The 57,671-nt window shown below is 36.5% G+C and carries 51 protein-coding genes (2 of these 51 running past the window's edge); 39 read left to right on the top strand and 12 right to left on the bottom strand.

The annotated features are described in order from the left end of the window. The 22 genes from PFY10_06070 to PFY10_05965 all read left to right on the top strand — a co-directional run. A protein-coding gene (locus PFY10_06070; GenBank protein WBV58006.1) for an MG2 domain-containing protein crosses the window boundary here: on the top strand, positions 1-4,306 show its 3' portion. The gene continues 1,589 nt to the left of window position 1, outside the view; the window shows 4,306 of its 5,895 coding nt (coding positions 1,590-5,895); its start codon lies beyond the left edge, outside the window; it ends in the stop codon at positions 4,304-4,306. A gap of 42 nt (positions 4,307-4,348) precedes the next feature. Beyond that, complete coding sequence (locus PFY10_06065; GenBank protein ID WBV58005.1) at positions 4,349-4,837, top strand: ecotin family protein; 489 nt, start codon at positions 4,349-4,351, stop codon at positions 4,835-4,837. A 256-nt stretch (positions 4,838-5,093) separates the two neighbouring features. After that, positions 5,094-6,503, top strand: coding sequence for a TolC family protein (locus PFY10_06060; protein ID WBV58004.1), 1,410 nt, complete (start codon positions 5,094-5,096; stop codon positions 6,501-6,503). 19 nt (positions 6,504-6,522) lie between these two features. Beyond that, positions 6,523-7,479, top strand: a complete 957-nt coding sequence (locus tag PFY10_06055; GenBank protein ID WBV58003.1) for a biotin/lipoyl-binding protein — start codon at positions 6,523-6,525, stop codon at positions 7,477-7,479. 63 nt (positions 7,480-7,542) lie between these two features. Further along, complete coding sequence (locus PFY10_06050) at positions 7,543-8,748, top strand: ABC transporter permease (GenBank protein WBV58002.1); 1,206 nt, start codon at positions 7,543-7,545, stop codon at positions 8,746-8,748. Positions 8,749-8,957: 209 nt separating this feature from the next. Further along, positions 8,958-9,413, top strand: a complete 456-nt coding sequence (locus PFY10_06045) for a DUF1569 domain-containing protein (GenBank protein ID WBV58001.1) — start codon at positions 8,958-8,960, stop codon at positions 9,411-9,413. 131 nt (positions 9,414-9,544) lie between these two features. Beyond that, on the top strand, positions 9,545-10,015 hold the full coding sequence (locus PFY10_06040; GenBank protein WBV58000.1) for a hypothetical protein: 471 nt from the start codon (positions 9,545-9,547) through the stop codon (positions 10,013-10,015). Positions 10,016-10,054: 39 nt separating this feature from the next. Beyond that, a complete protein-coding gene (locus tag PFY10_06035) occupies positions 10,055-10,426 on the top strand; it encodes a VOC family protein (protein WBV57999.1) in 372 nt (123 codons plus the stop codon). An 8-nt stretch (positions 10,427-10,434) separates the two neighbouring features. Beyond that, positions 10,435-10,977 carry an SRPBCC family protein gene (locus PFY10_06030; GenBank protein WBV57998.1) on the top strand — a complete coding sequence of 181 codons (543 nt, stop codon included), beginning with the start codon at positions 10,435-10,437 and terminating at the stop codon, positions 10,975-10,977. A 34-nt stretch (positions 10,978-11,011) separates the two neighbouring features. Further along, positions 11,012-11,461: a VOC family protein gene (locus tag PFY10_06025; GenBank protein ID WBV57997.1), complete on the top strand. Its 450-nt coding sequence runs from the start codon at positions 11,012-11,014 to the stop codon at positions 11,459-11,461. Between the two features lie 265 nt (positions 11,462-11,726). Next, complete coding sequence (locus PFY10_06020; protein WBV57996.1) at positions 11,727-12,077, top strand: hypothetical protein; 351 nt, start codon at positions 11,727-11,729, stop codon at positions 12,075-12,077. After that, positions 12,074-12,496, top strand: a complete 423-nt coding sequence (locus PFY10_06015) for a nuclear transport factor 2 family protein (GenBank protein ID WBV57995.1) — start codon at positions 12,074-12,076, stop codon at positions 12,494-12,496. The genes PFY10_06020 and PFY10_06015 overlap by 4 nt, the downstream gene beginning before the upstream one ends. A gap of 29 nt (positions 12,497-12,525) precedes the next feature. Continuing rightward, positions 12,526-13,200, top strand: a complete 675-nt coding sequence (locus PFY10_06010; protein WBV57994.1) for a DUF2490 domain-containing protein — start codon at positions 12,526-12,528, stop codon at positions 13,198-13,200. Positions 13,201-13,210: 10 nt separating this feature from the next. After that, on the top strand, positions 13,211-14,215 hold the full coding sequence (locus tag PFY10_06005; protein ID WBV57993.1) for a bestrophin family ion channel: 1,005 nt from the start codon (positions 13,211-13,213) through the stop codon (positions 14,213-14,215). A 75-nt stretch (positions 14,216-14,290) separates the two neighbouring features. Beyond that, positions 14,291-15,904 carry a Na+/H+ antiporter gene (locus PFY10_06000; protein ID WBV57992.1) on the top strand — a complete coding sequence of 538 codons (1,614 nt, stop codon included), beginning with the start codon at positions 14,291-14,293 and terminating at the stop codon, positions 15,902-15,904. A 22-nt stretch (positions 15,905-15,926) separates the two neighbouring features. Beyond that, on the top strand, positions 15,927-16,355 hold the full coding sequence (locus tag PFY10_05995; GenBank protein WBV57991.1) for an SRPBCC domain-containing protein: 429 nt from the start codon (positions 15,927-15,929) through the stop codon (positions 16,353-16,355). A 57-nt stretch (positions 16,356-16,412) separates the two neighbouring features. Further along, a complete protein-coding gene (locus tag PFY10_05990; GenBank protein WBV57990.1) occupies positions 16,413-16,796 on the top strand; it encodes a VOC family protein in 384 nt (127 codons plus the stop codon). 35 nt (positions 16,797-16,831) lie between these two features. After that, complete coding sequence (locus tag PFY10_05985; protein WBV57989.1) at positions 16,832-17,854, top strand: glutaminyl-peptide cyclotransferase; 1,023 nt, start codon at positions 16,832-16,834, stop codon at positions 17,852-17,854. A 192-nt stretch (positions 17,855-18,046) separates the two neighbouring features. Then, positions 18,047-19,072: a glutaminyl-peptide cyclotransferase gene (locus PFY10_05980; protein WBV58925.1), complete on the top strand. Its 1,026-nt coding sequence runs from the start codon at positions 18,047-18,049 to the stop codon at positions 19,070-19,072. Positions 19,073-19,159: 87 nt separating this feature from the next. Continuing rightward, positions 19,160-20,137, top strand: a complete 978-nt coding sequence (locus tag PFY10_05975) for a hypothetical protein (protein WBV57988.1) — start codon at positions 19,160-19,162, stop codon at positions 20,135-20,137. Between the two features lie 41 nt (positions 20,138-20,178). Continuing rightward, positions 20,179-20,793, top strand: a complete 615-nt coding sequence (locus tag PFY10_05970; protein WBV57987.1) for a deoxynucleoside kinase — start codon at positions 20,179-20,181, stop codon at positions 20,791-20,793. A 91-nt stretch (positions 20,794-20,884) separates the two neighbouring features. Then, a complete protein-coding gene (locus tag PFY10_05965) occupies positions 20,885-21,235 on the top strand; it encodes an arsenate reductase (glutaredoxin) (GenBank protein WBV57986.1) in 351 nt (116 codons plus the stop codon). Between the two features lie 50 nt (positions 21,236-21,285). Here PFY10_05965 and PFY10_05960 read toward each other — a convergent pair whose 3' ends face one another. Together PFY10_05960 and PFY10_05955 are read right to left on the bottom strand one after the other, a co-directional pair. Then, on the bottom strand, positions 21,286-21,591 hold the full coding sequence (locus PFY10_05960) for a DUF493 family protein (protein WBV57985.1): 306 nt from the start codon (positions 21,589-21,591) through the stop codon (positions 21,286-21,288). A gap of 40 nt (positions 21,592-21,631) precedes the next feature. Beyond that, positions 21,632-22,309 (bottom strand): DUF4197 family protein, encoded by a 678-nt coding sequence (locus tag PFY10_05955; protein ID WBV57984.1) that lies wholly within the window; start codon positions 22,307-22,309, stop codon positions 21,632-21,634. Positions 22,310-22,685: 376 nt separating this feature from the next. Here PFY10_05955 and PFY10_05950 point away from each other — a divergent pair, with 376 nt between their 5' ends. From PFY10_05950 to PFY10_05890, 13 genes are all read left to right on the top strand, one after another. Then, on the top strand, positions 22,686-25,526 hold the full coding sequence (locus PFY10_05950; protein ID WBV57983.1) for a SusC/RagA family TonB-linked outer membrane protein: 2,841 nt from the start codon (positions 22,686-22,688) through the stop codon (positions 25,524-25,526). Between the two features lie 4 nt (positions 25,527-25,530). Then, complete coding sequence (locus tag PFY10_05945; GenBank protein WBV57982.1) at positions 25,531-27,006, top strand: RagB/SusD family nutrient uptake outer membrane protein; 1,476 nt, start codon at positions 25,531-25,533, stop codon at positions 27,004-27,006. A gap of 73 nt (positions 27,007-27,079) precedes the next feature. After that, entirely contained in the window at positions 27,080-28,465 is a 1,386-nt protein-coding gene (locus tag PFY10_05940; GenBank protein ID WBV57981.1) for a beta-glucosidase, read from the top strand. A gap of 56 nt (positions 28,466-28,521) precedes the next feature. Further along, positions 28,522-29,223: a prolyl oligopeptidase family serine peptidase gene (locus PFY10_05935; GenBank protein ID WBV57980.1), complete on the top strand. Its 702-nt coding sequence runs from the start codon at positions 28,522-28,524 to the stop codon at positions 29,221-29,223. 76 nt (positions 29,224-29,299) lie between these two features. Continuing rightward, entirely contained in the window at positions 29,300-31,630 is a 2,331-nt protein-coding gene (gene bglX, locus PFY10_05930) for a beta-glucosidase BglX (protein WBV57979.1), read from the top strand. Between the two features lie 109 nt (positions 31,631-31,739). Next, on the top strand, positions 31,740-32,153 hold the full coding sequence (locus PFY10_05925; protein WBV57978.1) for a hypothetical protein: 414 nt from the start codon (positions 31,740-31,742) through the stop codon (positions 32,151-32,153). A 336-nt stretch (positions 32,154-32,489) separates the two neighbouring features. Then, complete coding sequence (gene purB / locus PFY10_05920; protein ID WBV57977.1) at positions 32,490-33,917, top strand: adenylosuccinate lyase; 1,428 nt, start codon at positions 32,490-32,492, stop codon at positions 33,915-33,917. Positions 33,918-33,963: 46 nt separating this feature from the next. Beyond that, positions 33,964-34,926 (top strand): WG repeat-containing protein, encoded by a 963-nt coding sequence (locus PFY10_05915; protein ID WBV57976.1) that lies wholly within the window; start codon positions 33,964-33,966, stop codon positions 34,924-34,926. A 17-nt stretch (positions 34,927-34,943) separates the two neighbouring features. Then, entirely contained in the window at positions 34,944-36,374 is a 1,431-nt protein-coding gene (locus PFY10_05910; protein WBV57975.1) for a serine hydrolase, read from the top strand. 53 nt (positions 36,375-36,427) lie between these two features. Beyond that, entirely contained in the window at positions 36,428-40,123 is a 3,696-nt protein-coding gene (locus PFY10_05905) for a phosphoribosylformylglycinamidine synthase (protein WBV57974.1), read from the top strand. Then, entirely contained in the window at positions 40,101-40,517 is a 417-nt protein-coding gene (locus tag PFY10_05900; GenBank protein WBV57973.1) for a ribonuclease inhibitor, read from the top strand. The genes PFY10_05905 and PFY10_05900 overlap by 23 nt, the downstream gene beginning before the upstream one ends. Positions 40,518-40,607: 90 nt before the next feature. Further along, positions 40,608-41,234, top strand: coding sequence for a GDSL-type esterase/lipase family protein (locus tag PFY10_05895; GenBank protein WBV57972.1), 627 nt, complete (start codon positions 40,608-40,610; stop codon positions 41,232-41,234). Continuing rightward, positions 41,235-41,567: a gamma-glutamylcyclotransferase gene (locus PFY10_05890; GenBank protein ID WBV57971.1), complete on the top strand. Its 333-nt coding sequence runs from the start codon at positions 41,235-41,237 to the stop codon at positions 41,565-41,567. It abuts the gene before it with no gap. A 48-nt stretch (positions 41,568-41,615) separates the two neighbouring features. Here PFY10_05890 and PFY10_05885 read toward each other — a convergent pair whose 3' ends face one another. Then, positions 41,616-41,972 carry a diacylglycerol kinase family protein gene (locus PFY10_05885; GenBank protein ID WBV57970.1) on the bottom strand — a complete coding sequence of 119 codons (357 nt, stop codon included), beginning with the start codon at positions 41,970-41,972 and terminating at the stop codon, positions 41,616-41,618. Between the two features lie 199 nt (positions 41,973-42,171). Between PFY10_05885 and dnaN the strand changes: the two genes are divergently transcribed. The 3 genes from dnaN (at position 42,172) to PFY10_05870 (ending at position 46,469) form a co-directional block, all read left to right on the top strand. Continuing rightward, entirely contained in the window at positions 42,172-43,302 is a 1,131-nt protein-coding gene (dnaN, locus tag PFY10_05880) for a DNA polymerase III subunit beta (protein ID WBV57969.1), read from the top strand. Positions 43,303-43,510: 208 nt separating this feature from the next. Further along, positions 43,511-45,913, top strand: coding sequence for a phenylalanine--tRNA ligase subunit beta (gene pheT / locus PFY10_05875; protein WBV57968.1), 2,403 nt, complete (start codon positions 43,511-43,513; stop codon positions 45,911-45,913). A gap of 145 nt (positions 45,914-46,058) precedes the next feature. Beyond that, positions 46,059-46,469 carry an META domain-containing protein gene (locus tag PFY10_05870; GenBank protein ID WBV57967.1) on the top strand — a complete coding sequence of 137 codons (411 nt, stop codon included), beginning with the start codon at positions 46,059-46,061 and terminating at the stop codon, positions 46,467-46,469. Positions 46,470-46,518: 49 nt separating this feature from the next. Here the strand turns inward: PFY10_05870 and PFY10_05865 are convergent, their stop codons facing one another. The 9 genes from PFY10_05865 to PFY10_05825 all read right to left on the bottom strand — a co-directional run bounded on the left by PFY10_05865 (position 46,519) and on the right by PFY10_05825 (position 57,393). Further along, positions 46,519-46,758 carry a hypothetical protein gene (locus PFY10_05865; GenBank protein ID WBV57966.1) on the bottom strand — a complete coding sequence of 80 codons (240 nt, stop codon included), beginning with the start codon at positions 46,756-46,758 and terminating at the stop codon, positions 46,519-46,521. Between the two features lie 36 nt (positions 46,759-46,794). Next, positions 46,795-48,111 carry a hypothetical protein gene (locus tag PFY10_05860; protein WBV57965.1) on the bottom strand — a complete coding sequence of 439 codons (1,317 nt, stop codon included), beginning with the start codon at positions 48,109-48,111 and terminating at the stop codon, positions 46,795-46,797. 83 nt (positions 48,112-48,194) lie between these two features. Further along, positions 48,195-49,085, bottom strand: a complete 891-nt coding sequence (locus tag PFY10_05855) for a 3-hydroxybutyryl-CoA dehydrogenase (GenBank protein WBV58924.1) — start codon at positions 49,083-49,085, stop codon at positions 48,195-48,197. Between the two features lie 19 nt (positions 49,086-49,104). Continuing rightward, a complete protein-coding gene (locus PFY10_05850; GenBank protein WBV57964.1) occupies positions 49,105-49,512 on the bottom strand; it encodes a hypothetical protein in 408 nt (135 codons plus the stop codon). 75 nt (positions 49,513-49,587) lie between these two features. Then, positions 49,588-50,466 (bottom strand): CGA/CIA family class A beta-lactamase, encoded by an 879-nt coding sequence (gene bla-A / locus PFY10_05845; GenBank protein WBV57963.1) that lies wholly within the window; start codon positions 50,464-50,466, stop codon positions 49,588-49,590. A 177-nt stretch (positions 50,467-50,643) separates the two neighbouring features. Continuing rightward, on the bottom strand, positions 50,644-51,150 hold the full coding sequence (locus PFY10_05840) for a hypothetical protein (protein ID WBV57962.1): 507 nt from the start codon (positions 51,148-51,150) through the stop codon (positions 50,644-50,646). A gap of 14 nt (positions 51,151-51,164) precedes the next feature. Then, a complete protein-coding gene (locus PFY10_05835; protein ID WBV57961.1) occupies positions 51,165-54,152 on the bottom strand; it encodes a hypothetical protein in 2,988 nt (995 codons plus the stop codon). A gap of 294 nt (positions 54,153-54,446) precedes the next feature. Beyond that, positions 54,447-56,177, bottom strand: coding sequence for a cellulase family glycosylhydrolase (locus tag PFY10_05830; protein ID WBV57960.1), 1,731 nt, complete (start codon positions 56,175-56,177; stop codon positions 54,447-54,449). 247 nt (positions 56,178-56,424) lie between these two features. Then, the gene (locus PFY10_05825; protein WBV57959.1) at positions 56,425-57,393 is read right to left on the bottom strand and encodes a Gfo/Idh/MocA family oxidoreductase; all 969 of its coding nucleotides are present in this window, start codon (positions 57,391-57,393) and stop codon (positions 56,425-56,427) included. A 161-nt stretch (positions 57,394-57,554) separates the two neighbouring features. On the opposite strand from PFY10_05825, the gene PFY10_05820 reads away from it, so the two are divergent. Continuing rightward, positions 57,555-57,671: the beginning of a protein-L-isoaspartate(D-aspartate) O-methyltransferase gene (locus PFY10_05820; protein ID WBV57958.1), read on the top strand. 537 nt of this gene lie beyond the right edge of the window; 117 of the gene's 654 nt are visible here — the first part of the coding sequence; it begins with the start codon at positions 57,555-57,557; its stop codon lies beyond the right edge, outside the window.

The following is a 57,671-nucleotide window of genomic DNA, read 5'->3' as shown; positions in this document are numbered from 1 at the left end:
GGTGTATGGGAATGATGATTATTCCAATTATGATCCTAATAAGCAGGTCCGTTCGAAAGCTCAGATCTTTACAGACCGTGCAATTTACAGACCCGGTCAGACAGTCTATTTTAAAGTGATCAATACAAAGATTGATAAAGAAACGGAAGGGGTGGTATCAGGCCTGAAACAGAAAATAACGCTTGTGGATACCAATGGTCAGGAAGTCTCTGCACAAAATTTTACAACCAATGAATTCGGATCATATCATGGAAGCTTTATTTTACCGAAAGGACAACTCAATGGGGTGTTCTATTTAAATACCGACGGCAATACGCAGGGATATAAAGATATAAGGGTAGAAGAATATAAGAGACCAAAATTTGAGGTAACCTTCGATCCTGTAAAGGATGAGTATAAATACGGCCAGACTATAGAACTCAAAGGAAAGGCAGCAATGTTTTCCGGTGTTGCTTTAAGCAATACTACGGTGAGTTATGAAATCAAAAAACGCAACATCCGTTGGAGATATTTCTGGTGGTATCCTGAAGGGGATGATAATGAAAATTCAATCCTGGGTGAAGCAAAAACAAATGAAAAAGGAGAGTTTGTTATCCGCCTTGACCTTAAAAAAGATGAAAAACTGGAAGGTATCCAAATCGATAATTATGAGATCAATGCTTCTGTAACGGATATTAACGGAGAAACGCAGACGGCGAATACACAATTGAAGGTAGCTTCCGTATCCCATTATATCAAGGCAGATGAGATTAATAATGCTTTTGCTGATGAGAATGTGAAAGTGAAAGTAGAGACAAGAAACTATAACGAACAGGATCTTAAAAAATCGTATCAGGTAAAGCTTTCTAAACTGGAGTCTCCGGACAGGATCTTCAGGGATAATTTCCTGAGAGAAGTTCAGAATCAGCCCAAATTGAGCAAAGAGGAATTCATTAAGAAATTTCCGCATGATTTATTTGACAAAAATGATGAGTTAAAGAATTGGAAAGTCGGAAAAGTGGTTCTTACCAAAACACAGGAGCCATCTGGAGATCAGAAACAATTGGCAACCAATCTGGAACTGGGTAAACTGGAAACAGGGGATTACCGGCTGGAATTGTATAATATAGAAGGAAAAGATACCATAAAATCCGTACAGAATTTCAGTGTTTGGGATAAAGGAGCGTTAAAGCCTGGTCAGAAAACATTCCTAAAGGTTATCGGACCTAAAAATGAATGGGGAAGAGGTGAAAAAGCAAAGATCTATGTGTACTCGGCTGTTCCTGATGCCATAGTCAATGTATTTGTTCAGAATGGGTCAGGAAGCACCCTTTCTGAAAGCTATAAGCTGAAAAACGGAATGCTGGAGTATTCAGCAGATATTCCTAAAGATAAAAGTGTATCTGTTTTAAATGTTCAATTTCAGATTGTTGCATTTAATGATGTGCAGACTGAATCTGTCAATTTAAAAATTAAGGACTCTGAAAAGCCTCTTAAAATAGAGACGGTGACTTTCAGAGATAAACTGGAACCTAATGTAAAGGAGAAATGGTCTGTAAAAGTTTCAGGAAATGATAAGGAGAAGATCAATGCTGAGGTTCTGGCCAATATGTATGATATGTCTCTTGATCAGTTTGCAGCCAACAGCTTCGATTGGGAAAAATTATATATTCCGTATACCATCATAACCTCTTACGATATCAGGGAGAATCTTCTTCAAAAATATTATCAGAAGAGACTGAAATATATGAATGGTAAATATGTGGAAGTACCGGTATTTAACTGGTTTGACAATTCGCTTTATTATGATGGAGCTGTTCTTCAGAGTCTTGAAGGAAGAGCAAGTGGAATAAGAATTAGGGGTAATGCTGCTTACAGTAAAGCGTTACCTGCCCCGGCTGTTGCTGCTAAGGAAGTCGCTGTAGATGCGATGGCTGAAATAAATGAAGTCGTTGTTGTTCGTAAAGGAACAAGTAATCAAGAAGGTGGACAGTCAAAAGAATCTCTGGAAAAAGTTCCGGTTCGACAAAATTTGAATGAAACAGCATTTTTCTATCCGGATCTGAAAACGGATGCAGAAGGCAATGTGAATTTTGAATTTACTTCTCCGGAAGCGCTTACGAAATGGAAGCTTATGTTCCTGGCTCACACAAAAGATGCCAGGTCGGCGACATTGGAGAAAGAAGTAGTTACACAGAAAGAATTTTCCGTAACTCCAAATTATCCAAGATTTTTAAGAGAAGGTGATGAATTAAACCTCCAGACAAAACTTTCTAATTTAACGGATAAGCGATTAAATGGTTCTGCTGTTTTACAAATCCTGGATGCATTTACTAATGAAGACATTTCTTCAAAATTCGGATTGAATGCAGGAACCCAGAACTTTGATGTAAGTGAAAACGGAAATTCGGTTGCAACATGGAAAGTAAAGGTTCCGGATAATGTTTCATCTATTATCCTTAAAGTAGTGGCTAAAGCAGGTTCTTTCTCAGACGGGGAGCAGCAGGCAATTGCTGTTTTACCGAACAGAATGCTGGTAACAGATGCAGTCCCTGTTTTTGTAAAAGAAGGAGAGACTAAAACTTTTGTTCTGGATCATCTTAAAGATGCGAATTCAGCAACAATAACGAATGTTTCAAATACACTGGAGCTCACAACCAATCCGATCTGGGAAATTATGTTTGCCCTTCCAAGCCTGAAAAATGATCAGAACAGTTCAGCTGATGTAATCTTTAACAAATGGTTTTCTGATGTTTTGGCATCTGAAATTTTCAAAGCAAACCCAAAGATGAAAACCATTTTTGAAGAATATCAGAACAAAGGATTATTGAATTCTAACCTTGAAAAAAATCAGGAATTAAAGCAGTTACTATTAGAGGAAACTCCTTGGGTACTGGAAAGTAAAAATGAGCAGGAGCAGATGCAAAAGCTTGCATTATTGTTTGATGCCAACACAATGAAAAATTCAATCAATCAGGATTGGGATGATTTCAAAAAACTGCAAAATCCGGATGGAGGCTTTTCATGGTATTCAGGGTATCCTAGCTCTTACGGAGTGTCATTGTATATCCTTAAAAATCTGGGTAAAATCAATTTATGGTTAAAAGGTAATGCCAAGGATTATCAAAGTTCAACGCAAAATGAAATGGTAACCCAATTGATAAAGTATGTAGATAATGAGATCAATAAATATGTGGATACGAAAGAAAATGTTTGGAACAACTGGATTCTGGATTATCTGGACACACGTAACTATTGGGAGAAACAATATCCTCTGAAAGGAAAAGGGGCAACTTTAAAATCATTGGTCAAACAAAAAGCAAAAACTGCAAAAACCACTGATTTTACATTCTTCGGACTTCACCGGGCAGCTTTATTGATGAACGATTATGGAATGAAGGAAACTTCTGATAAGCTTATGACCTATCTTAAAGAAACTTCCACAGATACCAAAACCCAGGGAGTGTACTGGAAGCAGAATCTTAATGACTGGGGCTGGTTCAGTTCAAAAGTTGTGAACCATGCCGGTGCATTAGAAGCTTTTAATACCTTAAAACCGAACGATCAGAAGTTCATTGAAGATATGAAGATCTGGCTGGTAACACAGAAGGAAGTTAATTCATGGGGAAGCTCAAGGGGTACTTCAGAAGTGATTTTCACGATATTAAATTCAGGAAAATCATGGACCGGTGCTGAAAGTGATAAAGCAACTATTGTTTGGGGCGGAAAAGAACTGGCACCGCAAACACAGGCAACGGGGTATGTAAAGTCAACAGTGAAAACGGATGCAGTAGACAAAAGCCTGAGTACGGTTACCGTTACCAAACCGGGTCCCGGAATTGTGCAGGGAGGATTGTTCTGGCAATATTATGAAGATCTGGATAAAATAAAATCATCAGAAAATTATATCTCCGTTACCAAAGAGCTTTATAAAAAAGTGAAAACAGTAAATGGTGAAGAGCTACAGAAAATAGCTGTGGGAACACCACTGAAAGTAGGGGATAAAGTAACAGTAAGAATGATTTTAAATACCGACCGTGCGATGGAGTATATTCATATAAAAGATATGAGAGCAGCCGGATTTGAGCCCCTTAATGTATTATCCGGATATCAGTGGAAAAATAATTTAGGATATTATCAATCTACTAAAGATGCGTCCACAAATTTTTATATTCAATATATGCCCAAAGGGAAATATGTATTTGAGTATGATTATGTTGCTAATGCATCCGGAAAGTTCTCAAATGGTATTACAACGATGCAAAATTACTATGCTCCGCAGATGAATGCTCATACAAAAGGAGACAATGTTCAAATTTTGGAATGATTTTTGGCTTTAGAGAATCAGTAAAAAATAAATACAAAAAATATGAAATTTTCAAAGACGCTAGTTGCGGGATTAGTCATGATGGTTGGAGTGAATACTTTTGCTCAAAAGAAAGCTGAAAAGTTTGAAAAATTGGAAATTGAAATGTTCCCAAAGGCTAAAGACGGATACAAGCAGGTATACATTCAGCTGCCTGTCGCTAAAAATGAAAAAGATCTGAAAGTTGAATATTTTGTGGGTAAGGAGAAAATGGTTGATTGTAATAACTATTTTATGATGGGGAGCGTAAAATCTCAGGATCTTCAGGGATGGGGCTACAACTATTATGAAGTGGAATCCAATGGAGAGACGGCCGGAACTTTAAAGGGATGTTTAAATAAAAAGGAAACAAAAAAGTTTATTTATATCAAACCGGAAATTGTAGGCTATAACAGTAAATTACCTTTGGTATTTTATGTACCTAAAGACCTGGAAGTACGGTACAGGGTTTTACGTCCGGACGCTGGAATGAAGAAAGCAGTTCAAAAGTAATTTCCAACTTCTAAATATAAAACTCCTCAGTTTTCTGAGGAGTTTTTTTGTGAAGTACTAAAAAGAATGGATTATAGGAAGGATCTTGAGACAGGTTATAGAAAATTATTTTACCCTTAAACTATATTTAAACAGTTGTTTAATAAATACTGTTGGAGGCCGATTACCATTGAACATCTTTTAAATTCACTGTACAGGAGAATTATTCTACGGGTTTTAACATTTTTTTGCATTATATTTGTTGTAAACATGAACCATGAAAAACAATTTATTGATTTTTGCCCTTGGTTTTTTTGTACTTCCAGCTTTTGGTTGGGCACAATCGGCGCCGGACTTTAAGGAACTTTTAGATAGTGCAATGGTTCGGGATTCGGATCTTAAAATGCAGATCACCCAAAATAAACTTACCGATCTTGACGGTCATAAACTGAAAGATATCTTCCTTCCGACGTTGGAATTAAGCGGGCAAGCCGGCTATCTGAACGCAACGGCAAGATTAACTTCTCCTGAAATTAATCTACAACCTTTTTTAACAATTCCTGAAGGAAGGTATAATAACAACCTTAATATTTCCGGTTTCTCGGGTATTGCAAAGGCAGATGCCAAAATGTTGGTGTACTCGGGAGGTAAAGTGAAATATCTTAAAAAGGCGATTGAAGAGAAAAAAGCATCAGAGGACATCCTTCTTGAAAAGACCAGGGATGACGTGGTAGCTGCTGTTTCTAAAGCATACGACCAGCTCGCCCTGATCCATCAGTCTAAAAATGTGTTGGATGAAAGTAAAAAGAGGCTGGACATCAACAGGAAAACAGCCGATAAAGCCCTAGGATACGGATTGATCACACCTTACGATCATAAAAAGATAGAGCTTGCCCAAGCAACCCTGGATGCTAAGATTGTAGAGTATGAAGGAAAAAAAGAGCTGCTTCTTACCCAGCTTTACATTTTAACCGGTATCAATAAAGAACGGCTCCGCCTGATAGAACCCGTTTTAACTCCTCTAGAAATGCTTTCCCGGGAAAATGGAATCGAGCAGAGAGCCGAAATCAGAGCATTGGATCACGGAATTGTAGCCGCGGATTACAAAATTAAAGCAGAAAGAACATGGATGATCCCAAAAGTTCAGCTTATGGCTTCTGCATACTATATCGGGTTATATGGAAGCAGAGTCAAAACATCTGAAAATGTAATCCCCGCAATCCCTGCCCTTGGATATGAAGGTGCGCGATTGGACTGGAGGCCCACGAATATTAACATTCTGCCCTTATTTACAGCCGGTATAGGTTTTAAATGGGAAATATTTGATGGAAGAGAGGGAAAGCATGCCGAAGAGACGGCGCGGATAGGTAAAGAAGTTTTACAAAACAAAAAAGAAGATGCCTTGAAAAAACTGACCTTAAATCTCGCGAATAATCAAACCAATTATGATATTGCCACGGCGCAAATAACCCTGAAAAGTAAAGAAAAAGAATTGGCAAAAAATGCCCTTGTACAGGCTGAAAAAGAATTCAGGTATGGGATGAGTAAATCTTCACAACTTATAGAAGCGGAAAGTGACCTTGAAGTTGCGGAACTTGAATATCAGAATGCGGTTTTCAACCAGCGCAGAGCGGGAATTGAACTGATGAGGTCCACGCAGGAGCTTGATATCACGAAATTGTATTAACCCCACTAAAATTAAAATGATGCAAAAAAATATCTCTATACTATTTGGCTTTCTGATTTTATTGGGAAGTTGTGCACAGAAAAAAGAAAACCTCAATGATTCGGAAGGAAAAACCAAAAAGGATGTTGTTTCATTTGCTCCTAAAGTAACCGGGAGGATCCTCAAAATTTATGTTACAGAAGGTCAGACCGTAAAAAAAGGTGATACCCTGGCATTGCTTGATGTTCCTGAAGTTTCAGCAAAAATTGCACAGGCTCAGGGAGCCGTAAGTGCAGCAACGGCACAGGAACAAATGGCTAAGAACGGAGCTACCGCAGATCAGCTAAGACAGCTTCAGGCTAAATATAAAGGATTAAAAGAGCAGTATGATTTCGCACAGAAATCTTTCAAAAGAGCCTCTAATATGTTTAGGGATAGTTTGATGTCTCCGCAGGCTTATGATGAAGTATATGCTAAATTACAGGGTGCCAAAGCGCAATATGACGCTGTAGTCGCGGAACTGGATGATGTAAAAAGAGGAACCCGTTTCGAAAAAGTGGAGATGGCTGCCGGACAGGCTTCGCAAGCCAAAGGAGCTTTACAGGAGGCGAATGTTGCTTATTCTGAACGTTACATTATTGCGACAAACGACATGGAAATAGAAACCATCAGCCTTAATGCCGGAGAGCTTGCGACTGCAGGTTTTGCTCTGTTTAACGGTTACATTCCCGAAAGTACGTATTTCAGGTTTACCGTTCCTGAGAGCGAAATAGCAAAATATAAAAAAGGGCAAACCGTTGCGATGCAGGTCGTTTATAATAAAGAAAACATTGAGGGGACTATCCTGTATATTAAGCAGCTGACAAGATATGCGGATATTACTACTGCCTATCCCGATTATCAGTTGCAGGATGCAATTTATGAGATCAAAGTAAAACCTAAGGATATGAATAAAGCTAAAAATATCCTCGTCAACGCCAATGTGATCCTGAAATAATAATGAAATACAGTCCGATGGCATTTTTGAAATTCCATAAGGCTGTTTAAACAGATATAAACAATGAAAGAATTTTTCCGTCTTTTAAAGCGCGAGTTTAAGATGTTCATTAAAAACTCCACCTTAAGAACCGTATTCTTTGTGGCACCGCTATTTTATGCCACATTGCTGGGGTTTGTATACAAAAGCGGAAAAGTAGAGCATACACCGGTTATTGTTATTGACAGAGACAATACTCCGTTGTCGAATCAGCTGGTGGAAATGTTGCAGGACAATAAAGGGATCCGGGTTTTGAAGTATGTTCAGGAACCATTAAGCATAAAAGATGAGGTCATTAAAAATGATGCGGCAGCCGTAGTAATCATTCCTTCCAAATTTGAAGCTGGAATGCTGCAAAAAAAATATCCGGAAGTCAATGTTTACATTAATACGGGAAATGTTCTTACAGCAAATTTTGCCACAAAAGCCCTTCAGCTGACGATTGGAACTTTCTCTGCAGGTGCATCGATAAAGGCCCTCCAGAAAGCTGGAATGCCGGCAACAAGGGCAGCTACCCAGTTTGAACCCTTTAAAACCAATTATATCACCCTTTTCAATACAACCAGCAATTACCTTATTTTCATGTGGCCGGCTATGTTGGCTGTAGTTTTACAACAGGTGATATTGCTGGCTATGGCCGTAAGTTTTGCTGCAGAATTTCAGGGAGGAACCTTCGTGAAAGAATATTATGGAATGAGGAAATGGGCATTTCCTACAATGCTGATCAAAGTGATACCGATCTGGATATTTTCTATACTGATCGTAGGAATGTATTATTTCATGCACATGATTTTTAAAGTACCTATGCCTCAGGGGATTTTTAATTTTATAGTTCTGACCTCTGTTTTTGTGAGTTCAGCATCTTTCTTAGGTGTTTTTATCAGTATCCTGATTCCGGATGCCTTGAAGGCAACTCAAATTCTGATGGTTATTGCTTCACCTGCGTTTATTATCAGCGGATTCACCTGGCCATTGAATGCAATGCCTGCTTTTGTACAGTTTATTGCGAATATTATTCCTTTAACCCCATTCTTACAGGCTTTCAAAATATTATTGATTCAAAAAGGATCGGTAGAACTTACATTTCCCTATTTAAGGCATTTGGGAATTCTTTTACTTGTCTATGCTTTTTTAGGGTGGATTGCCCTGAAGATCAAATTATGGCTGGTATTCAGGTACGTAAAACCTGAGAATCCAAAAGAAGAAGATTCCTTCGAAGAAATCGGATAAATTTTTAAGCAAAATATAAATTGACCAGATAAGTTCATCGCATCAGTTGCATCCCAAACTTAATCCATACCACGTACTTTGTAACCCCGTAATTTATACCTCAGACCCGGTATCCATATATCATCGCCCGGGTTTTTACGGTTTTTAAAAAAGGATATAAAATCATCAGAAAAAACTGATATATTTGTTTTCCGAACAATTAACAAACAATGGAAAACGTATTTGATGCAAAAGTTGCTCAGAATTACATCAATAGGATCAATAATCTTATTGAAGATACTCACGGTATTTGGGGAAAAATGATGGTGGATCAGATGCTGGCTCACTGTTGCGTTTCCTATGAGATGGTGTATGAACCGGAGAAGCATAAGAAGCCCGGAGCTATAGCAAAATTTATCCTGAAAAATTTTGTGAAACCTAAAGTCGTTAGTGAAAAAGCCTATCCCAGAGATTCTCCTACTGCACCCCAGTTTATGATTGTGGGAAGAAGGGATTTTGAAGAAGAAAAAAAGAGGCTGATAGGATTTATCCAAAAAACGCAACAACTGGGAGCTGAAGCCTTCGATGGAAAAGAATCATTCTCATTTGGTAAACTAAAATCCCATGAGTGGAGCAATATGTTTGCGAAACATTTAAATCACCACCTGGCTCAGTTCGGAGTATAACTTCGGATGAGTTAGAACCTGTAATGACGGGTTAAAATTACTCAAGGAAATATTGGCTTTCCCTACGCTGTCACAGAATTTCCTTTTATTGATATTGCTTACGTAATACTCAATTAAAAACAAAAAACAATATGAAAAAACTTGTACTACTCCTCATTCTTATTTCCGGTTTTGCTTTTGCTCAGATGCCTAATATTTCAAATGTATGGCTCAATAACAGTAAAGCATACTCCGGAACCATCGGAAAAGATAAACAGGCTATAAAGCTCAAGATTAATATTTCAGAACAAAACAGAAAAAATGATCAGGAATATTTTGTTTCCGGATATTCTTTAGTGGATAAAACCTATTCTAAATTTGAAGGAAATCTGACGATTACAAAGTATAAGGACACGAAAAGAAAAGGAACTGTGTATGGTGAATACGAACTGGCAGAGGAGAATAAAGGCAAACATTCCGGTATTTTCAAAGGTAAATTTGTTTATACTTTTAAGTGGAATAAAGTGACTGAGAAAATTGAGTCCCCTTATATCGAATTCATTGGTGACTGGAAAAGCTATGATGGAACAATGAACTTCAAAACCCATATAACCAATCAGTAAAACTGAAGATAAAACTTGTTAATAAAATAAATAAGAAATATGAAGCTAGGAGTATTCTCGCTCAGTTTAAGTGTAAAAGATCTTCAAAAGTCTAAAGACTTTTATGAAAAGCTGGGATTCAGTGCTATGGGAGGAAACATGGACCAAAACTATCTGATCATGAAAAACGGAAGTACATTGATCGGTTTATTTCAGGCTATGTTTGACGGGAATATGCTTACCTTCAATCCGGGGTGGGATGAAAATGCAGAGAATCTGGAATCTTTCGATGACGTGCGTGAGATTCAGAAACATTTAAAAGAAAATAATATTCATCTGGAAAAAGAGGCTGATGAAACCACCTCAGGACCGGAGCATATCTTCCTAAAAGATCCCGATGGGAATATGATTTTAATAGACCAGCACAGATAGAAATACCTATGAAGATTTTAAAATGGGCCATGATCGTTTTGGCCGCAATACTGATAGTTTGGTTGGTAATAGCCGCCTTAATTTCCGGGGATTTCAAATATGAAAAAACCATAACAATTAATGCTCCTGTAGAAAAAGTATGGCAGAATACCAACACTTTAAAAGCAATGGATCTCTGGAGTCCATGGAACAGGCTGGATGCGGGAATGAAAAAGGAATGGAGCGGAACCGAAGGACAACCGGGTGAAAAAATGTGCTGGAGCAGTAAAAATGATAAAGCAGGAAAAGGGTGCCAGGAAATAAAAAAAGTAGATCCTTTCCTAAAAAGAATAGATACTTCAATTAAATTCATGACTCCTTACGAAAGTGAAGCAGATACTTATGTTATAGTGGCTCATGAAGGAAACGCAAGCAAGGTGACCTGGGGGTTCACCTCCCAAATTCCATACCCTTTTACCATAATGAAGCTGTTTATGAATATGGATGGTGCCATTGGAAAAGACTATGAGCAAGGGCTTTCCATGTTGAAAAGAATTTCCGAAAAGCCTTAAAACATCAGACAAACTCAATTAAAAAAAATACTTTATGGCAACAGTAAACGTTTATCTTACATTCAATGGGAACTGCAGGGAAGCATTTGATTTCTATAAATCTGTTTTTGGCGGCGAATATCCTTATATCGGAACTTTTGGAGAAATGCCGCCAATGGAAGGAAAAGAAACTCCGGAAGAAGATAAAGATAAGATTATGCATGTTTCTTTACCCATTTCTAAAGAAACAGTCTTAATGGGAAGTGACACCGGCGGAGAGTGGGCATCTCATTTTGTGGCAGGAAATAATATTTCTGTTTCCATTAATGCAGAGTCAAAAGAAGAAGCTACAAAATTATTCAACGGACTTTCAGAAGGAGGACAGGTGACAATGGCACTTGCAGATACTTTCTGGGGTGCTTATTTTGGTATGTTTACAGATAAATTCGGAATCAACTGGATGGTAAATTATGATGATCCGGCTAAAGCTCAGGTACATCCGTAACATTCATTTTTTGTATACGAAATATAGTTAAAAAGAACCGGCAGGAATTCCTGTCGGTTTTCATTTTATTATACATTTGCATTCCTGTTTTTCTAATTTTAAAAAGAGCACTTTTTCGGAAGATTAAATAAGGAATTCATAACTTTAAACCCATTAAACAAAAGATGATGAATTTAATAATTATGATATAATGGCGTTAAATAAAGTGCAATCCGGATAAATCAGGTTCCTTCTCAACAAACTTTAACAATTAAAAACACAACATATGATTTTAAAAATACTCACCATTGCATTGATTGTTTTTGCAGTGTATATGGGCTTTAAACAAGGTATAGCAATGGTTTCCGGGAAACCTGAAATGCTACAGATGCTTGGCAGAATAGGAATGAACAATACCGCTATCATGGTTTTGGGGATAATTATCATAATCAGTGCAGTGTTGATCATAATTCCACAGACTTTTTTCTGGGGGAATTTTTTAATGGCGGGAACGATCTTGCTTATTATGGGACTAGAGCTTTTTCACGGGGATATAAAAGGTGCTTTGATAGAGCTTCCGTTCATGGGTTTGAATCTTCTTATTATTTTCTTAAATTATCCCTTTAAATTCTCATGAAAAAAATTATTTATTTACTGACGGTATTTTCCATGTATTGCGCATGTGCCCAGAAAAATGATGTTAAAATAACCCCTACTCAACAACAGACAAAAAATGATATGGATACAACAAAATTAAATGAAACGGTAAAAAAGGCTTTTGATGCATGGCAAAAAGGTGATGCGGAAACTTTTACTTCTTTTTTTACTGCAGATGCTAAATTATATGACGATGGTAATCCAAGGGATTTTAAGAAATTCGTAAAAGATGCTTGTGGACACGAGAAATTTACTTCGATTGATACTATTGAAAATGAAGGTAAAACCATCTATGGACGGTTTCACACAGAAAGCTGGGGTGATTTCAGAACTTTTTTTAAATTTAATATCAACAGTGACGGAAAGTTTGACAAGTTGGAAATAGGTCAGGCTAATTAATTAATAAAATATAAACATAGAAGATTAGTATGGAGATTATAAGGTCGGTATCCCTCGTCATTTTTATTTTAGCAACAACACTTTCATTTGCTCAGAAAAATGATTTGGGGGCCTGGTATATGTATTTCGGGAATAATAAAATCAATAAAAAATGGAACTGGCACAATGAAATTCAGTATCGTAACTTTGATGCGGTTGGAGATCTTGAGCAGCTTTTAATCCGTACAGGGATCGGATACGATCTGTCGGAAAATAACAATAATGTTTTATTAGGTTACGGATTTATTTTAAGTCAGCCCTATGTAAACGGCGAGAAAAAAGAAAATATTGAACACAGGATTTTTCAGCAGTTTATCACCAAACAACAATTTGGAAGATTTTATCTTCAGCATCGTTACCGTTTGGAAGAACGCTTTCTTGAAGAGGATTTCAGAATGAGGTTTCGTTATTTCCTGGGGCTAAATATTCCGATCAATAATAAAGAAATGCTTCCGAAAACTTTTTATGCTTCTCTCTATAATGAAGTTTTTCTTCACTTTGATAGCCCGGTATTTGACAGGAACAGGGTGTACGGAGCGTTGGGATATGTGATCAGTAAGAATTTAAGAATCGAAGCAGGGTATATGAATCAGCTCCAGGAGAATAGAAACAGGGGGCAGATTCAGATCGGATTTTATAACAACATACCATTTAACAAAAAGTAAAAACACATTTATGCACTCAGGAAAAAGATTTGGAGCCCGTGAATTTGCTATGTGGACAAGGAGAAGTATCTATGTCCTTGCCGTTTTAGCAGCAATTCCTACGGTACTTTATCATTTCGGTTTAACATTCGTTTCATTTCCCTGGCAGCCCATTGCAATCATGGGAACAGCGGTAGCTTTCATTGTAGGTTTTAAAAATAATGCAAGTTACAGCAGGCTGTGGGAAGCAAGGCAGATTTATGGTTCTATTATTAACAACAGCCGGAGTTTTGGATATATTCTCAGGGATTCGCTCTCTGCTAAAGATCCTGCTAAAGTAAAAGAAATGTTCTCACGGCATTATGCATGGTTAACGGCATTACGTTTTCAACTAAGGGAGCCAAGGGCATGGGAGAATATGAATACGGTACAGTTTGACGAATACTCAAAAAAATATGACATTCCGGAAAGGCTTTCCAAGCTGGATGAAGAACTGAAACTTTATCTTTCTGAAAGTGAACTTCATTATATTCTCAGTAAAAAGAACAGGGCTACACAATTGATGGCTGCCCAAAGCAAAGAACTGTCGGAGGCTTATGCAAAAGGAGAGATTAATGATTTTCAATGGACACAAATCAACCAGCAACTGGTAAAATTCACCGATGATCAGGGAAAAGCTGAAAGAATAAAAAACTTCCCATATCCCAGGAATTTTTCATCGATTACTACTTACCTGTTGTTGTTGTTTATTGTTTTTGTTCCTTTCGGATTGTTGAAAGAATTTGATAAACTGGGAGAGGGAACTTTATTGGAAGGATTTACCATATGGTTTAATATTCCGTTTTCACTTTTGGTAACCTGGTGCTTTCATACACTGGATAGTGTGGGAGAGGCTTCTGTAAATCCTTTTGAAGGAAGTCCTAATGATGTTCCTATCACACAGATCAGCCGGACAATTGAGATCGATATGAGAGATATGCTGGATGAACATGACCTTCCTTTACCAATAAGTCCGAAGAATAATATTGTTCTGTAGGAAATAAAAAACACAATGACAAAAGAATTTATTTAGATTTCTAACCTAATATTAATTAAATAAAATCATAAATAAATGATTCACAATTACGTAATAATATCAATCGCAGTATTGCTGTCTGTGATGATATTAGTAATGATCGGGCAAAAACTGAAAGTAGCTTATCCTATTTTCCTTGTTATAGCAGGGTTATTGATAAGCTTTATTCCGGGTATGCCTCACATTGAAATAGAACCGGATCTGGTTTTTCTTATTTTTCTTCCTCCTATTTTATTTGAAGCCGCCTGGTTTACCTCATGGCAGGACTTCCATAAATGGAGAAAGCAGATTTTTTCGATGGCTTTCGGGCTGGTATTCCTTACTTCAATAGTAGTGGCGTATCTATCATCATCAATCATTCCGGGACTTACTGTTGCGATGGGATTCCTGTTGGGAGGAGTAAATTCTCCACCAGATGCTGTGGCAGCTACATCGGTACTCAGAAATATGAAGATCCCGAAGAAGATTACGAGTATTCTTGAGGGAGAAAGCCTGATTAATGACGCATCGAGTTTGATCGTATTTAAGTTTGCTTTAGCGGCCGTTATTTCAGGGCAGTTTATCTTTAGAGATGCTGTCCAGGATTTCTTCATTATGGCTATTGGAGGGATTGCGATAGGAATTGCAGTAGGTTTCCTATTCGGAGCTCTACTTCGTATCATTCCTTCCAATTCCAATATAGACACTATTATCACGCTTATTGTCCCATACATCATGTATGTTGGTGCTGAACATTTTCATTTTTCAGGAGTATTATCTGTGGTAGCCGGAGGTTTACTCATGTCTTATAATTCTCATTGTTATCTGAGCCATACTTCAAGAATTCAGTCGGGTAATGTATGGAGTGTTCTTATCTTTTTGATGAATACCATTATTTTCATCCTCATCGGTCTTGAATTACCCATAGTAGTTGCTGCAATGCAAGATTATACCATCTCCGAAGGAATCTTCTATAGTGTAGTGATCGGTGGTGCCATTATTCTCACAAGAATTATCTACAGTTACGCATTAATGTATTTTCCAAGACTTTGTTCAAAAGAACTGAGGCTGAAAGTCCCCAAACCGGATTGGAGAGAGCCCTTTATCATCAGCTTTGCAGCAATGAGGGGAGTTGTTTCCTTAGCTGCAGCATTGTCAATCCCTGCATTTTTACCTAACGGAGATGCGTTCCCACATCGTAATATTATTTTATTCGTAACTTTCGTTATTATTTTAATTACTTTAGTGGGGCAGGGGCTATTGTTGTCTCCTATTTTAAAGTTGTTGAAAATAAGTGATGCAGGAAGTGAAATACCTGAAGAAAAGCAGGAGGTTATTTTAATGAGAAAATTAAAAGAAACCGCTTTGCAAAAACTGGATACTGATTTCTCAGATCTTGCAGAAAGAAACAGTCTTGTACGTCATCAGAAACATAAACTGGAAAATGAAATGATGATGATGGCAGATAAAGCCCAATGTATGGCTTCTACAGGAGATTATGTTTCTGCAATGAACGAGAATAAGGATGTTTTAAGACAGGTAATACAGGCGCAGCGAAATGAATTGCACCGTATGAAACGTGAAAAGATATTTGATGATCATGTGATGCGGACGATTGAAATGCAGCTGGATTTTGATGAAGCTAAAATTACCGGGTTTACCCACGGATAGATTTGAGAAATAAAAAAATAACATGAGTACACCTATTATTGTTCAACAGAAAGTGGATGCTCCACCTGATAAGGTCTGGATGGCATTGACAGATAGAGATCAGATGAAATCCTGGTATTTTGATATCTCTGATTTTGAATTGGAAATAGGAAAACAGTTTAATTTCTATGAACCTGGAAATGAAAAAAAATACCACCATCAGGGAAGTATTTTGGATTTTGCCATCAATGAACGACTCAAACATACATGGTCATATCCCGAATTTTCCGATGCTGAAACTACAGTGATCTGGGAACTTCAGCCGGAAGATGGAGGAACAGTGATAACGCTGACTCATGAAAACACGGATCTCTTTAAAAACCTGGGAGAGGGATTTTCAAAAGAAAACTTTACAAAGGGATGGAATGTGATCGTTGGAGAAAGTCTGAAATCCTATCTGGAAAATAAATAACAAAAACGCAAAGACGCAGATTGAGTGTCTTTGCGTTTTGCTTTATAAATTAAAAATATGATAAAATATACTTCTCTTCGTCCCATACTCTGGACACAAAATCTTGATGAAACCCTTGGTTTTTATCTTCATATCCTTGGGTTTAACCTGGTAGAAAGGAATGATGAATGGGAATGGGCAACGATCCGTAAAGATGACGTTGAGGTAATGCTCTCGAAGCCTAACGATCATGAAAAATTCAATGGAATAGGATTTACAGGCTCATTTTACTTTAACGTCGACAGTGTAGATGATTTATGGGAAGAATTAAAAGACAAGGCTGAAGTTTGCTACGAAATAGAAACCTTTGAATGGGATATGCGGGAATTCGCTATTTATGATAACAATGGGTACATATTACAATTTGGTCAACCCGCCAAACAAATTGGCATAACGGAATAAAATTTGCTATTTTTGGGGAAATATTTAGAAATTCAATGAAAAAAAATATAATAGTTGGTTTTGCGGCGATTTTGATGTTGGCGTCTTGTAACAATGATAAAAAAATATTGAATAGTTTAAGTGATTATAACAATTCAATGGAAAGCAAAGGATATCACTTCGGGGATAAACTTGAACTTCCGAAAGATGTTGCAGATAATGCGGAAAGTGTAACCATCAGTTTTGGAGATAAGGAGACCTCAAACCTTGTGATTGATCCTAAATTTTTCACATTAGGAGATAATGCCGTTACTTTTAATATTAAAACAAAAGGAGGAGAAACATTAAATCAGGATGCTACGATCAATGTTTTTGCAAAAAATCCTGAAAAAAAGATCTCTTATGAAATCGTTGCGGAATACCCGCATAATCCAGCCAACTTTGTGCAGGGATTTCAGATCGAAGGAAACACGATCTATGAAAGTGACGGGCAAAACGGATCTTCACAAATCCTGAAGTACACTCTGGGGACAACAACTCCTTTAGCTTCAACAAAGCAGGCTCAGGAAGACTTCTCCGAAGGAAGTACGATTGTAGGAGATAAAGTATATCAGTTGACATGGCAAAGCAAAAAAGGATATATCTACGATAAAAGTTCATTGAAGCTTTTATCTGAATTTGCTTATCCGAACGTATTAGGAGAAGGGTGGGGACTGACATATGACGGACAAAACCTGATTGCTTCCGATGGAAGTAAATTGTTGTATTTCCTTGATCCGAAAGATCCTTCAAAATTGGTTAAATATATTGCTGTAGCAGGAAGCTCACAGGCTTATGATCAGTTAAATGAATTAGAATACCACAATGGGTTTATTTATGCTAACGTATGGCAGAAACCTATTATTCTTAAAATAAACCCGGCAAACGGAGAAGTGGTGGGAACATTTGATTTTACAGATATTGCCAAGCAGAATACCAAGGGAAGTGATGATGTATTGAACGGGATCGCTTTCAAAGGAGAAAATATGCTGGTAACAGGAAAGAACTGGCCAAAAATATATGAAGTTGCCATTAAGTAATACAGACAACTCATTTAAAATTATATTTGAATAGCGCTCCCATCGGGCGCTATTTTAATGGAAAACAGAAAAAGAGGTTTTAATAATTAAATTTCCATATTCCAAATGACGTTACAGCATGATGATGCCCAAAGTGAAATTAGTACAAAGCAATAAATTTTGCTACTTTTGAGGAAATTATTTGGAAACTCAATGAAAGTAAATCCGATAGCCGGTCTTGTAGCGGTTGTATTATTAGTGTCTTGTAATAAAGATAAAGAGATTTTAAATTCTTTAAACGACTATAATCTTTCCATGGAACAAAAAGGCTATCATTATAATGATAAACTGAAAATTCCAGGGGATGTCTTAGAAAATGCAGAAACGATTACCATCAGTTTCGGGGATAAAGAAACCTCAGATTTAACCATTAATCCAAAGTTTTTTGGTCTTGGGGATAATGATGTAACATTTGTTGTTAAAACAAAAGGAGGAAAAACACTTTATCAGGATGCCACGATCAATGTCTTTGCAAAAAATCCTGAAAAGAAAATGTCCTACCAGATTGTAGCGGAATATCCACATGATCCCGATAATTTTATTGAAGGATTTACTTTAGAAGGGAATACGGTGTACGAGAGTGTAGGGTTAGAGAAATCATCTAAGCTTTTAAAATATAACTTGGGAGGAACCATACCCGTTAGTGTAACAAAACAACCAGCGGATATTTTTTCCGAAGGCTGTGCCACGGCAGGAGATAAGATATTTCAGTTAACCTACCGAAATAGAAAAGGTTTTGTATATGATAAAAATTCTCTGAAACTGATTTCTGAATTTCCTTTGGCATCAGCGATGAAAGAAGGATGGGGACTAACCTATGATGGTAAGAATCTGATAGCGACCGATGGTTCAAAAAACCTTTATTTTCTGAATGTAAATGATCCTTCTATAATATTAAAAACAATGCCTGTGGCAGGAAGCGCTGAAGTGTATGATCAGCTTAATGAACTGGAATACCACAATGGATTTATTTATTCAAACATCTGGCATAAACCGATCATTTTAAAAATTAATCCTGTGAACGGAGAGGTTGTGGGTACATTTGACTTTACGCAAATGACAGCAGAAAATTCCGGAGATAACACTGAGCATGTTTTAAATGGAATTGCCTTTAAAGGTGATAATATGTTGGTAACAGGAAAAAACTGGCCCAAAATTTATGAGGTTGCTATTAAATAATTTAAAATAATAACAATTGAATCACGATTAAAATAAAGTGTGTAAATTGGTCATATTCCTTCGGGAAATCATATTAGTAAAAGAACATTGAAATTATTACCCCTGATATTTGCTTTTGTTTTCTGCTCAATTTCTGCGCAGAAGGCTTTGCCACTGGATACCTTGAAATTAAAAGAAGCAAAAGACCTTTTTGCAGACGATTACGGAAATTTGTATATCTATAAGAATAAAGATTTCAGTTTAACCAAATATGATTCTTTAGGAAAGCAGATTGGGAAAATGATGCTTACGGTACCATTTAAAATCCAGGGGGTTCAAAATCCACTTTCAGTTCCCTTGTTTTCAGAAAATGCCCAGGAATTAAAGTTTGTAGATCAGAATCTCAATGAGATCCAGAGAATAGATTTCAAACAGAAGTTTGCATTTATAAAAATAGCATATGCAGAAGATCTTCAGCAGATATGGCTTTTGGATGAGAGCTCAAAACGTCTCATTCAGTACAATTTCAGAAATGATACCACAATAAATTCCTATCCTTTTGATGCAAGCTTTGATGATCTGATGGATCTTCTGGTTTATGAAAATAAAGTATATATCCTGACAAGAAAGCATTTCAGGATCTATAGCCTGAAATTTGAAAAACTTACAGAGATTCCCATAGAAAACGGGAAACGATTCAGAAGGGAGAATGAGTCTGTTCTGATCATAACTAATAATTCAATTCTTAAATATATTCCGGAAAAAGGGTTGGTGAAAATTTTTGAAGATCCTGATGCACAAATTGTGGATAAAAACACGCTTGCTTATTTTGAAATCAAAGCGAACAACCTTTATCTTTACAACCTTGAAAAAATTAAACAGGCAAAACAGGAGTCTGAGCCTGAACCTGGAAATACAGAAAAACCTGTTCAGAAGACACCAGAGCAAACTGGAGAATCAGCGGACAAATCATTAGAAAAGGTTCAGGACAAGTTTATTAAAGATCAGTCTGTGGAAAAACCTGCAGATACTACGTTGAAAAAGCTTCTTGAAGAGACTGCAGAAGTTCAGACTGTTGGTATTTAATAATTTTTTCATGGACATCAATAAATAAGGGAAAATAGAATATGCACATTGCAGTTACAGGAAATATCGGAGCTGGAAAAACGACATTAACGACGATGCTCTCCAAGCATTATGGATGGGATGCACAATTTGAAGATGTAGACCATAATCCTTATCTGGAAGACTTTTATGCAGATATGAGCAAATGGAGCTTTGCTTTGCAGATTTACTTCTTAGGAAGCAGGTTCCGCCAGGTAAAAGAAATAAGAGAAAGTGGAAAGAATATCATTCAGGATCGTACCATTTATGAGGACGCCCATATTTTTGCGGAAAATTTAAATGATATGCACTTGCTTTCGGACAGGGATTTTAAAAATTATCAGGATGTTTTTAATTTAATGAAATCTTTTGTTTCAGCCCCCGATTTGTTGATCTACTTAAAATCTGATGTACCCAATCTGGTTAAAAAGATCTATAAAAGAGGAAGAGAATATGAAGCCTCGATCAGTATTGAATATCTTTCAAAATTAAATCAGAAGTACGAAAAATGGATTTCCAATTATACCGAAGGTAGATTGTTGGTCATTGAGGTAGATGATCTTGATTTCGTTGAAAAACCTGAAGATTTTGGGTTTATTCTGGAAAAAATTGAAGCTGAACTTAATGGATTGTTTTAATTAACAATACTTTAGGATCTTTTAGGATTGATGTAACTTGGTTTTTATCTAAATTTGTTACATACAAGTTTAATTCTTTATATTATTAAATATGTTAGTTAAGGTTTTACATAATGGAAGTTGTTCAAAATCAAATGCTGTTTTAGAGTATCTTGATGAGAATGGAGTGCCGTTTGAGATCATCAATATTGTGGAGGACCCATTAAGTATTTTAGAGTTAAAAACAGTTTTAAAAAAACTCAACCAGAGTGTTTTTCATCTGATCAGAAAGACGGAAAAATTATATCTTGAAAAATTTGCAGGGAAGAATTACTCAGAAGAGGAATGGTTGGAAATATTGTCTAAAAATCCTTCTTTAATTCAAAGGCCAATCTTAATAAAAGGCTCAGTCGCTATGCTGGGAAGGCCTATAGAAAATGTAAAATATTTTATTGAGAAATAAACCAGAATGAAATAATAAGAAAAGTCAGCTTTCGGCTGACTTTTTTATTTTTATAAAAGGATCACTCCTTCTATTTTTCCAACTTCTTTATAAATATTTACGACCTGATCAGCGTCTAAGACAAAAGCATTGATATTGCAGGCTGTATATTTTCCATTTTTACTTTCTCTGTTTCCAAGCGTAAATTTAATGCCGTCAAAAACCTTATATATTTCTGTAAGTTTTGCCTGATCTGTAGGAATTATAAATTTAAATAAATAATCTTCCGGAAAGTCGTGGTGACCTTCCAGTTTTTCCTTTAAAGAATTATAAAATTCTTCAGGATTCGCGTGTTGATTTCCTTGAATGATATCCATCTAACAATTTAATTTATATATAAATTTAACGAAATTTTTTCTATTTTCCAAGTGGACCTAACAGGGCTTTGGAGTTCTTTATTTCGTAATCTTCAATGATATTAAACAGTCCGTTAACCAATTGTTCAGAGGCCAGCTTACTTAATCCTCCCGAATTTACAGTATTGCTGTTTCCACCCAGTAGGTTACCCAGGAAGTTACTTCCTGCCAAGGCTGTATTAATCGTTTTTACAATACCATACCGGTTAAGCTGTTCATCAACCTTTGGAGTAATAGCAGCCACAAGCTGATCCGAAGTTTTTTCCTTCAGAATTAAAGTAGCTGTACCTTTTTCTCCCTGAATAATCCTCGTTACATCCTGCGCATTCAAACTGTTAACTGCATTCTGAAGAATTGGTTTCGAAATATTTACAGTGTACGAAGCTGCTTCTGCAACATATTCCCTTTCCTTAGCAACCAGTGAAGGGGAAATTTTCTCCAGCATCGAATTGATATCTCTTAATTCTTTTGGTAACGCTTTATCCACCAGATTATTTTGTAGAAATGCATCTTTATTGCCATAAATATTCATTCCTTTATCGATTCCGTTCAATAAAAACTTTTTAATGATGGATAATCCCAGATCAGTCGTCGCAAGACTTGTGCAGGATTGCATAGAAGTTGTGATTACAGTAGCAGTTCCTGCAACTAATGCTATTGCCAGAATATATTTTTTCATTGATTTTTATTAATGGTTGAATTTTTCAAATACCGGGCCAAAGGTAAACAGGAAAATCTGTTTAACAAAATATTAATTTAATGTTAGCGATTTGGGGAGTTATTCTGTAAAACCCCTTTAATATTCATTGTAAATTAAATGTTAAATTAAATTTATTTTTAATGATAATGCGTTAAAAAATTGACTTTTCACATATGATGTGTGATGTATCCGGTTAATTTTAGAATTATTACCATATATTAACAATGTTTCATATATTTTTATAATTTTGGATTAATGTCTTTTTTTGAGAAATACAATATTAATTTAATTAAAGACAGCTTTGCAGTTTAAAAATCTGCTAAGAAATTTGATTGTACGAAATAAAATTGACTATATGAAACAAAGTGATTTAAAGTATTCATCACTCATTGCCGTATTGTATTTTGGTATGAACGTGAATGCGCAGGTAACTCCTAAAGATACTGTTCCTAAAGAACAGAAGATCGAGGAGGTAGTAATGATCGGTTATGGTAGCCGTAAGAAAGTGGATAATACCACATCTATCAGTTCCATTAGTGCTGAAGAGGTAACCAAAACAAAAGTTTTAAATGCTTCGCAAGCCATTCAGGGAAAAGCTGCGGGTGTACAGGTTATTGCCTCTGATTTACCAGGATCCACACCTACAGTGATGATTAGAGGGCTTGGTACCGTAACCGGAGGAAGAACTCCTCTTTATGTAGTGGATGGAATGTTTTTGTCCAATATTAATAATATCAACTCTAATGATATTCTTACCTATGATATATTAAAAGATGCTGCAGCATTGGCTATTTATGGTAATAGAGCAGCCAATGGGGTTATTATTATTACAACAAAATCAGGTAAGGGTAAACTCAATGTTACTTACGATGGTTTAGTGGGGGTAAGAACACCTTTAAAAACTGTTAGTATGGCGAATGCCTCTGAGTTTGCCAATTATAATAATATTGCATTAGGTACCAATAAATTTTCTTCTAATCAACCGGTAGATACAGACTGGTTTAAAGAGATTACAAGAACTGGAATGTATAACCAGCATAATTTATCAATTTCAGGAGCTTCTGAATCGGTTAAATATTTCTTTAGTTTAAGTAACTATGATGAACAGTCAATTCTCAGAGGGACAGACTTTAACCGTGCTACCATCCGGTCAAATAATGAGTTTAAAATTGCCAAGGGTATTACATTATCTCAAAACTTCAGTGTAGCCTTTACAAAAACTACACCTAAACCTCTGGATGCTTTTACCACCGCTTATAAACAATCTCCAATAGTTCCTGTTCGCTTTCCGTCAGGTCAGTTTGGAGTTCCATTTGTAAATGCAAATGGAGTTGTGGATTACTCCGGATCAAAATTTAATGATGTTGGTAATCCTGTAAGTCAGCTATTTTTTAACAATGAAAAAAATAAAAACACACTATTACAAGGAGGTTTAAAATTAGATGTTGATATCCTAAAAGGATTGAAATTTACTTCCCAGTTTAATGGTGAATATTCTAACTATAAGGCATACAACTTTACTGATGCTTTAGGAGTTTGGCTGGCAGCCGACCCTACGAGGGTTGCAAGTGGGTATAATGCCTCGGATCCGGTAAATACACTTTCAAATACAAGAGAAGATTATTACAATTGGGCTCTAACAAATTATTTGACCTATAATAAGAAGTTTGGAGTTCATGATATTGAAGCAACAATTGGTACAGAAACAACTGTGAGAAATGGTATTGATCAACTTATTGTAAAAAGAAAGAACTTGCTTTTAAATGATCAGAATTATTGGAATTTAAATGGAACTGATTATGTAAATAATGTACAGAGTTTAACGTCCATCAAATTTGACAGAAATACAACGACGTCTTATTTTGCCAGAGCTCAATATAAATTAATGAATCGTTATTTATTAAGTGCAACAATAAGAAGAGATGGATCATCTCAGTTTGCAGATGGGCAAAAGTGGGGTACATTCCCTTCGTTTGGAGCAGGATGGGTAGTATCCGAAGAAGACTTCATGAAAGATGGATTTTTCAATTTGTTGAAACTTAGAGGAGGCTGGGGTAAACTTGGAAACCAGAATGTTCCATTAAACTATCTTCCGCTAAATTCCGGCACTGCGTATAACTACGGGTTTGGAAATGCAAACAATGTAAGTAATGGAATTACTGTGAACAAAGGCTATGACCCTGTTCTTGGTTGGGAGGTAACTGAGGAAACCTCTGCAGGAATTGATTTTGGTGTATTGAATAACAGATTGACAGGAACAATCGATGCCTACAATAGAGAAACCACAAATCTTATTCTGGGAATCACAAATTATATAACCTCTGGGCAATCTGAAACATATTATTCGCATGTAGGCGCTGTAAGAAACAGAGGTCTTGAATTTTCATTAAATTGGGCTGATAAAATAGGGCAAGATTGGTCTTATTCAATTGGTGGAAATTATTCATTAAACCAAAACAGGCTGACCAGAGTAGATACTCAGAAAAATATTGCTCAGCTTAGTGGTGGAGACCTTGGTAACGGACAGTGGACAAAATTATTTAATGGAACTACGGTTGGACATGCATTGGGAAGCTTTTATTTATGGGAATATGATGGAGTTGACGCCAATGGCAATATGAAGTATAAAGATCTTAATGGAAATGGGATTACGGGGTCAGCAGATGCTGGTGATAGGAAATATTTTGATTCATACATTCCAAAATCAACTTTGGGTATCAATGTTTCCTTAACATATAAAAATTGGGATTTTGCTGCTAACGGTTATGGAGCTTTTGGATTTAAAGTTTATAACGGTAAAAAAGCTCAAAGGATTAACGGCGAAAACATTGAATCATCAGTTGCCAACGATTATTGGTCTGCTTCTAATCCAAATGCTTCTAATCCAAGACCTGCAACAGGTATTCCTATTGCCTCCACCTATTTCTTAGAAGATGGAGATTATTTCAGAATTAATAACATCACCATAGGGTACACAATTAAGGATATTGCTAAATATGTGAAATCCATTAAGCTTTATGTAAGTGCTATAAATCCTGTAGTATGGCAAAAATATTCAGGATACTCTTCTGAATTGTCAGGGTATAGTGCTTCAGATGCACAGGCTGAGGGGAATCCTTATAAACTAGCTGGGGTTGAATTAAATTCTTACCCTACATTGAGGTCTTTTGTATTTGGTCTTAACGTAAACTTCTAAAAAAATGAAAAGAAATAAAATATTACTCGTCTCTTTAATGTTATTAGGATTAGGGACGGTTACACAAAATTGTAGCGACGATTTTATCGACGTTGCCCCTTCTGAATCAATGACGATTGGTGATCTGGACAAATTCAACAATGATAATGGAGCAACTTACTTCGTAAATTCAATTTATGCTAAATTTTTAGATTGGAATATGAGTACATTTGCCTGGATTGGTGTCACATCTATTATCTCCGATGATGCGGATAAAGGGTCCAGCCCCGGAGATGCAGGATCAGATAAAGATATTCTGGATGCTTTAAACATCACAGCCACTACGCCTTCTTTTAAAGAATTATTTGCTTCAAATTATCAAGGGATCAATAGATCTAATCAGGCTTTACAGTATATTCCTCAACTAGATAAAGCTGATCCCGCATTAAGGAAAAGGCTAATCGGAGAAGCTAAATTCTTAAGAGCATTTATGTATTTTACTTTGGTAAGATCCTTTGGTGGGGTTCCTTTAGTAGATCATGTACCTGTCCAAGGGAATGAAAACGATAAAAAGATGCAGCTTACAAGAGTAAGTAAAGAAGAAATCTATGCCTTTATAGAAAAAGATCTAAAAGATGCTATCGAAGCACTTCCTGACCGCACAACATATACAGGGACAAATGTAGGAAGAGCTTCTGTGGGAGCTGCGCACGCTCTATTGGCAAAAGTGTATCTTTATCAGAAGAAATGGCAGTTAGCAGTCGACCAAACAAATTTAGTTACTGGTTATTCACTTACACCTAATTTTATTGATATTTATAAAGTTTCCGGAGAAAATAATGCAGAGTCCATTTTTGAAATTAATGGTTCCGGGAGTGATAACGGCAGAGCTATTCAGCAATATTCCCAAGTTCAGGGTGCCCGTGGTGCAGGAGGCTGGGGTTGGGGTTTTGCAACTCCAACTCAGGGATTGTATGACGCCTACACTGCTGAAGGAGACACAGAGAGAAGGGATGCAACAATTATTCATAGAGAAATGACTTTGTATGATGGACGGTTTGTCCCTGCTACTGTAGAAAATAAATTCTATAATTACAAAGCTTACTCTTCTGATTATACGAGTCAGGCCTCGACAGATGTTAATATTCGTTATCTAAGATATGCTGAAGTATTATTAATTAAGGCAGAAGCATTGAATGAATTAGGACAGACCAGTTCTGCCATTCCATTGTTGAACCAGGTGAGACAAAGAGCTAATATTGCGAATACAACAGCAACTTCTCAAGCCGATGTAAGAACTGCAATCTGGAAAGAAAGGAGATTGGAACTGGCTTTTGAACACGACAGATGGTTTGATCTGGTTCGAACAGGGCAAGCAAAAACAGCAATGGCAGCTGATGGGGGAAAAAACTTCATTGTCGGGAAGCATGAATTGTTTCCTCTTCCTCAGGACTTTATTACTGAGGCAGGTGGCTTATCAGCTCAAAACCCAGGTTATTAATTCATTATAATACAAATAGCCAAAGTTTAGCTTTGGTTATTTTTTTAATTAACTCTATGTAAACGTATATTTTATGAAGTTAGGAATCATTTCTATTCTGGCAGTGGCGTCATTATTTTCCTGTAAAAATGCCCAGATGGGAAAACAGGAAATAGTAAAAAAAGAAGCTGTAAAAAGTACTATGAGTGATGAACAGCTGATGGACAAGGTTCAACGGGATGCTTTAAAATATTTCTGGGATTATGCAGAACCGAATTCTATGTTGGGAAGAGAACGTTATCATGAAGATGATATCTATCCGGATCATGATAAACATGTAATAACTACAGGTGGATCAGGATTTGGCTTAGCTACAATATTGGTCGGAGTGGAAAGAGGTTTTGTTCCCAGGAAAGAAGCGGTGAAAAGATTGACGCATATGATGGATTTTCTTGCTAAAGCAGATCGCCATAAAGGAGCATGGTCTCACTGGATCAATGGAGAAACGGGCAAAACAGTTCCTTTTGGAAAAAAAGATAATGGAGGAGATTTGGTGGAAACCGCATTTTTAACTTCAGGAATTTTAATGGTCCGTGAATATTTTAAAAATGGGAATGATGAAGAAAAAGCTCTGGCAAAGAAATGTGACGAACTATGGAAAGGAATTCAATGGAACTGGTATACCAAAGGCGGAGAGAAGGTTTTGTATTGGCATTGGTCTCCGGAATATCAGTGGGAAATGAATTTTCCATTAGAAGGATATAATGAATGTATGATTACTTATATTCTGGCGGCATCTTCTCCAACCTATTCAATTGATGCAGAAACTTATTATAAAGGATGGACCAGAAACGGAACTTTTCTTTCAGATAAAACGAAATACGGTCTTCCGATGTATGTGAAGCATAACTCTGCTGAGGAGTATGGCGGACCTTTATTCTGGGCACATTATTCATATATCGGGTTAGATCCCACCGGCCTTTCAGATAAACTGATTAAAAATTATTTTGATTTAAATAAAAACCAGGTCCTTATTGATTATAAATATTGTCTGGAAAACCCAAAACAATGGAAAGGATATGGTCCGGATTATTGGGGGCTTACGGCAAGCTATTCCAGAAATGACGATGGAACTACCGGATACAACGCTCATTTTCCTCAGAATGACCATGGGGTTATTTCTCCAACTGCAGCTTTAAGCAGTTTTCCCTATTCACCGAAAGAATCAATGGACTTTTTAAAATTTATTTATATTAAAAAACCTGAATTCGTGGGTTCAGCAGGACCTTATGACGCGACATCTATCCATTATAACAATTGGTTTACCCCAAGATATCTTGCCATTGACCAGGGAACAATTGCCCCGATGATTGAAAACTACAGGACAGGATTTTTATGGAAGCTGTTTATGAATGCTCCTGAAATTCAACAGGGTTTGAAAAAATTAAGTTTCAAATCTGAAAAATATGGAATCAAATAAAAGATAAAAAATGGACTTTGTTCCCATTTATAATAAGTCAAAATCTCACTAACAATATGAAATTAAAACTTAGACATGCTTTGTTTCTGCTTCCGCTTTTTTCTTTACAGATCAATGGTCAGGAGATCAAGGCAGAACTCAACAAGGAAATCAAAAGAACAGAAAAGATAGCTTATATTTTGGACTATCCCCAAAAAGTAAAAGGAAATCTTCCGTTAATTGTTTTTCTCCATGGATCGGGAGAAAGGGGAACTGACCTTGAAATGGTAAAAGCCCATAGTCCCTTTACCTATAAAAATCTGATCAAGGAACCTGTCGCTATTTTAGCTCCTCAGTGTCCTGCAGATAGCTGGTGGGATACCATTACCGTTTATAACCTGATTAAAGAAATCCAGAAAAAATATAAAATCGATGCTTCCAGGATTTACCTTACGGGGCTTTCACTGGGAGGTTGGGGAACCTTAAAACTGGCAATGGAGCATCCTGAAATGTTTGCTGCTGTAGTCCCGGTATGTGCTCCTACAGATCAGATTATGACAGCAAATGTCAATCGATATAAAGATCTGAATATGAAAATTTTTCACGGTGGAATGGATGACATTGTTTTGCCTGAAAATGCGTTCAGATTATACCAGAAGTTACATCCGGTAAACCCTGGTGCGGAATTAATCATATTCCCGAATGATAATCATAACTCCTGGGACTCAGCTTATTCAGACCCCGGATTATACGAATGGATGTTGTCCAAGAAGAAGTAAGATAAATAATAACGAAAAGTAAGAATCCGGATTAAGAATCTGATGTTCACAATTACTATTAAAAAATGAAGATAAAATGAGTAAAAAGTTAGTTTTAATAGCTGCGTTAGCACTTTCGCCATTGTTTTCGGCTCAGGAAATGGTTACAAGACCTGTTCAGTCCTACCAGACGGCCCAATATCAGGCAAAGAAAAAAGCCTTTGTAGATCAGCTTTTGTCAAAAATGACCTTAGATGAAAAAATAGGACAGTTGAATTTACCAAGTTCGGGAGATTTTACCACAGGATTGGCTCAAAGTTCCGACATAGGTAAAAAAGTAGAACAAGGTTTGGTCGGTGGACTATTCAATATAAAAGGAGCGGACAAAATAAAAGCAGTTCAGAAAGTTGCGGTAGAAAAGAGTCGATTAAAGATTCCGTTGATCTTTGGAATGGATGTTATTCATGGTTATGAAACAACTTTTCCTATTCCTTTGGGCTTGGCAGCTTCATGGGATATGAACCTTATTCAGCAATCTGCGAGAGTTGCCGCAAGAGAAGCATCTTCTGATGGAATTAACTGGACATTTTCCCCAATGGTGGATATTTCTCGTGAACCAAGGTGGGGGAGAGTCTCTGAAGGTTCGGGAGAAGATCCTTTTTTAGGCAGTGAAATAGCCAAAAATATGGTATATGGCTATCAGGGGAAAGACCTTTCTGTGGGCAATACCATTTTAGCGTGTGTAAAACATTTCGCATTATATGGAGCCGGTGAATCAGGGAGAGATTATAATACCGTAGATATGAGTCATGTGAGAATGTTCAATGAATATTTCCCTCCTTACAAAGCTGCTGTGGATGCCGGAGTTGCATCAGTAATGGCATCATTTAATGAAGTGGACGGAGTTCCTGCAACCGGAAACAGATGGCTTCAAACAGAGGTTCTGAGAAATAAATGGAATTTCAAAGGCTTTGTGGTAACGGATTATACCGGAATTAATGAAATGGTAGATCATGGAATGGGAGACCTTCAGCAGGTTTCGGCTTTAGCTTTAAAGGCCGGGGTTGATATGGACATGGTAGGAGAAGGTTTTTTGACAACCCTTAAAAAATCCTTATCAGAAGGAAAAGTTACACAGGCTGAAATTGATATGGCCGCTAAAAGGATTCTTGAAGCCAAATATGATTTAGGATTGTTTGATGATCCCTATCGTTACGGCAGTGCAAAATTAGCAGCAAAAGAGGTTTATAACCTTGAAAACCGCACGATTGCCCGAAATGCCGCTGCTCAATCAATGGTTTTAATGAAAAATGACAATCAGGTTCTTCCATTGAAAAAAACGGGGACCGTAGCAGTCATTGGTCCTTTGGTAAACAATTCTTTGAATATGGCAGGAACCTGGAGCGTCGCAGCAAAGCATGATCAATCTGTTGCTTTGATGAAAGGTCTTCAGGACAATTTTGGAAAAGAAGTAAAATTTATTTCAGCAAAAGGAGCTAACATTGATTACAGCGCTAAATTAGAAGAGATCTATGCAGCTCATGGAAAGAAAACAGATAGAGATAACCGTTCAAAAGAGGTGCTTTTAAAAGAAGCTGTGGATGTTGCCAATAAAGCGGATGTCATTGTTTTAGCCATCGGGGAATCGGCAGAAATGAGTGGCGAATCTTCTTCGAGAACGGAAATCACCATTCCACAGTCTCAGGTTGATCTATTAAACGAGCTGAAGAAAACAGGAAAACCTATTGCAATGGTGCTTTTCACGGGTAGGCCATTAGCCCTTACGAATGTAAAAGATGTTCCTGATGCCATTCTGAACGTCTGGTTTTCTGGTTCTGAAGCAGGAAATGCTATTTCTGATGTATTATTTGGAAAAGTGAATCCTTCCGGTAAATTACCTATGACATTCCCAAGAAGTCTCGGACAGGTGCCTATTTATTATAATGCTAAAAATACAGGACGTCCGTTAAGTCAGGATCTTGTTGATAAATGTGAGTACCAGCGATTCCGTTCCAATTATATGGATGAGTGTAATACCCCTCTTTATCCGTTCGGCTTTGGTTTGAGCTATACCCAATTCAACTACTCTGATCTTACCGTATCTGATCCTAATCCGAAAGGAAACCAAACGGTTCAGGCCTCTGTTACGGTAACCAACTCAGGGAATTATGACGGAGCAGAAGTCGTACAATTGTACATCCGCGATATGGTAGGAAGCATTACAAGACCAGTAAAAGAATTAAAAGGATTCCAGAAGGTTTTCCTTAAAAAAGGAGAATCTAAAAAAATTACTTTTGATATAACACCGGAAAGCTTAAAATTCTATAATGGGGATTTAAAATTTGACTGGGAACCGGGAGAATTTGATATTATGATCGGAACCAATTCAGAGGATGTAAAACACTCTAAAATTAATTGGAGCAAATAATTTTAAGCCATTCATTTTGAATGGCTTTTTTTGTATCTTAGAATTAAATTAACTAATACCCTATTTTTGGCATACTTTTTACCAATCTGAAAACATTAAAAAATTAAATATGAAAAAAACAATTTTACTTAGCGCGATGTTCCTGGGTTCTTTCACTTTTGCACAACAAAAAGCTCCGGTTTTAGGAGGGGATAGAGATGTCCATGGCTGTAAAGGCTCTGCGGGTTACACTTACTCACAGATTAAAAATGATTGTGTACGGGTTTTCGAACAAAAAATCAAATTAAAAGAAGTCGGCTCGGATAAAAGCTATACCACAATGACCGCCGTTATTTTTAGCAAAAATATGAAACAGGCGGAAATTTTTATTCCGGATGGGAATGCCAAAAGTATTATTCTGGAGAGAGAAGGGAAAGGAAACATCTGGAAAAGTGGAAAACATATAAAAGAAAGCTATGTCCTGGTTCCTTATAAGAAAAAAGGTTATCAGATCAAGAAAGATGATGTTGTTATTTACCAATAAATCAGGAAGGCCATTCGAAAGAGTGGCCTTTTATTTTGATGCCAGAAATGTTTACCATTATGGAAAAAAGTTACGTATTGGTTTTTATTTGGAGCTTTTTCCCGCTTTTCGTTTCAATCTTTTTTTTTCAAAAAAGGATTTCCTCTGCAATCGGGGCTAGCATTGTCTTGAAATTTTCAATGATCACTCTGATTTATTTTTGAAAATAATCAATAAAAATAATTAGTGTTCTTTAAAATTACCCATAGTTTTTAATCAAAATCTAAAACCTCCGTAACAATTTTTCTCTCTCACTGAAAATCCGTATTTTTGTGCATCTAAAAGTAATAAGAAAGAATGAATTCCTACAAAAATCCATTGGAAGAACGCTACTCCAGTGAAGAAATGTTATTTAACTTCTCGCATAATAACAAATTCCAGAATTGGAGAAAGCTTTGGATAGCTCTTGCTGAAATCGAAAAAGACCTTGGACTTGAAATTACAGACGAGCAGATCGCTGACTTAAAAGCTAATGCTGAAAACATCGATTATGACAAAGCAGCAGAGTACGAAAAAAAATTCCGTCATGATGTAATGGCTCACGTTCACGCATATGGTGATGTAGCACCTTCAGCAAAAGGAATTATTCACCTGGGAGCAACTTCAGCTTTTGTAGGAGACAATACAGACTTAATTCAGATTCGTGACGGACTTTTAATCTTAAAGAAAAAGTTGGTTAACGTAATGAAAAACCTGGCAGATTTTGCAATTCAGTACAAAGACCTTCCGACTTTAGGGTTCACTCACTTCCAGCCGGCTCAGTTAACAACAGTTGGAAAAAGAGCTACTCTTTGGTTGCAGAGTTTGGTTCTTGATATTGAAGAATTAGATTTCTTCCTTGAAACACTTCGTTTTAGAGGAGTAAAAGGAACTACAGGAACTGCTGCAAGTTTCCTTGAACTTTTCAACGGAGATTATTCTAAAGTAAAACATTTAGATAAAGAACTTTCAAAAAGATTTGGTTTCGATAAGGTTTTCGGAGTTTCCGGACAGACTTACGATAGAAAAATTGATGCGAAAGTGGTGGCTTTATTAGGAAATATTGCACAATCTGCACATAAATTCACAAACGATTTACGTTTACTTCAGAACCTTAAGGAAATTGAAGAGCCATTCGAGAAAAACCAGATCGGTTCATCAGCTATGGCTTACAAACGTAATCCGATGAGAAGCGAAAGAATCGGGGCATTGGCAAAATATGTAATGTCTCTGACGACAAGTTCTGCCATGGTAGCTTCTACACAATGGTTTGAAAGAACATTGGATGACTCAGCCAACAAGAGATTAACAATTCCTCAGGCGTTTTTAGCTGTGGATGCAATCTTGTTGATCTGGAATAACATTATGAACGGAATTGTAGTTTATCCGAACAGAATCAATAAGCACATAATGGAAGAACTTCCTTTCATGGCAACAGAATATATTATCATGGAAGAAGTAAAAGCAGGAGGGGACCGTCAGGAAATCCACGAGGTCATCAGGGTTCACTCTATGGAAGCTTCTAAAAAAGTGAAAGAAGAAGGAAAAGAAAACGATCTGATTGAAAGAATTCTGAATGATGATTCTTTAAAGCTCGATAAATCAAAATTAAAAGAAGTTCTGGATCCTAAAAATTTCATTGGCTTTGCACCTATCCAAACGGAGGAATTCATTAAAAATGAAGTTCAGCCGATACTGGAGCAAAACAAAGACATGATTGGACTGGAGGCTGATCTTAAAGTATAATACCATATGCAGTCTTTTCGGCTGCATTTTTTATTTCATTGCAGGTATGAACAGAATACTATTTTTCCTTTTGATACCCACTCTTTCCTTTTCACAGGGAAAAGATGTTTTAACCTACTTTAAATCAAAAGATTCTTTGGTAGGGGTAAAAGATCATACCGGGAAAATTATTGTTCCTGCGCAGTTCAAAGTCTTTTCATTTCTAAAAGACGGCGATCCTGTAAAAGAAGAAACCATTTATTTCGACGGGTCTAAAAAGGATGAGATAAAAGAAAAAAACGCCTGGGGATATGTCTATGATAAAAAAGGGAATTTCCTTTACAGACCTTTCCTGTACGATAATGGCGCTGACTATTTTTCTGAAGGAGTAAGACGGTTTGTTAAAAATGGGAAGGTAGGTTTTGTAGACAGAAACGGTACAACGGTAATTGAAGCCAAACACGATTTTGTTTCACCATTTAATTACGGATATGCTGCCTATTGTGATGGATGTGATTGGGAAAAAACCAATGATGAGCACAAAGCAATGGTAGGAGGAACATGGGGAGTGATGAATTTTAAAGGAGAAGTGATCCAACCTGTTGCGGCACAAACGAATTCCGTAGAAGTTAATGGGAAATTTTATCCAAATCCATTCAAATATAATGAGAAGGAGAAACGTATTCTTCAATTTTTCGAAAAACAAAATACAAAACTTTCGGAAATCTATTATGTCAACTGGTATAATAAATTATCCAAAGAGGAAAAAAAACTTTTTTTTGAAATCGTTGAAAGACCAAAAGAAAACTTTCCTTTTTATCAGGTAAATACATATGATTACAGGAAAATAGATGTGGGATTAACATTTGATTTCAAATTTTTAGTCTCAGCAGAGGGCCAGGAAATTTTTGCACTGGACTATGATAATGAAAAAGTTCCTTTTGAAAAGTGGCTTAAGAGAGAAATCGGAAAAGCTCAGAAATATCAGGAAGAACATCCTGATAATCCTAATAAATTCATAAACAAATAACAGACTTTACTCAGCAGATGAGAAAACATATAATACTATTGATATTGGCTTTTGGATTTGTAAAAAACTATGCACAAAGCGAGAAGACAATTTATTCAATAATGAATACAAATGCTGAAAATATTGCGGAAAAAACAGGAGCTTATTCTGTTTCCCTTGGAATTGTAAAGGATGGAAAAATATACACTACCCATTTTGGAGAAATAGACAAAGGAAAAGGAAATAAGGCGGATGACAATACGTATTTTGAGATTGCTTCGATAACAAAGCTTTTTACGGGGCAATTGCTTGCAAAAGCGGTCTTGGAAGGGAAAATAAACCTTGATGATGACATCCGGAAATATCTGAAGAAGGATTATCCCAACCTGGAATATAATGCTACTCCAATAAAGGTGAAAAATCTTCTTTCCTATACCACAGCATTGCCAAGGGAGTTGCCTAATGAAGATGATTTACGTGCTAACATGACCGAAAGAACTCCTTTCCTAATGAAGGAACGTGAGGCTGGATATACAAAAGATCAGTTCTATAAAGATTTGGAAAAGGTAAAATTAGATACCATTCCCGGAATAAAATATAACTACAGCAACCTGAGTCTTGAATTAGCAGGTATTATGTTGGAAAATGTTTATGGAACAGATGTAGAGGCCCTTTACAATCAGAATATTTTTTCAAAATTAGGGATGAAGCATACCAAGTTCACCTTGAATAAAAATGAAACCTTAGTTAACGGATATGGAGAAAACCATCTGTTGATGCCGCATTTCGCATCTAATTTATGGGGTTCTACAGGAGCAAAAACAAAATCAACTCTTAGCGATTTGATGAAATTCCTGAAAGATGAATTGTATTCAACGGATAGTGTTGTTCGTGAAACCCATAAGAATATCGAAGATAGTAAAGAAAACTGGCATGGCTACCTTTGGGATGATTACTATGTGAGTGAATTTGGAAAAGTAGGATTTAAACACGGAGGAGCTTATGGTACGCAGACTTGGTTTACTGTATATCCTGAATTGAATATAGGAATCTGTGTGATTGTAAACGTAAGTGTACCCGGAGGAGGTTTTATCCTTCGGGATTGTGTTTCAAAGATGATGGAGGATTTTACTTCACCCTCAGCAAATAAAAAAGAAATTTACGGGTATGCCATTAAGGGAAATAATGTAGTTTTTACTTATGATCATCCAAAGAAAGCAGATTCTGGATTGATCAATACCATTTCAGTTGCTGGCTCATTCAACGATTGGAATCCAAGTAATAAGGACTATCAAATGACAAAAAAGGGAAATAATCATTATGAATTGGAAATTCCGGTGTCTAAATTTGAAAAAGATAAGACATATTCCTTTAAATTTGTACTCAATAATAATTGGTGGATAATAACTCCCAAAAGTGCGTCCAATATTGATGGAACAGAAGATAACAATTTAGTGTTAACGCTCTGAACTCAGAAAAGTAAAAAAAAATAAATCTAATATTAAATAAAATCTGACATCTAATGTCTAATAACAAAAGAATTTTCGTAGAAAAAAGAGGAATTTTTGATGTTGAAAGTCCAAAAATTTTTGATGAGGTAAAAGCGGTTGTTCCGGCTGTTCAAAGCGTGAAAGTATACAACGTGTATGATATTTTCAACCTGAATGACGGAGAATTTGAAAAAGTGGTCAATAACACTTTTGTAGACCCTGTTACTGATATTTTGCATACAGAGAACCCTGCAAAAGCTATTCATTTCGGAATGGAATTTTTACCGGGACAGTATGATCAGAGAGCAGATTCTGCACAGCAGTGTATCGCCTTACTGACAGAAAATGAAAAATCAAAAGTAAGAAGTGGAAAACTGATTGAATTTGAAGGAGTTTCTGAAGCTGATTTGGCTAAGATCAAAGATCTTCTAATCAATAAAGTGGAATCTCAGGAAAAAGATTTATCTATTCTGGATATTCCTGCTGATGAAACACCATCAAAAGTAATCATCCACGAAAACTTCATCAATTTCAATGATGCTGAACTTGAAAACTTTTATAATAATCATGGTTTTGCACTAGGATTGGACGACCTGAAATTCATTCAGGAATATTTCAAAACTGAACAAAGAAATCCTACGGAAACAGAATTAAAAGTATTAGATACCTATTGGAGTGACCACTGTCGTCATACAACTTTTGAAACAGAATTGTCAGACATTCAGTTTGAAGGTCAGTTCAAACATACATTGGAAACTATTTTCAATGATTATATTGAAAAAAGAAAATTCTTAGGGCGTGAACTGAAGCCGATTTCATTAATGGATCTGGCAACGGTATGCGGAAAGTATTTCCATAAAACAGGGAATCTTGATAACCTTGTTATTTCTGATGAGATTAATGCATGTACCATTCAGATCGAAGCAGAATATGATGGTAAAAAAGAACCTTGGTATTTATTATTCAAAAATGAAACGCATAACCACCCGACGGAAATTGAACCTTTCGGAGGAGCATCTACTTGTTTAGGAGGAGCGATCAGAGACCCGTTATCCGGAAGATCTTTCGTATTTCAGGCCATGAGATTAACAGGTGCTGCCGATGTTTTAGAACCGGTTGATAAAACATTACCGGGGAAACTACCTCAGAAAACCATTACGAAACAGGCTGCCAACGGATATTCATCTTATGGTAACCAGATCGGGCTTGCTACGACAATGGTTTCTGAAATCTATGATGAAGGGTATAAGGCCAAAAGAATGGAGGTAGGTTTCGTTACAGGAGCTGTTCCTGTAGACTGGGTAAGACGTGAGAAACCTGCTAATGGTGATTCAATCATTATCTTAGGAGGAGCAACAGGTCGTGACGGAGTAGGAGGAGCAAGCGGAAGTTCAAAAGAACAGGACGAAACCTCTATTCACACCATGAGTTCAGAGGTTCAGAAAGGAAATGCCGTAGAAGAACGTAAAATTCAGAGATTATTCAGAAACCCTGAAGTAACGAAGCTGATCAAAAAATCAAACGACTTCGGAGCAGGAGGTGTTTCTGTGGCAATCGGTGAGATCGCAGACTCTTTAGAAGTAAACCTTGATGTATTACCATTAAAATATGAAGGATTAAACGGAACCGAACTGGCTATTTCTGAATCTCAGGAAAGAATGGCTGTGGTGGTAGATCCTCAGGATAAAGAAAAATTCATTAAATTCTGTGAAGCTGAAAACATTGTGGCTGTAGAAGTGGCAAAAGTGACAGATTCCGGAAGAATGCAGATGTTCTGGAAAGGGGACAAAATTGTAGATCTTTCAAGAGCATTTTTAGATACCAACGGATGTTCAAAATCTCAGGAAGTGAAAATTACTCACCTGGAAGAAGTAAAACAAGAAACAAAAGCTTTCAAAACAGAAAACTTCCTGAACATCTTAAAAGATAAAAACGTAGCTTCCCAGAAAGGACTACTTGAAATGTTCGACTCTTCTATCGGAGCCACTACGGTAGCTATGCCTTTGGGAGGTAAATACCAGCAAACCCTGATGGAAGGAAGTGTGCAGACACTACCTATTTTAGGAGCAAAAGATATCAAAACCGTTTCTCTCGCAAGCTGGGGATTCGATGCTGAGATCTCAAAACAAAACTCACTGTTAGGAGCATCTTACGCTGTCGTGGAGAGTGTGGCAAAGATTATTGCCATGGGAGGTGATTATAAAAATATCAGACTGAGCTTCCAGGAATATTTCGAAAAATTGGGACAAAACCCTGAAAAATGGGGCAAGCCCCTAGCCTCTCTTTTAGGGGCTTATGATGCTCAGATCAAATTGGGTCTGGCAGCAATCGGAGGTAAAGATTCGATGAGTGGAACATACCAGGACCTTAACGTTCCACCAACCCTGATTTCTTTTGCATGTGCCAACGGAGATAAAGAAAACATCATCTCTCCGGAATTGAAAACAGCAGGAAACAAATTGTATTTCTTCAATCACATTGCTCAGGAAAGCGGACTTCCAAACTATGATGCTTTAAAAGAAGTTTTTGAATTCATTTTCGAAAATATCAAATCCGGGAAAATTGTTTCTGTAAAAACAGTAAAAGAAGGTGGTCTTGCCGTAGCTTTGGCAAAAATGAGTTTCGGAAACAGATTAGGAGCAGAGATCAATGCTGATGAAAATGTATTATTAGCAAAAAATATCGGAAGCTTAGTTATCGAGGCGAAAGAAGAATTAAGCGCAGCTTCCCTTCAGTTGATCGGAGAAGTAAAAGACTCAGGAACCTTAAAAATTAACGGTATTGAATCAGACATTACAGATCTTGTAGCGGCCAATACTAATACATTTGAAAATCTTTTCCCGACTGTAGAAAAAGAAAAGATCACGGTTGAAATTGATGCAAAACATAACTCGGTCAACCCAAGAAATATCATCATTAAAAAACACGGAATCGCACAGCCGAAAGTATTTGCTCCGGTATTCCCGGGAACCAACTGTGAATATGACACACTGAATGCATTCCAGAAAGAAGGCGCTGTAGTAAGCAGCTTACCTTTAATCAATATCAATCACCAGTTACTCGATGAAAGCATTGATGCATGGGTGGAAGAGATCAGAACATCTCAGATCCTTGCATTCTCAGGAGGTTTCTCTGCGGGTGATGAGCCGGATGGTTCTGCAAAATTCATTGTAAACGTTCTGAAAAACGAGAAAATGAAAAATGCAGTTCACGAATTATTAGACAGAGACGGAATGATCATCGGAATCTGCAACGGATTCCAGGCGCTAGTGAAATCGGGACTTTTACCTTACGGAAGAATCAAAGATCTGGATGAGAATTCTCCAACATTAGCTCACAACGCCATCAGAAGACACATCTCCCAGATGGTAACAGTGCAGGTAGTAAATGACGAAAGCCCTTGGTTAAAAGGAATGAAAGGACAGACTTTCACCATTCCGATTTCCCACGGTGAAGGACGTTTCATGGCTTCAGAAGATGAAATCAGGAAATTATATGAGAACGGACAGATTGCTACCCAGTACATTGATCTTGATGGAAACATTGCCCACGGGATGCCTTTCAACCCGAATAACTCATTATTCGGAATCGAAGGAATTACCAGCCCATGTGGGAAGATCTATGGAAGAATGGGACACCCAGAACGATTTGCTGAAGGTCTCATGAAAAATATTCCAACAGCGAACTATCACAATATCTTTAAAAATGGAGTTGAGTACTTCAAATAACAATAATAAAAAAATGATCGTCATTAATGGCGGTCATTTTTTTGATCTGGCGGGCTTCTATGAAGAAGTTTCAGAAGTACTGATGAAAAATGCTGACTGGAAAGTCGGAACTTTGGATGGTTTTGATGATATCCTGTATGGGGGATTTGGAGTTTTTGAACCGCATGAAGAAATTGAATTGATCTGGAAGAAATCTGGAAAATCCGGACATGATTTGGGTTTCGAGGCCACCCGCGAGTTTTATGAGAGAAAAATAAAGCAGGGAAAACCTTTTAATATAGAAATGATCAGAGAAAAACTGAACGAGCTGATAGCACAAAAGGGACAAACTTTATTTGATATTCTCGTAGAAATTATTGAATCACATCAAAATATTAAGCTAATTTTGGATTGAAATTAACAATCCATTAAAGGGGATAAAGATTATGGTCAGGTAACTTCTTACCGCTTTAAAATCTTAGTGATTAAATTATAAGACTTAGAAATGAAAAGAATGATTTATGCGCTGTTCTTTGGGGACAGTATTACATATGGTGAATATGACGGAGTATTTGGTGGATGGGTGGATATTTTAAAAAGATATGCATTACAGAAATTCCATGAAGGTCACAATGAATTGATTGTTTATAATTTAGGAATCGGAGGAGAAACAACGGAAGGTCTGATAAAGAGGATACCCCATGAGCTGGCTGCAAGGAATTCCGCAGATGGGAATGTTGTTTTTATTGCCTATGGGGCAAATGACCTAGCTATTAAAAACGGAAGTAAAATGGTAGCGCCTGAGGATTTTACAGCTAATATTGAGGAGGCCATCAGAATTGCAAAACAATTTACTACAGATATATATCTGGTGAGCATTCTTCCTTTTTCTAAAGATGTAGATGGAATTGAAGTTGCTTCCGGAAAGCTGAGAACCAATGATGAGGTCCTTACTTACAATAGTATTCTGAAAGGCATGACAGAAAAGCATTCTTTAACCTATATTGATTTTTATTCTGCATTGGTAGACGATAAAGAAGTTCTTCTTTCCCAGGACGGCGTACATCCTAATGAAAAAGGCTATGGACTGATGGCCGAAATTGCAATTCCAACCATTGAAAAATATTTATAAATGCCTTATTTATTTTCATACGGAACTTTACAGAAAGAGCAGGTACAGACCCAAACCTTTGGAAGGCTGCTCAAAGGTGATAAAGATGTTCTCATAGGTTATACATTAAAAATGCTTGAGATTACAGATCCGGAAGTTCTGAGAAAAAGTAACCAGAAATACCATCCTATTTTAACGTTTACAGGTCATGTCGAAGACCAGGTAGAAGGGATGCTTTTTGAGATTACAGACGATGAAATTCTGTTGGCTGATGCGTACGAAGTGGACGATTATAAAAGAATCGAAACGATTTTTAAATCCGGAAGGAAGGGCTTTATTTATGTCGCAAGATAATTCTAAGCAACAGTAATTATTCTAAGCAGAGCGCGATTTCGGCTTTCTCTAGCTGAATAGATACTTCGGATAAACCAATATCCCTACAATTAAGGATACAATAGCCATAAGAATTACAGCACCTGCTGAAATATCTTTAATAAAGCCTATTCTTTTGTCAAATTCAGGCTGAATGATATCGCAGATCCTTTCAATGGCAGTGTTAAGAATTTCCGTACTTAAAACCCCAAAAGAAACGATGAGAACGAGGGCAGTATCGAATTTTGATAACTGTAAATAAAAAATAAGGAAAATGTTGATCAGCAGAGCAATACACTCGATCTGAAAATTTCTTTCTGTTTTTATCATTAAAAAAAGACCTCGAAAAGCATTCCGGAAACTTGTATGAATAGGAGGTTTACGCATGATAAAAAAGATTATGTACAAATATAATTAATTGATCAAAGAAAATGCCTATCTTTAGTCCTTAATGATGGTTTATCCATTAAAAAAGTATCCCGGAAGTAGTTTTAAAAATCTTTTACTCGTTGTTAATAACTCTCAGAATTATATTTTTTAATCTATTTTCTATTTATTATATTTGTAAAAATTTATTTTTAAATCTATGAAATTTATTATTTCAAGTGGTGAATTGCAGAAGGCTTTGCAAACTGTAAGTGGCGTAATATCAAGCTCTCAATCGAGACCGATCTTAGAAAACTATCTTTTCGAATTAAACGAAACCCAGGTTACCATTACAGCATCTGATGGCGAAACAACTCTTGTAACTTCTTTGGAAGTAAAGTCTGATGATTCGGGTAAATTTGCTGTTCCTGCTAAAATTTTTCAAGATTTTATCAAAACATATGGTGAACAACCGCTTACATTTTCTGTAAAGGATAATGCTGAGGGAACGGGTAGCCAGCTGGAAATTTTGGATGAAAAGGATAATTTCGCAGTAGCATTGGATAATGCGGATGATTATCCGGAGCTTCCTGAATTTGATGCTTCACAAAGTGTGACTATGTCCGCAGGTATTTTATCTGAAGCACTTACCAATACTCTTTTTGCAACAAGTAATGATTCTCTTCGTCCGGTAATGACAGGAGTTTTATTCCAGTTCGGGGAAAATGAGACGAATTTTGTTTCTACAGATTCTCACAGACTGGTTGTTTACAAAAGAATGGACCTGATGAACGTAGAACCTATGGAGTTCATCATGCCTAAAAAACCTTTAAATATTTTCAAAAATATATTGGCAAGTTCCAACGAAGACGTTACTATCGATTTCAATGAGAACATGGCTAAATTTACTTTTGGTAAACATATCTGGATCTGTAGACTGATTGACGGAAAATATCCTAACTATACTGCGGTTATTCCAAAAGAAAATCCGAATGTATTAACAATCAACAGAAACCTGCTATTAGGTGCGATCAAAAGAGCATCGATCATGTCTAATAAATCAACCAATCAGGTAAGATTTAAATTATCTGCCAACATCCTTCACCTTCACGCAGAAGATACGGAATATGCAAACAAAGCAGATATGCAGATCCCTTGTGATTATAACGGAGAAGATATCAACATCGGGTTTAGCTCTAAGTTTTTAACAGAAATGTTGACTATTCTTGGTTCTGACGATATCACAATGAAAATGTCTCAGCCAAACAGACCGGGAATCATTGAACCTCTTGACGGTCTTGAAGAAAACGAAAATATCTTAATGTTATCAATGCCGGTAATCGGACTATAAGATTAAGCTCAATTAAATAACAGAGGTTTTGAATTTTCAGGACCTCTTTTTTTTTGTTTTTGCGTTCAGTTGGGAAGTTAAAAATTTCGTTATTTCTTAAAAAAACACGACCTTTGTAAACGCAAAATTCGAAGTAAAAATTTTCAAAATAAAGTGAATGAAACCTTATAAGGTTGGCATTTAACCGATAAAAAATAGATTTAAGCAGATGAAAATATCAAATAACTGGCTGAGAGATTACATAAAAACGGAATTGAAAACTGAAAGAATCGGTGAGTTCCTTACAGATATTGGTCTTGAAGTTGAAGGTATAGATAAATTTGAAAGTGTAAAAGGAAGCCTGGAAGGAATTGTAGTAGGTAAGGTCTTAACCTGCGAAAAACATCCGAATGCTGACAAACTTAAGAAAACAACTGTAGATGTAGGAAACGGAAAGGTGCTTAACATCGTTTGTGGTGCTCCTAATGTGGAGGCCGGACAAACTGTTCCAGTTGCAGTGGTGGGAACAAAAATCTACGATAAGACCGGAAACTTTTTTGAAATTAAAGAAGCAAAGATCAGAGGTGAAGTTTCACAAGGAATGATCTGCGCAGAAGATGAGCTAGGCCTTAGTGAGGATCATGGAGGAATCATGGTTCTTGACGAAGCACAATATGAAGTAGGAAAGAATTTTGCAGATTATTTTGAATTGGCAACTGATGAGGTAATTGAAATTGGTTTAACGCCTAACAGGACCGATGCTATGTCGCACTACGGTGTAGCAAGGGATCTTTATGCTTTTCTTTCAACCAATCAGCAAAAAGCCCAGTTTGAAAAGGTAGCTTCGGAACCATTAAATAATGAAGGTGCTCATAACTTTACTTTAGAAGTAGAAGATGCTGAATTATGCCCTAGATATATAGGAGCTGTTATTGAAGATGTAAAAGTAGCAGAATCTCCGGCATGGTTGAAAAACAGATTGAAAGCAATCGGTTTAAGCCCGATCAACAATATCGTGGATATTACCAATTATATTCTTCACGGATTCGGACAACCGCTCCATGCTTTTGATGCAGACAAAATTGCTGATAAAAAAGTAAAAGTAGGGACCGTAAAAAAAGGAACAAAATTTACGACTTTGGATGGTGTGGAAAGAACTTTAAACGGTTCTGAAGTCATGATCAAAGACGGAAAAGATAAACCGATGTGTATTGCCGGTGTTTTTGGTGGTGCCAATTCCGGAGTTTCTAATGAGACAAAAACAATCTTTTTGGAAAGTGCTTATTTTAATCCGGTAGCGGTAAGAAAAGGAGCTAAACTTCATGGATTGAACACGGATGCATCATTCAGGTTTGAAAGAGGAGTGGATCCTAACCTTACAAGAACAGCTATTACCCACGCTATCAAAATGATCCAGGAAATTGCAGAAGGAAAACTGGTTGGAGAGTTGCTGGAAGAATATCCAAAGAAAATTGAAGACAGCTATGTTATCATAAGGTTCTCTAAAATAGAACAGATTCTTGGAACTAAAATTCACAGAGAAAAAGTAAAAGAGATTTTAAAAGCTCTTGAAATTAAAGTTTTGAACGAAATTCAAAATGGTTTGGAAATTTCTGTTCCGGCTTACAGAGCTGATGTGACGAGGGAAATTGATGTTATCGAAGAGATTTTAAGGATCTACGGATATAATAAGATTGATGCTCCACAAAAGATATCATTTACACCTGTAAAGCTAAGCGCTAATGATCAGGATGAATTGGAAAACAATTGGGCAAGAACTTTACAAAGTTTAGGTTTTAATGAAGTAATGAACAACTCACTTACTTCTGTAAAAGATGAAACGGATGCTGTGAAACTTCTGAATCCTTTGAGTGGTGATTTGGCTTTCATGAGAAAATCCTTGTTGGAAGGGCTTCTTCAAAATTCCATCTATAATATTAACAGAAAGAACCAGGATATTAAATTCTTTGAGTTTGGAAAGATTTATCACAAAAGAGCTCAATATGAGGAAAGAAAACAGCTGGCTATTCTTGTTTCAGGAAGAGAGGTTGCTGAAAACTGGTTACAGCCGAAATCAGCAACGGATTTCTACAACCTGAAAGCTTATGTGAAAGTATTGCTGGAAAGATTGGCAATCGATTATAAAGAAGTTGCTTTGTCCGATAACAGATTCTCGGATGCAATTGCTTATGAAGCTGATGGAAAAGTATTGGTAAGAATTGGAAAAGTGGCTCCGGAATTATTGAAAGATTTCGATATTGACCAGGACTGTTTCTATGCCGAAATTGAACTTGAATTGGCCCAACAATTACGATCTGGGAATGAATTGAAATTCAGGGATATTCCTAAATTCAATAAAATCAGAAGAGATCTGGCATTGCTGATCGATAAGAATATAACATATCAGGAGCTGTATCAGACAGCCAAAAAGAATAAATCTCCTTTCATTAAAAACATCAATCTGTTTGATGTATACGAAGGAAAAAACCTTCCGGAAGGAAAGAAATCCTATGCGATGAGTTTTGAGTTATTAAATGAGGCAAAAACTCTTGAGGAAAAAGAAATTTCCGAAGTAATGGATTCTTTGATTAAATCTTTCCAGAAAGAATTCAACGCAGAATTAAGATCATAAATATAAAGAAACGGGCTAAAACCCGTTTTTTTGTTATGTACATTGATAACGGACAGGCTTTAGCCTTCTAAGAATAATAAAATTCTTTCAAAGCCGTTTAAATAATATAATTTCCGTAAATTTGGTTAAATCAAAAAAGAAAAAAATGAAAAATCTTTTTTTAAGTATAAGTGCAGCCGTGATTTTGGCGTCGTGCGGAACTATGTCAAGCGCATCTGCTTCAAAAGTAGGAAAATCTCAGCCTTCATTGGTCAATACAAAATGGACTTTAGCGGATAATGTAAAAGGGAAAGTTCCTACATTGAATATCGAGGGAGAAAAGATCAATGGAAATGCCGGATGTAATAACTATTTTGGTACGGTAAAGCTTGATGCTTCTACAGGTAATTTTTCAGCAGGGCAAATGGGTTCTACAAAAATGGCCTGTGATAATATGAATGTGGAGCAGAACTTCATGGATATGATGGGAAAAGCAAACAAGTACGTAATTTCAGGAACAACTTTGGAATTGTATAAGGACAATCTTTTATTATTGAAATTTAATAAATCAGAATAAAAAAGAAAAGGAACTCAATTGAGTTCCTTTTTTATGTTTTAGGGTTTTCTTATTCTTCCTCTTCTTCGTCGTATTTAGCTAATTCTTCGTCACACCATTTGAACGCTGCTTCTACCACTTTAGTAGCTTCGTCTGCCATGGTCTCTTCATCGTCTCCTTCCAAATCATCCAGCCACTCAACTTCTTCTTCCTCAACGTTCAAGATAAATCTTGGGTATTCTGTATGAACCACGAATAAATCCTCAGGAAATTCCGAATTGTCTGCTAATAAAAACTTTGGTAATTTCATTTTTTTAATATTTTAACTTTCTCAAAGATAATAAAATTATTGATATTTGTTCTTGTCGATCCTAATTTTTTGTAAAACTTTGTACTGGGTAAGTGTAGTTTTCTGTAGGGTATCTTGAGGCTTGAATGTCAGGCTTATATTGGAATTGACTGTGCTTATTAATTCTGCTACCTGTATTTTTTCCAGGTCCTCGGTCGTTTCCAGATAAAATGTGATAGGTTTATCCTTAAGATTTTCAGTCTCTAAAAATTGACTGATATTTTTTCTGTTTTCCAGATAATTGCCTTTTGAAAGCCAGGTAAAGAGTATTCCTGACAGCAAACTTAATGCTCCGATTGCATACACTTTTATATTGAAGATATCAAAGAGTCTTTTGAAGTACATTAGCCACAGAGGTAAGCTGAATGGAGCTAATAACCGATAATCTATAGGATTGACAGGATAAAAATACTGAACAAAAAAAGAACATATGATTCCTGAAATTCCAATAACAAGAAAGAACAGATCACTGTCAGATAACCGGATCTTAATAAAAAGAAATACCATCAGACAGATATTCAGAAATCCGATACCATAAATCGCATTATTGATCAAACCACCTCCTGGATCTGCAATATGAATAAAAGGATTAAAAGTAGTAGCCAGGCCCTGAAACAATTCAACCAACAGCTGTGAAGTAGGGTGGAGACCCATTTCTAAGGATTGCTTAATGTAGTTTTCATTAAAATAATCCAAAAAGGTAAACTTGTATAAAGCTACAAAACCACAACTAATGAAACCTGAAATAATGAAAGTACGGGCATACTTTTTTTTCCATACCAATAATCCGAAAAGCCCTGTTCCCCCCATAATAAACAATGAACTATAGCGGATATTATATAAGGCAATTAATGATAACGAAAGATAAAATACAGCTTTTCCTTTTTCCAGTTTTCCAGTAATAATTAAATGTGCCGTATACAGGAATAAAAATACAAATGGAAGGATGAGCGCTTCACTCATCGTAAAAGAGTAAATTGACACGAAACTAAATAAAGCACTGACGATAACAGATTCTTTAAAGAAAAAGTTTTTTTTCCAGGCAAAGGCCGCAATAAAAAGAAAAGCCAGAATCCCGATTACTTTACTGCTCCAGAATTCGTCCATCCCCAGATATGTAAAAAGCTTAATACTTAACGGATATCCTACAGGTGTTGTCGTATTATCAATAGTCGGGAATACATGAGCAAATCTCATATACCGGATTGAATCCGGGCTTACCCTGCCTTTCTCATTGAGTAAAAAACGTAAAATGGTCATCATTACAATAATGATGACCAATGATATCTGAATATTTTTTTCTTTAATTTTCATTAGGGTTGTGATCAATGATAACAGCCAGAACAGACCGTTGTTCAAATGTATAACTTATAACTCACAACTGATAATCCTGAGAATTATTTCGAGAACATTTTTGAAACTTTTTCAGCTTTTTTACTTTCGGAGTAGTCATAAAAACCTTCTCCTGATTTTACTCCCAGTTTTCCTGCCATTACCATATTTACCAATAGAGGATTCGGGGCATATTTTGGATTTTTAAATCCGTCATACATCACATTAAGAATAGCAAGACAAACATCAAGACCAATGAAATCAGCCAGCTGAAGAGGTCCCATTGGATGAGCCATTCCAAGTTTCATTACCGTATCAATTTCTTCAACACCTGCAACACCGTTATATAATGTTTCAATAGACTCATTGATCATAGGCATTAAAATTCTGTTAGCAACGAAACCAGGGTAATCATTTACTTCCACAGGCACTTTTCCTAACGTTTTACTCATATCATAGATGATATCAAAAGTCTCTTTGGAAGTAGAGTATCCTTTAATGATTTCAACCAGTTTCATAATTGGAACAGGATTCATAAAGTGCATACCGATCACCTTATCAGCTCTCTTAGTTGCAGCGGCTATCTTTGTAATGGAGATAGAAGAAGTGTTGGTTGCAAGAATACAGTTTTCCGGAGCAAACTCATCCATCTGTCCGAAGATTTTCAGTTTCAGATCCTGATTTTCAGTAGCTGCTTCTACGATTAAATCAGCGGTTCCCACAGCTTCTTTTAACTCTGTAAAAGTGGTGATATTTCCTAAAGTTTCTGCTTTTTGCTCCTCTGTAAGGTTGCCCTTTGCAATTATTCTGTCGAGGTTGGTGGTAATGGTTTTTACTCCTCTGTCTAAAGCATCCTGAGAAACATCTACAAGATTTACTTTAAATCCGCTTTGCGCAAAAGTATGTGCAATACCATTTCCCATGGTTCCAGCTCCGATAACTACAACGTTTTTGATCATTTTTCCTTTAATTAAATTATTTTTTATAGATAGTTAAATTTCTTGAATTGGCTAAATCTGCTTTTGTGACGATTTGCGTTTCATCAAAGTTCACATTTCCGCTGTTGCTTTTTCTTACTGCATTTTGAGAAGATATAGCAGCCTTAAGTCCGGATATGAACTTCTTTTTTTTAGTTTTTGCTAAGGAATCGATCCCGATATAAAGATTAAATTCCCCCTCCCGGCCCAGTCCGCTTTGTTTGTAAATTTCAAAAGGTTTTGTTTTATTCTTTTTTTGAAACTTTGATATGTAATTAATTACAGGATCTTCGGAAGGTGTTCCGCAACAAATGCTTGCGTAGCCTACCTCTAAATAGTTCTGGTTCTTTTGAGAAAAAAAGAAGCTGAAACAAAAAATGCTGAAAAGTATTGCTATTTTTTTCATTGTAATAAATAAAATTAGGTTTAATCACGCCCTAATTGAGCGCTTTTTATTTCGCTTAAAATTAAGCTTTAATATTTACTTACTAAAATCATCCCAAACTGCTTTTGAAATATCTGAAATGATTTTACAGTTTACAGCTTCTGTTTCCATAGAATTGCTTACAAATACAGCTATGGCATAATGTTTTCCATTCGGAAGGGTTACAATTCCCATGTCGTTTTCAGCACCGGTAAGCCCATCTTTATTTTTACCTGAAGAGCCTGTTTTATGAGCCACAGGTGTGTTTTTAGGAAGCTGCTCAATCAGTTTGTTTGTTCCTGTTTTGGTGCCTAGCATTACCTTCATCAGGTAATCTGTGGATTTTCTGGAAAGTAACTGTCCCTTATAAAACTTTTTCAAAACCTGTACGATGGAGTTTGTTGAACTGTAATTTTGATATTGTGCATCCCAGTCTTTATGCATTTCATCTTCGTTAAAGCGGATCTGAAAATTTTTTATTCCTTTGGTATCCATAAATTTTTGAACTGTATCCGTTCCGCCAATTAACCTTAAAAGAATATCGCACCCATTATTATCACTCTGCGCAACGGTGAAGTCTATAATTTCACTTAAAGGAATTTCAATATTACCATTGGGATATTTTTCTCTAAGTGGCGACCATGTATCCTCAAGAAGATCTGATTTTTTAACTAAAATCTTCTGATGTAACGACAGTTTTCCTTTATCTACAAAATTGAGAACAGTGGCAGCAATATGAAATTTGAAGACACTTTGCATGGGAAGCTTTTTATCTCCGCTTTTGCTGTAAAGTGATTGATTTTCCATTTCCAGTACAGAAACTCCTACAGTGGCTTTTTTGTCATTGATGATAGAATTTATTTTTTGTTCCAGGGCTGTATGCTGGGCAAAAGTAAATGTAGAAATCAAGAGAAAGAGAAATCCTGCTTTTTTCATAATGGTCAATTTATATCGCCGTAAATTTAAAAAATAAATCTCTTTACATGTATAACCATAGCTTAATTTATTAGGATATACTCAGGTCTTGACAATAGAAATGAATAATCCGGAAAAGGTACTCTTCCGGATTAAATAATATCGATTAATTGCTAATCTTTTATAAGGCGCAATACATTAAAAGTATGTCCACTTGGTGCCATTGAACACGGCAACCTGATTAGTTGCCGTATCATAGACCATAAGTCCAGTTGGCGGAGAAGAGAATCTTTCCGACGGCTGGCTTATCGATGGCAATACAAGGGCTTTATCTCCCTGTTTTGCTTCTAGAATAAGTATTCCATCTGCATCAGAAGTATCTGACCCGATAATCATCTTTTTATCATTAGCGTCCGAACCCGAAGGCGCACCTCCCGTAGTACCTCCTGCAGCAGGTGGATTCCAGGCCGGAGTGGTACCTCCATAATATCTGAAGCTTCCTGTAGCGGTATCCCAAACCATAGTACCCTCGCTTGCATTCATTGTGGTGGCATTTTCTACTTTAGGAAGTACGATTCCCCTGTTAGAGGAATTACCGAATTCTAATATGGTATTATTATTTGTGATGCTTTTCTTACCGATTGCAACCTGGGCATTAATGCCTGAGCTTATTAGCAATACTGAGATTAAGAATATATTTTTCATCTTGTATGTTTTTTTTAATTACAGAAAATAGAAGTGGAAGTAGAGGTTCCTAAAGTTCTCCATTCTGTTCCGTTATATACTTTAAATTCTTTTTTCGTGGTATCATATACGATCATACCCTTAAGTCTGTTTCCTGCGGGAATGTTATTAGCATCCGAAACTCTTGTAATTACCATTCCTTTAGATTTGGCATTAAGTTCCAGCCAAGTGTCAGAAGCAGATGGTAATAACCCCGGAATTGATGATATACCTACCTGACCTCCTTTTACAGTACTTCCTGTTATATTAAGATTAGCTTTTGCAAGGGTAAAATATGAATTACTGTTGTCTGCAAAATTGGGGATAACATCAATGGTATTATTTGTTCTTACAACTTTCTGATAAATAGAGTTGGTAAATGACGGATCCTGAGAAATAAGCATATAATAGTTTTCTCCTGATGCAAGTGCAGGAATGTTGGTTGCATCGAAACGGAGATTGATACATCCTACTTTATTCGTATCGGTTGCTTTCCATTGAAGAGCAAGCGAATTGTTGAACTGAGTACCGTCAGCCGCAGTAATGGTTTTCCCGGTAAAAGTCTGTGCTCCATTATTAGATGCAAAAATAAGGTATTGACCATCAGTCAGCTGATTAGCATGGGTATCATTTTGATTGATGAAATTATTATCTGTAGATGCAGTAATAATGTTGGTAGCTTGTCCGCCATCATTGTTGATGGATTTTGAGATCCGTTGGTCTAATCCACCACGTAAATCTTTTGCTACCCCAAAAATGTCATATTGGTATGTTCCGTCAGCAGTGAAAACAGGATTTCCGGTACTGTTGCGATAGTTGGTATCCGTGGTAAGATCCGCCAATGTTGTTCCGTATTTTATGGCAAGATAACTTTCTACCTGGCGGCGCTCTGTTTCGGTTAAAGCAAATCCGAACGCAAGATGTTCTGCAATCTGTGCAGTAATCCCTACCTCGTTACCTGGCATACTCGACTGGTTATTGGCGCCATATACAAACCCTCCTTGTCCTATGTATACAGTCTGCCCTGTAAGATTGGTTCCAATACCACTACCGTTTAATCTATGTTGTACGGTACTATTGGTCGCACTAAGACTTACATTGGAAATATTGGAAAGCGTTGTACTCAAAGCCGGATTAAGTACTGTGTTGGTCGCATTATTACTGGTTGGGGTATTTCCTCTCGATAGATAATTAGCCTGTGTAAGAGTATTCCAATCATAGATTGCAGCCCCGGCCGCTGAGTTTTTTAAGTCAAAATTAACTCCAAAAAAACGGTTATTGGCAGTCCATACATTATCTTTTATTACGTAAAACATTTCTAATTCGGAATTAGAACCCTCAAAAGGTGCTACGCCTTCATTTCCTATCGCCTGATTAGTATTGGTAAAATCAATATAGGGGTTAAAGTTAAAAGTAGCAGCAGTAGCAGCATCATTTACCTGAACATAATTGGGTTTTGTAGTTACATCCGCAACTTGTGAGGTTTTAATCCCGAACATCTGGTCCACCCATTGGTTTACTGTTCCGGAGGCAGCAGTTACATCTTTATCTGCTCTGTTCCAGAAATTCCCCAATACTCCTCCGGGACCTATCGGAGTTCCTGCAATGGTAAAGTAAAAAGTGCCATTGGAAGTAAATCCGTTGAAAGCTTTAGAAGCTACTCTATAGGGTTCGCTCACATACTCCTCTCCGTCCACAGTATGGGTATTGGTTCCGATAGGTATAAAGTGAGTGTTACTTGAAAAATCACTCGTTGTACTCATGATCAGGTACAGTGGTTTTTCACTCAATGTAAAACTGTTGATCAAACCTCTAAGAACATTGAAATATACATCATCATTTCCATTTATATTGTAATTGCTGGTTTGGGCTTTCCACACTTTGGAAAACCGATGCGTAACCGATGGGAATCCAGAGTTGGTATAAGGGGTAAATCCAACTGTACCATTGGTTCCCCAGGTGAGAAATTCCCTATCGTTATCAAATGAGTTAGCCGCAGCATGTGTTGCATTGTCTTGGGAAGCAGAATTACCTAAACTGATCAGTATTTCGTTGGTACTGTTGATGCTTTTAGATTGAACTTGTTTCAGGGCACTTGCATCATCACGACCAATTCCTGCAATATTGTTAGAATAACCGGAATTGGATGCCGCATCCCATATGGTCGTACCTTGCGAATTCACATAGCTGTATGGTGTGGTCTGATCCAGGGAAGTAGCATATTTAATAGCAAGATAAGACCGTACTCTTTGAAGTTCAGCATCAGTCAGTACCCGTTCGTATGCAATTACCTCAGACATATTCCCATCCGTAACTTCAGGTTGTGAACCTAATATGGAACCGTTAGCTGTTAATGCATATCCTGCCGCAAAAGTCCCTGGTGCAGAAGTAACAAAAGAATTGAGTCCGTGTTTCATTCCACCGGCAACTCCGATTTCCCAGGAAACATCAGATAAATAAGTTTTTCCGATATCCAGTTTCTGATTAGGACTGTTAGGTGGATTGTACGGATAAAGCTGCATGGCTTTATTTCCGTTAAAACTTGCTGTCAATACAGGAGAATTGGCTTGCATAAGGCCTGCTCCGGTTCCTGTATTCCCGAATCCCAGATAGTCCCGGTAAGTAGTGTCTGAGTTTCTATTGACAATAATAAAAATATTACCATTGAGCCTGTTGGCGGTAAATGGCTTACCCGATGGTACTACCATAAATCGTGCATCTGCACCTGTCGTTCCAAAGCTAACAACCGGATTAAAATTATACCTGGCATTGGCAGGTTGCAAAAAAGGTTGTCGTGAAGCGTTGGTTTGCGTGTAGTTGTTACCGGCAGGGGACTGGTCAGTCCATTGGGAAGAAGTAAACCCGTTATCTGCCTTAAGCCAGATTCTCAAATCTCCTGATACTCCTCCTGGTGCCTGCGCATGAGCACCAAAAGATCCTATCAGTATTCCGATTAAAGAATACAGAAAATTTTTTTTTTTCATCATTTATAAATTTACAATTATATCGCATATCTAAAATGATGCCAATGATTGATACACTGCATTTTACATGAAAATCAGTGTTGTGTTTTTGAGGTATTTATATCTGTTTTTTTATGTAAATTTTTAACATAATCCATGATTCAATTAAAAATTTAATAAATAAAATTGAAATAAATTATTTGAGAAATAAAATCAAAAAATTTGTTAATTTTATTTTATTTATTTTAAATCACGCTATTATGAATAAATTTATTTAGGGTGTTTTGGTATACTTACTATTTTATTTTGTTGTGGTTATTTTACTTCAAAATAATTAACATCAACGCCGTCATTTTCAAAAATGATTCTGATCTTGTTTTCCCCTTTTTTAAGATTAACGTTCTTCACTGAACTAGTTTTCCATTGATTTTTTCCTCCTGTTGATGTCAGTGAAACAACTGCAAGCTGTTTTCCTGCGGCGTCTTCAATTCTCAATTTCGAATCATTACCAGCGGCATATCTTATATCAAAGGTATATGCTTTGTCTGCTTTACTGTTAATTGTGTATTGCAACCATTCTCCTTTTTCGGTTTTTCCTACATAATACGCATTAGTTACTTTGTCATTACACAAATAAATATCCACTCCGTCATTTCTCATCTGGTGACCTGCATTCCATTCAGATCTTTTGGCAGGATCACTAACCCACAGATTGATGAAGTCTTTATCCAGATATGCTGAACCCATTCTGCCCAAATCATATTCGGTAGCAAAGATTCTTCCCGGTGCCTGATGATTTTTAAATGGTTTTGTAGAGTCATCGGTTACCTGTCTGAACATAGCATCGATAACGTCTCTTTTTATTTCAACATTACTGAATTTATAATTATCTGCTATTTTCATTAAAGCTTTTGTTGCAAATTCTTTTGAAGGTTTTTCACCTCCGTTTTTCCAATAGTCCAACAGTTTCTGATACTCGGGTGTAATTTTTACATTGGCAATTCCTGCCGTATTATCGATCTTTTTCATTGGCCAGAAAGCATAGCCAATATTGTGTTTATTCATCAGCTGGATCAGTTCTGTAAACCATACATTAGAATTTTCACCTGTTTCTCCCAACCATATCGGAATATTATGCTTTTCTCTTAAATCCAGAATTCCTTTTATGGTTGCGTCGTCATTGTTGTTCCAATATTTATGGAAGCTGAAGACCAGGTTATTATCCCAAAGAGGAGTCAGGCCGTTATAGTTGTTTCCCCATCCGTTTCCTTCCAGAATAATGATGTGTTTTTTGTCCACTTCACGGATGGCTTCTGTAATTTCTTTCTGGAATTTCCATAATGGTGCATTTGACATTTCATCTGTTCCGTTGGGATTTTTTCCTGTGAAATTAATGTTAGGCTCATTGATGAGGTCATAACCACCTATCCATGGTTCATCTTTATAACGTTCTGCCAGCTTTTTCCAGAATGCAATGGTTTTTTTCTGATTTTCTTCACTTTCCCAAAGTGACGGTTTAGATTTATCGTTGTCTGATATGTTTACATCATTTCCCTGGCCTCCGGGAAGAGCGTGAAGGTCAAGAATCAGATACATTTTGTTGTCAGCGCACCATTTCAGAAGATCATCCGTCATTTTAAAGCCCTCTTCAAGCCATGTATTTTGTCCTTTTACGGGCTCTTGTTCAATTGGCAATGTGTACAGGTTATAATGCATCGGAAGCCTTATAGAATTAAAGCCTGCTTTTGCAAGCAGATCAATATCCTGTTTGGTTATTCCGTTTTTCCAGTATGCTTTATAAAATTCTTTCATCCCATCTTCACCGATCAATTCAGAAATCTTTTGCTTGATTTTATACTGGGGACCAGCGAAATCTGCTGTTTTCAGCATGTATCCTTCCTGCAGCATCCATCCTCCCAAGCCTAAGCCTTTTAGCTGGATATTCTCACCTTTGTCATTAACTATTTTTTGACCGTTTGTTTTCAATAATTGTGATGTCCCAAATTGAGACAATAAAAGTGCGGATATTAGGATGGTTCGTTTCATAGTTGGATTTTATAAGATTATGGGATTGATTTTAGAATTATAAGTTTACTAATCACAAATATATTTAAAAATTATTGAATTAAAATTAAAATTCCTCTTTAAATATATAAACAATTTAAAGAGGAAGTATGATTGTATTTTTACCACAGCCATTTAAACTGAAAGGCTTTCTGGGATTTAACCTTATTAAACAGGTTTTAAAATAATATCAGTGATTAAATGTGAAAGTCCAAAGTGAAAAGAGTAGTTATTTGCTTGTGATTAATTTCATAATTTCCAATGCTACTTTTAGCGCTTCAGTTCCGTCTTCCAGTGATACTTCTACATTTTTATCTTCAGTAATGGAATCGGCAAATGAGTTGAGCTCATCTAATATGGCATTGTTAGGCTGGATGTTGGGATACTCGAATAAAATCTGATTCTTTTCTCCTTCGGCATTTTCGATGATCATGTCGAATGGAGTAGGTGTTTCCGGAGCATCTTTCATACGGATTACTTCTGCTTTTTTCTCAAGGAAGTCAACAGAAATGTAGGCGTCCTTTTGAAAGAAGCGACTTTTTCTCATGGCTTTCATAGAGATTCTTGAAGTGGTAAGGTTGGCGACACATCCGTTTTCAAATTCTATTCTGGCATTCGCAATATCTGGAGTTTTACTTACGACACATACACCGCTTGCATGGATGCTTTTTACCTTAGATTTAACGATACTCAATAAAATGTCCAGATCGTGGATCATCAGGTCCAGGACCACAGAAACATCGGTTCCTCTTGGATTGAATTCAGCCAATCTGTGGATTTCAATGAACATGGGATTTTTAATATAATCCTTGGTTGCCATAAAAGCAGGATTGTACCTTTCCACGTGTCCGACCTGTGCTTTTATTCCATTTTCACGGCACTTATAAAGGATTTCTTCGGCTTGTTCAAGCGTTTGTGTTACCGGTTTTTCAATGAAGAAATGCAATTTTTTTTCAATGGCCTTTAATGCATAATCATAGTGATAAACTGTAGGCGTTACAATATCCAGCATATCAATCTGATTCAACAGATCATCAAAATTTTCAAAATAGGTATAGCCAAACTCGGCTTCCAATTTTTTTCCGTTTTCTACATCTTTATCATGAAAACCTACAAAATCATACTTATCTGATTGATTGAGAAGCTTTAAGTGTATTTTTCCCAAATGTCCGGCACCTACCAAACCTGCTTTCAACATAGCTTTTTTAATTTGTGTAAAGATATAAATTAGGTATGATATTTCAGATATAAAGACTTTTGACTTTAATCATCAAAAATTAAGGTAGCCTCCTGAAATCTGAAATCTAATTCTTACTTTTGTGTGAAACTAGCACCAGCAACCTAATAACTACTATCTAAATGACGCAAGACTCGTTTGTACATAAAGGAAAAAGAAAGATTTTAGTTGAATATCTTCAACAGAGAATTGGGATTACGGATCAAAATGTACTTTCGGCAATGAATGAAGTTCCGAGA

The sequence above is a fragment of the Chryseobacterium daecheongense genome (genome assembly GCA_027920525.1).
GTDB classification, from domain to species: Bacteria; Bacteroidota; Bacteroidia; order Flavobacteriales; family Weeksellaceae; genus Chryseobacterium; species Chryseobacterium proteolyticum.
This window is presented reverse-complemented; position numbering and strand designations above follow the sequence as displayed.

Bases quoted from the DNA above. Each gene is read 5' to 3' on its own strand.
- PFY10_06020 (WBV57996.1), top strand. From the start codon at position 11,727: ATGATTTTAAAAATACTCACCATTGCATTGATTGTTTTTGCAGTGTAT.
- PFY10_06055 (WBV58003.1), top strand. From the start codon at position 6,523: ATGCAAAAAAATATCTCTATACTATTTGGCTTTCTGATTTTATTGGGA.
- PFY10_05825 (WBV57959.1), bottom strand. From the start codon at position 57,393: ATGTTGAAAGCAGGTTTGGTAGGTGCCGGACATTTGGGAAAAATACAC.
- PFY10_05960 (WBV57985.1), bottom strand. From the start codon at position 21,591: ATGGATATCATTCAAGGAAATCAACACGCGAATCCTGAAGAATTTTAT.
- PFY10_06025 (WBV57997.1), top strand. From the start codon at position 11,012: ATGGCAACAGTAAACGTTTATCTTACATTCAATGGGAACTGCAGGGAA.
- PFY10_05830 (WBV57960.1), bottom strand. From the start codon at position 56,177: ATGAAACGAACCATCCTAATATCCGCACTTTTATTGTCTCAATTTGGG.
- PFY10_05910 (WBV57975.1), top strand. From the start codon at position 34,944: ATGAGAAAACATATAATACTATTGATATTGGCTTTTGGATTTGTAAAA.
- purB (WBV57977.1), top strand. From the start codon at position 32,490: ATGAATTCCTACAAAAATCCATTGGAAGAACGCTACTCCAGTGAAGAA.
- PFY10_05840 (WBV57962.1), bottom strand. From the start codon at position 51,150: ATGAAAAATATATTCTTAATCTCAGTATTGCTAATAAGCTCAGGCATT.
- PFY10_05860 (WBV57965.1), bottom strand. From the start codon at position 48,111: ATGAAAATTAAAGAAAAAAATATTCAGATATCATTGGTCATCATTATT.
- PFY10_05885 (WBV57970.1), bottom strand. From the start codon at position 41,972: ATGCGTAAACCTCCTATTCATACAAGTTTCCGGAATGCTTTTCGAGGT.
- bla-A (WBV57963.1), bottom strand. From the start codon at position 50,466: ATGAAAAAAGCAGGATTTCTCTTTCTCTTGATTTCTACATTTACTTTT.
- PFY10_05985 (WBV57989.1), top strand. From the start codon at position 16,832: ATGAAAAAAAATATAATAGTTGGTTTTGCGGCGATTTTGATGTTGGCG.
- PFY10_05980 (WBV58925.1), top strand. From the start codon at position 18,047: ATGAAAGTAAATCCGATAGCCGGTCTTGTAGCGGTTGTATTATTAGTG.
- PFY10_05950 (WBV57983.1), top strand. From the start codon at position 22,686: ATGAAACAAAGTGATTTAAAGTATTCATCACTCATTGCCGTATTGTAT.
- PFY10_06060 (WBV58004.1), top strand. From the start codon at position 5,094: ATGAAAAACAATTTATTGATTTTTGCCCTTGGTTTTTTTGTACTTCCA.
- PFY10_05850 (WBV57964.1), bottom strand. From the start codon at position 49,512: ATGAAAAAAATAGCAATACTTTTCAGCATTTTTTGTTTCAGCTTCTTT.
- PFY10_05915 (WBV57976.1), top strand. From the start codon at position 33,964: ATGAACAGAATACTATTTTTCCTTTTGATACCCACTCTTTCCTTTTCA.
- PFY10_06030 (WBV57998.1), top strand. From the start codon at position 10,435: ATGAAGATTTTAAAATGGGCCATGATCGTTTTGGCCGCAATACTGATA.
- PFY10_06040 (WBV58000.1), top strand. From the start codon at position 9,545: ATGAAAAAACTTGTACTACTCCTCATTCTTATTTCCGGTTTTGCTTTT.
- PFY10_06050 (WBV58002.1), top strand. From the start codon at position 7,543: ATGAAAGAATTTTTCCGTCTTTTAAAGCGCGAGTTTAAGATGTTCATT.
- PFY10_05935 (WBV57980.1), top strand. From the start codon at position 28,522: ATGAAATTAAAACTTAGACATGCTTTGTTTCTGCTTCCGCTTTTTTCT.
- PFY10_05965 (WBV57986.1), top strand. From the start codon at position 20,885: ATGTTAGTTAAGGTTTTACATAATGGAAGTTGTTCAAAATCAAATGCT.
- PFY10_05890 (WBV57971.1), top strand. From the start codon at position 41,235: ATGCCTTATTTATTTTCATACGGAACTTTACAGAAAGAGCAGGTACAG.
- PFY10_05995 (WBV57991.1), top strand. From the start codon at position 15,927: ATGAGTACACCTATTATTGTTCAACAGAAAGTGGATGCTCCACCTGAT.
- PFY10_05835 (WBV57961.1), bottom strand. From the start codon at position 54,152: ATGAAAAAAAAAAATTTTCTGTATTCTTTAATCGGAATACTGATAGGA.
- PFY10_06015 (WBV57995.1), top strand. From the start codon at position 12,074: ATGAAAAAAATTATTTATTTACTGACGGTATTTTCCATGTATTGCGCA.
- PFY10_06005 (WBV57993.1), top strand. From the start codon at position 13,211: ATGCACTCAGGAAAAAGATTTGGAGCCCGTGAATTTGCTATGTGGACA.
- dnaN (WBV57969.1), top strand. From the start codon at position 42,172: ATGAAATTTATTATTTCAAGTGGTGAATTGCAGAAGGCTTTGCAAACT.
- PFY10_06045 (WBV58001.1), top strand. From the start codon at position 8,958: ATGGAAAACGTATTTGATGCAAAAGTTGCTCAGAATTACATCAATAGG.
- PFY10_05945 (WBV57982.1), top strand. From the start codon at position 25,531: ATGAAAAGAAATAAAATATTACTCGTCTCTTTAATGTTATTAGGATTA.
- pheT (WBV57968.1), top strand. From the start codon at position 43,511: ATGAAAATATCAAATAACTGGCTGAGAGATTACATAAAAACGGAATTG.
- bglX (WBV57979.1), top strand. From the start codon at position 29,300: ATGAGTAAAAAGTTAGTTTTAATAGCTGCGTTAGCACTTTCGCCATTG.
- PFY10_06035 (WBV57999.1), top strand. From the start codon at position 10,055: ATGAAGCTAGGAGTATTCTCGCTCAGTTTAAGTGTAAAAGATCTTCAA.
- PFY10_05865 (WBV57966.1), bottom strand. From the start codon at position 46,758: ATGAAATTACCAAAGTTTTTATTAGCAGACAATTCGGAATTTCCTGAG.
- PFY10_05990 (WBV57990.1), top strand. From the start codon at position 16,413: ATGATAAAATATACTTCTCTTCGTCCCATACTCTGGACACAAAATCTT.
- PFY10_06000 (WBV57992.1), top strand. From the start codon at position 14,291: ATGATTCACAATTACGTAATAATATCAATCGCAGTATTGCTGTCTGTG.
- PFY10_06010 (WBV57994.1), top strand. From the start codon at position 12,526: ATGGAGATTATAAGGTCGGTATCCCTCGTCATTTTTATTTTAGCAACA.
- PFY10_05870 (WBV57967.1), top strand. From the start codon at position 46,059: ATGAAAAATCTTTTTTTAAGTATAAGTGCAGCCGTGATTTTGGCGTCG.
- PFY10_06065 (WBV58005.1), top strand. From the start codon at position 4,349: ATGAAATTTTCAAAGACGCTAGTTGCGGGATTAGTCATGATGGTTGGA.
- PFY10_05955 (WBV57984.1), bottom strand. From the start codon at position 22,309: ATGAAAAAATATATTCTGGCAATAGCATTAGTTGCAGGAACTGCTACT.
- PFY10_05970 (WBV57987.1), top strand. From the start codon at position 20,179: ATGCACATTGCAGTTACAGGAAATATCGGAGCTGGAAAAACGACATTA.
- PFY10_05905 (WBV57974.1), top strand. From the start codon at position 36,428: ATGTCTAATAACAAAAGAATTTTCGTAGAAAAAAGAGGAATTTTTGAT.
- PFY10_05925 (WBV57978.1), top strand. From the start codon at position 31,740: ATGAAAAAAACAATTTTACTTAGCGCGATGTTCCTGGGTTCTTTCACT.
- PFY10_05940 (WBV57981.1), top strand. From the start codon at position 27,080: ATGAAGTTAGGAATCATTTCTATTCTGGCAGTGGCGTCATTATTTTCC.
- PFY10_05900 (WBV57973.1), top strand. From the start codon at position 40,101: ATGGAGTTGAGTACTTCAAATAACAATAATAAAAAAATGATCGTCATT.
- PFY10_05895 (WBV57972.1), top strand. From the start codon at position 40,608: ATGAAAAGAATGATTTATGCGCTGTTCTTTGGGGACAGTATTACATAT.